The organism is uncultured Chitinophaga sp., from assembly GCF_937874145.1.
Classification (GTDB): domain Bacteria; phylum Bacteroidota; class Bacteroidia; order Chitinophagales; family Chitinophagaceae; genus Chitinophaga.
In genome coordinates, this window is sequence record NZ_CALNBI010000024.1 from 1 (window position 1) to 41,245 (window position 41,245).

Consider the following 41,245-nt stretch of genomic DNA (forward strand, 5'->3'; position numbering starts at 1 on the left):
TGAAAAAGGGTAAAAATGGAGTGAAAAGGGGTGTTTTCAAGGATGATAAAGCGAATACATATGATCGGCAGCGTTTATGCGGTGTAGTCTGAAACCCACTGTGGTAGGGTATCTTAGAGTACATTGTTGTTTACCAAATGGAAATTCTGGGTTAAAATTCTGCCGAATCCTTGGCAATTGAATAAAAATTATATTTTTGCAGTCAAGTTTCAAAAACACTTAAAATTATGTCAGACATTGCATCAAGAGTTAAAAAGATCATTATTGACAAATTAGGCGTTGACGAAGCCGAGGTAACTCCTGAAGCCTCCTTTACCAACGACCTGGGCGCTGACTCTTTGGATACGGTAGAACTGATCATGGAATTCGAAAAAGAATTCAACATCTCCATTCCTGACGAACAAGCAGAAACAATCACCACTGTTGGCCAGGCAGTAGCTTACCTGGAAGAACACGTAAAATAATCCAACAAATCAGAACTGTTTTAATGCAACCAAGACGAGTAGTCGTTACAGGTTTAGGCGCGCTGACACCGCTCGGCAATTCCGTAGATGCTTTCTGGCAGGGATTGGCGAACGGTGTATCGGGCGCTGATTATATCAAGCAGTTTGATGCTTCCAAATTCAAGACCCGTTTTGCCTGTGAGCTGAAAGACTTCGATCCTACGAATTTCATGGATAAGAAGGATGCACGCAAAATGGACCCGTTCACGCAAACCGCCGTCATCGCAGCCGATCAGGCAGTGGCGGACGCGAAAATCGACCGCAACTCCGTGGATGTTGACAGGGTTGGCGTGATCTGGGGTACGGGCGTTGGCGGGATGATCAACTTCACGAATGAATTAAAGGAATTCCATTCCGGGGACGGAACACCTCGTTTCAGCCCTTTCCTGATCACCCGTTTGATTCTGGATATTGCCGCAGGGCATATATCTATGCGTCATGGTTTCAGAGGCCCTAACTTCTCGGTGGTATCCGCGTGCGCTTCGGCCACCAATGCCTTGATCGAAGCCATGTACACCATCCGCTACGGAAAGGCGGACGTAATCATTTCCGGAGGATCCGAAAACATCATCAATGAGCCCTGCGTAGGCGGTTTCAACGCCATGAAGGCGCTCAGCGAACGGAACGACGATCCGAAAACAGCCTCCCGGCCGTTTGATCTCGACCGTGATGGTTTTGTCATGGGCGAAGGCGCCGGCGCACTCGTGCTGGAAAGCTACGAACATGCCATGGCCCGCGGCGCTAAAATCTATGTCGAACTCGCCGGCGGCGGCGCATCCGCAGACGCCCACCACATCACCGCTCCCCACCCCGAAGGGCTCGGAGCCATGAACGTGATGACGCAAGCCCTTAAAGATGCAGGCCTCCAACCGGAAGACATCGACTACATCAACGTACACGGAACCTCTACTCCGCTCGGCGACATTGCGGAAGTAAAGGCCATTCAGCAGGTATTTGGCGAAGCAGCCTACAATCTTAACATCAGCTCCACCAAATCCATGACAGGGCACCTCCTCGGGGCTGCCGGAGCCGTGGAATCCATTACCATCATCAAGAGCATTCTGGAAGGTCTCGTACCTCCCACCATCAACCACTTCACCGACGATCCCCAGCTGGATGCCAAACTGAATTTCACTTTTAACGTGGCACAAAAAAGAGACGTGAGAGCCGCCCTCAGCAATACCTTCGGGTTTGGCGGGCACAACGCCTCCGTTATTTTCAAAAAATTTGTTCCTTGATCGTGTGAGACTAATTCCAGGATTCCTATATAAAGTTTTATACGGGAAAAAGCGACTGTACAAAGACCTCTACAACCTGCTCGGGTTCCATCCCGGCAACCTGGCACTGTATGAAGTCGCTTTGAGCCACCGTTCCAGCAAGGAGAAATTCCTTGAGAGCAACGAGCGCCTGGAATATCTCGGTGATGCTATCCTGGGCGCCATCATCGGCGACTACCTCTTCAAAAAATACCCCTACAAAACAGAAGGCTATCTCACCGAAATGCGGTCAAAAATCGTCAACCGCCAACAGCTCAACGATATCGCCATCAAAATGGGCCTCCGCAAACTGACGATCTACGACAAATACAACTCCTTCCTCAAAATCTCCCAGATTTTCGGCAATACCCTCGAAGCCCTCGTTGGCGCCGTTTACCTCGACCGCGGTTATAACAAAACCAAACAGTTCGTCCACAAACGCATCCTCGTCCCCTATATCGACCTCGAAGCCCTCGAGATCGTAGAGATGAACCATAAAAACAAACTGTACGGCTGGGCCAATAAAAACGGCAAATCCCTCGAATTCGAACTCATCGAAGAACAGATGGACAATGGCCGCCGCATCTTCACCGTAGGCGCCATGCTCGACGGCGAGCTCATCTGTACCGGTAAAGCCTTCAATAAAAAAGATGCCAGCCAGATCGCTGCCTCCCAAGCTATTGAACTGCTCGGCATTGGCGGGGATGATAAATAATCCTCCTCAACCCGCCTTAACATTCAGGCGCAGGATCGTTTGCAGCTTATCCACCGGCGTTTTGCCCGGATCGTTCAGGTAAATTTCGTGATGCGAACCGTTCACCTCCAGGTGATGCTGGCGGATGTATTGGTGCAGCCTGGCCACGGAGGCCTCTTCCTCGTAATAGGATCCCGTATGCAACAGCTGTACCGCCAGGGCCTGGGGCATCGCTTCAAATCGCAGCGCATCCAGGAAAGGGAGCTTCTTATTGCCCGCCAGCGCCGCCGCCTGCCGGCAATCCCCGCGGGTCACAAAACCCGGCATCTGCAAAGCCAGCTTCCAGTTCGACTCCTCCGCCGTTACCGCGGGCATCGGCGCCCCGCTGCCGGTCCACCAGTAACACTCCAGCGAAGGCATCCGGAAATCATTCCCCTGCAGCTTGCAAATCTTACGGATATTATACGCCGTAGCCCAAAGCGCCTTGATCTTGAGATGGAACTCCTCCGCATAGGAATCCCCCGCGCCTTCCACAGTTAAAAACTGCCCCGGGGCAACAGTAATGAGCTCCGGCACGGGCCGGGCACGGTAATATTGTCGAAACTCTTTGGCGAGATCTGTTTTTTGCATGTCATGGTCGTTTATGCAAAGGAAACAGCCGGGTATGACAACCGTATGTCAGGAGTAATGTTCCCCCAGTTCAGAAATCTGCTGGCGGATGATGATCTTCAGGTCCTCCGGCTCCACGATGGTGGCATGCTTCCCAAGCATCAGCATCCAGCGCGAAAAATAATGAAGGCTGTGGAACAGGAAATCCATTTCCACATGGCCATCTCCCACCTTCTCCTGCACAAATCCGTAATAATATTTCTGTTGCCCCAGCCAGCGCGCCACCTCATTCGCAATACGCACCCGGATGAGGCTCGGCTGGTCCGGATCGGACACATATTCCTTTGAAATGTATTGTTGCAATGTGATCCGCTTCGACTTGTCGAACCCCTGGTCCGTCAGGTGCAACGACTTTATGCGGTCCGCCCGGAAGTCGCGGTAATCGTTCCGGAGACGGCACCACCCAATGAGATGCCAGCTGCTGTGCATGTGGAATATCCCGATGGGCTCAATTTCGCGGCGCGAGATACTGTCGTTGTAAAACGAATAATATTCGACGGACAGCACCTTCTGGTTCGCCAGCCCTTCCTGGATGTCGCTCAGGAACCGGTTGGGAAACTGCTGCTCGTTATCCGGACGGTTGTCGCGCAGCACGGCGATATTTTCGTCGAGCGACTCAAGGAAGTCCTTATCGCTCCCCCGCAGCACGGCCCTGATCTTCTGCATGGCGGAACTGAACTGCTGCTGGTTGGAGCGGTCGCTGTGTTTTTCCATGAGCTTTTCGCCGGTCAGCAGGGCCGCGGCTTCGGTACGGTTGAACATCACGGGCGGCAGGTGATACCCATCCACGATGTAATAGCCCGTTCCCGCCTCCGCACCAATAGGCACCCCGGCTTCCATGAGCGCCCTCACGTCGCGGTAAACGGTGCGCAGGCTGATATCGAATCGGTCTGCGATCTCCTGCGCCTTCACGATCTTCTTTCCTTGCAGCTGAACAAGTATAGCGGTTAAACGGTCGATGCGGTTCATACGTCAAATGTAATGACAAATTTAGCCTGCCGGGCCTCCGTCCTTTAAACTTTTCTACCGTTTCCGGCATCTTATTAAATGGAAAGACTAAGATTTTCCGCTTTTATGGCTTTTTAAAAAAAATATGTTTCAACACGCATGTTTTTGTTTGGTTCGACGTCTAACCAATAAACAGTCCGACAAACGATATTCAACATACTAAAGAAACTAGTTGCTGTTACAGCATATAGTTAGGTTAAATGGTAAAGCCCTGGCAATTCCTTGCCGGGGCTTCTTATTTGTTTCCGCCTTATCAGTAACTCATTTCATTCAGTTTCACCTTCCCGCGGAATGTCCAGAACACGAAAATAGTGTACGAAATCACGAGCGGCGTGCCGATTGCGGCCATCAATAACATGATTCTCAGAGATTTAGGGGAAGATGCAGCTTCATAAATGCTGATGCTCCATTCCGGGTCCAGGGTGCTGATCACGATGTTGGGATACAGCCCGATGGCGAACAGGATCAGCAGGATGGCAGTGATGCAGCTGGAGAAGACGAAGGCGGTGAAATACTTCCGCCCGTCGATGTTCCGCTTGATATTGAGGACCGTCAGCACGGCCAATAACGGCAACAGGAACAGCCAGGGATGGTTTTTGAATTCCTCCGTCATATGCGGGATGTAGATCAGCGTTACCATGGAGGAAAGGATGAAGCAGAGGATGAAGAATTTACTGCAGTTGTTGACCAGCACCGTCAGCTTTACATATAGCCGGTTTTCGGTTTTCATGACCAGGTAAATGGCGCCGTGCAGCATGAACAGTGATAGAGTGGTGACGGCGATGAGCAGTGCGTAGGGATTGAAGAAGGTGAGCAGGTCCCCTTTGAAGGAATGCTCCGCGTCGATCGGCAGCCCCTGGATGAGGTTGCCCAGCACCATGCCCAGCAGCAGGGTGATGAGCGTGCTCGATACCATGTAACTGACGTCCCACATCTTCCGCCACCAGGCCATGGGCTCCTTGCTGCGGAATTCGATGGATATCGCCCGGAAGATCAGCGCTACCAGGAAGAGCATGAACGGCACGTAAAAGGTGGAAAGGATCGTTCCATACACCAGCGGGAACCCGGCGAAAAGGGCGCCCCCGGCTATTACCAGCCATACTTCGTTGCCATCCCACACCGGGCCGATGGCGTTGAGCGCGATGCGGCGGCTTTCTTCCTTGTTGAAAAAGAGGTGCAGCGCCCCGGCGCCCAGGTCGAACCCGTCGAGCACGCCGTAGCCGGTGATGAGGCCCCCGATCACGAGGAACCAAAGAGTGGGGAGGTCGAGTCCGAGAATCGTTTCCATGCGTGAAAGGGTTTAGTGTCCGGGTGATTGCAGTTGTTTGATATTACGTTTCGAGAATTCGTCGCTTTCGTCCTCTTCATTGGGCGTCATTTCCGGCCCGTGCTGGATTTTTTTGTTCAGCAGGTAGATGAAGAGGATGAACAGGAGGGTGTAGACGAGGGTGAAGAGCACGAGGCTGAACACGACCTGGTTGGCTTTTACGTCTTTACTGAGCGCGTCGGAGGTGCGGAGCAGCCCGTACACGACCCAGGGCTGGCGGCCTACTTCCGCGGCGTACCAGCCGGCCTGGTTGGCGATCTGGGGGAGGAGCACGGCCCAGACGAAGAGGGTCATGAGCCACTTTTTGTTAAACAGCCGTTTTCGCCACAGGTAATACACGGCCAGGAGGGTCATGGCGATGAGGATCATGCCGATGGCGATCATGATGTGGTAGGTCTGGAATACGAAGTTGACGGCGGTGGGGCGTTCCGTTTTAGGGAAGGCGTTGAGGCCGGTTACGGGGGCGTTGAAGGAGCCATGGGTGAGGAAGGAGAGCCCTCCCGGCACGGCGAGCCCAGTAGTTTTTCCATTTTCATTATCGACGAAGCCGAAGAGATACATGGGCGCCACGGCGGAGGAGTCCCAATGCCCCTCCATGGCGGCGAGTTTCGCGGGCTGGTATTGGCTGACGTAATGCGCAGAGCGGTGGCCGGTGAACAGCTGCGCCAGGGCGGCGGCCACGGCTACGGAGAGCCCGACCTTGAACATGGCTTTGGCGGGCGCCACGAACCGGTTGCGGACGATGTACCAGGCGCCCACGCTCATGACAAGGAACGACCCGGCGAGGAAGGAGCCGAGGATGACGTGGGAAAAGCGGTCGACGGAAGAAGGGTTGAAGACCATTTCCCAGAAGTCGGTGATAACGGCGCGGGCCTGCATGCCTTCGCCTTCGATCACGTAGCCGGTGGGTGTTTGCTGCCAGGAGTTGGCGATCACGATCCAGAGGGCGGAGAAGATGGAGCCGAGGGCGACCATGATGGTGGAGAAGAAGTGAACGCCTTTGGAGACGCGGTTCCAGCCGAAGAGGAGGATACCGAGGAACCCGGATTCGAGGGCGAAGGCGAAGATGCCTTCTGCGGCGAGGGCGCTGCCGAAGATATCGCCGACGTAGTGGGAATAGGTGGCCCAGTTGGTGCCGAATTCGAATTCCATGACGATGCCGGTAGCTACGCCGATCCCGAAGATGAGGGCGAAAATTTTGATCCAGAATCGGGTAATGTCTTCATACATCTTGATGCCGGTGCGCAGGTACATGCCTTCCATGATAACGAGGCAAACGCCCAGGCCGATGCTGAGCGGCGGGTAGATGTAATGGAAGGCGATGGTGAAAGCGAACTGTATGCGGCTGAGTATTTCGACGGACGGCATGCCAAGGGTTTTAAGTTTGCACAAAAGTAGGGCGGGGGACAGGGTGTGGTACTGATGAACGTCAGGCTGCTGTCCTGATTATGATCAAGTTAATGTGTTCGCCCGTCATTCTCAAACAAGTAAGTGTTAGCGGATTTCTCAATAACAATCATTTAACACGGGCAGGCAGGGAAGGCGTCTAATTTTGGGGCACCATGGCAGGGGTGGTTTGAGAGAATTGCCCTTCCATGCAGTTAAATTGGAGCGTATTTAGCAGGTCTGGGGTTCTCCCCGGACTTGTTTCTCCTAAAACGTCGTTAACTAGAAATTAACAAAATTTGCCGCCGGCACTTGTTAATTTTCAGAAGCATCCACCATAGATACCAGTAAGTTCAGATATTAATAATGGAAAGTATCACTTCAGGGCCCGATGTTCATCGGGCTTTATTTTTGCGATGCCGGAAAATGTTAATGGTTTGTTGCTGTTTGGTGGGGTTGATGAAGTAATTGAGCGGGACGCGGGCGCGGAAAGATTTATATAGCGCCTCTGGATAAAAATCCGTAAATTATAGAAGAGAGTTTTTTGAATGTTAACGGGATGGTTCAATATCATTAAACGTGTTGGCCTGAAGCCGAACCCAAAGGAAGGGGACGAAAAGCGTTTGATGGTGGTAAACTCCTTCAGTTTTATCACCGCCTTGCTTTGCACCTTCTGCGGGGTCAGCCTTGCATGGGTTTCGGGAGACTGGTCCATTTTCTACACCGCGATGGGATTCGTCTGCGGCTTCCTTTCCATACTCGCGTTTAACCACCGCGGTTATTACAAAGCCGCCAAGTTCATGCTCATGTTCGTGTTCTGCATGGTGATGCTTTATTACGGCGCCACCTTCGGCGAAAGCACACAGGTGCATTTCCTCGGCCTCTTCCTCATCGGGGTGCCCCTGCTCATCTGCACCCCCAGGGAGAAAGAGTTCCGCTTCTACTGCATCCTCATGATCCTCGTCTGCCTCTCCTTCCTCGAAATCAACTATTACTTCCAGCTCGTTACACCCATGGACATGACTCGCAACGAGCTCTATGTTTTCAGGTGGCTCATTATGACCGTGGTGCTCGCACTCAATTTTATGGTGATCTCCTTTTACCAGGGCAATATCAAGGGACTGTTCAAGCGGCTCCTGGAAAATAACAAAACCCTGCTCGTGAAGAACCGCATGGTGGAAGAACAGGACGCCGAGCTGAAAAGAGCCAACGTCAAACTCTCTGCCTACAACGTGCACCTCGAACAGGAAGTCAGCGCCCGGACCCACGCCCTCAATGCCAACACCATCGCCATGGAGGAAATGATCCGCAACCTCAAGAACAGCAACCGCCAGCTGCGCGACCAGGATAAAATGCTCACTTCCCAGCTGAAAGAACTGGAAACCGCGCGGGAAGAGCTCATGCAGGCGCGCGATGCGGCCGAGAAAGCCAATACCGCGAAGTCCGCCTTCCTCCGGGAAATCAGCCACGAAATCCGCAACCCGCTCAACGCGGTGATTGGCATGACGTACCTGCTGCTCAACGAGACCGACAACCGCAACCGCATCCCGCAAAGCGTGCTCGCCTATATCGAAAGCATCAGCACCAGCGGCCACAGCCTCCTCGAAATCGTCAATAACGTACTTGAGCTCGCCCGCATAGAAGCCGGCAAGATCGACCAGGTGCAACCCGAGCCCTTCAACCTCCGCGACTGGCTGCGCAGCATCTCGTCCATCTACCAGAATGCGGCGCAGGTCAAGAGCGTGGCCATCCAGCTGCAGATCGACAACCGCCTGCCTTCCATCATCGAAGGCGACCGTATCCACCTCACCCAGATCGTTAACAACCTGCTCGGCAACGCCATCAAGTTTTCGCCGGAGAAAAAGAGGGTAACGCTCCACTGCTTCCGCCGAGAGCCTTCGCAATGGTGTATCTGCGTGTCCGACGAAGGGATCGGTATCCCGGAAGAGAAGCAGCGCGTCATCTTCCAGCCCTTCGAACAGGCTGATGCATCTATCCACGAAACGTACGGCGGCACCGGCCTGGGCCTCACCATCACCCGGCGCATCGTGGAAATGATGGGCGGCACCATCTCCCTGCGCAGTGAGCCCGGCACCGGCACGGCGTTCACCGTCACCCTGCCGCTGATCGCCGAATCCGATTCAAATACCGAAGCCGGCACCTGCCAGCCCGACATCGTTCCCGAATACACCGCCTTCCCCGCCGAAACGCGCGTGCTGCTCATGGAAGACAGTGAGATCAACCAGCTCATCATGGAACGTTTTTTCTCGCATGTAGGCATAGCCCTGCATGTGGCCGCCAACGGGGAAGATGGCCTGCGGCTGGCCAGGGCCGTCCGCCCCGATCTCATCATCCTCGACATGCACATGCCCCGGATGACCGGACACGAAGTGATCGTCCAGATCCGGCAGGACGCCGGGCTCAGCCACATCCCCGTTATCGCCATTTCCGCGGATGCATTCCGCGAGCAGCAGGAGGAAGCCATACGCGCAGGTGTAAACGAATATCTCATCAAGCCCATCGAATTCGACCGGCTCTATAATGTCATCGATCAATACCTCCGCGCCGCCAGGCAGCAAACGCCTTACCCCTTACGGGCCATCAAGGTGAGTTAATAAAAAAGTTTACAGGACGGGCAGATCGGCCCATGGTGTTTCGGCGATCACGTTTTCGTCGTCGGGCTTCGCTTTGCGGACGGAATTCACCGTCCAGTAAGCCAGCTCTTCCGAAGGGATGCTGTACGCGAGAATGGACCGGATGCCTTCGTCGGACAGGTCGGGCCGCAGCCATTCCTTTTCCAGTTCGCGCGGGAGGATGAGGGGCATGCGGCCGGCATTGTCGCCGCCGTTGTGGATGCGCGACATGAGATTGTTTGCGTCGCGGGTGATGAGCGTGAAGGTGCCGGGGATCTCACCTGTTTCCGGATTGGGGAGATGCGACCAGGCGTACAGCCCTGCGATGAAGAAAATCTCGCGGTCTTTCACGTGGATATAATAGGGGACTTTATTTTTCCATCCGGGGATCTCGCGGTGCTCGAAGAAGCCGGTGGCGGGCACCAGGCAGCGGTTGTTGCGGATGCGGTTCCAGTAGGCTTTGGCGTCGAGGACTTTTTCGGCCCTGGCGTTCACCATCCATTTCCGGCCTTTTTTCACTTCTTCCGGCGTTTTCATGTAATGGGGAATAACGCCCCATTCGAATCTTTTCAGCTTGAATTCGCCCTGCTCCTGCACCACCACCGGCCATTTCGGATAGGCCTGCGCCACTTTATGATAGGTGGGCTCGAAGTGGAGGTCGAGCTGCCCCATATCCTTCAGGTCGGGGAGATAGTCGAATACGGAGGCGATGCTGGCAGAAAATGAAAGGTCGTAGCACATGGGATCAGGTTTATTCGATGTCGGAGAAGGGTATTTTGATTTCTTCCTGTTTCGTTTTCAAATTAAGGAAAAGTTCGCCAAACTGGATGAACAGGGACACCTGGAGATTTTCTTTCCGTTCGGCCTTCCAGTTGGTGTGCGTTCTTACGTATTGCTTGATAGCGGCGCCTGTGGAGGGATCGGGATGCCATTTCCGTTTCGCGAGCAGGGCGATGTAGATGTGGTAGCCTTCCGGCTCGGCGGCTGCGGCGAAGAGGCGCTCCCGGTCGGCGGCGTCTTCCCCGTCGTACACGCGGCGGTGCGGATCAGTGGGAATGGCTTCCATATGCGCGCGTGCTTCACCGATGGAGCGGTACGCGGAAATAAGGAAAGCCCCTTTCAGCGAAGGGTGCATGCCGCGCGGATATTGCTGCCGCACGAACCAGCGGTGCCCTGCGGCCAGGAGCCCTTCCAGCACGGCGGGTTTCAATATGGCGAGCGGGTTATGCATCAGTCGGCTTTGGCTTTGATGATGTCGTGCAGGCGTGTGGTATAGCAGGGCGAAAGCCGCTCCTGCCGCAGCGCCCATTTCTTGTCGCCGCCCTGCACCGCGAAGCGCAGCACCGGTTTGCCGGCAAAATGCCGCGTGATCCCGTCGAGCGCCTGCATGAGCTTTTTCTCCTTGTCGTGGTCGGTGGATTCGAACAGGTTTTCCTGCACCTGCGAATCGGGCACCAGGTCCATGGCGGTGATGCCGGTCTTTTTGTAATTGTATCCCGGTTTGAAGATGCGGTCGAGGGCGGAAAGCGCGTGATGGATAAGCTCGCGCGTGCTGCTGGCGGGCACGGGAAGGCGGAGGTTGACGGACCGGTGGTACTGCGCATCCTGCCCGCGGAAATTATTCGTTTGCACGAACACCTGGATCACCGTGGCCCGCGAGCCCTGTGCCCGCAGCTTCCGCGCGGCCACGGCGGTGTAATTGGCGAGGGCTTCGCGGATGTCGTCCTTTTCGGTGAGCAGCTGCCCGAAGGAGCGCGCCACGCAAACGGCCTTTTTCGGCGGCGCCGTTTCCTCCAGCCCGATACTGGGAATGCCGCGCAGCTCGTGTACCAGCCGGAGCCCCTGCACGGTCAGTTCCCGGCGGGCAAAATCATCCGGTACACGGGAAAGGTCCAGCGCGGTATGGAATCCCTTCTCATGCAGCATGGCGGCATATTGCGACCCGATGCCCCAGATGTTTTCCACCTGCGTGGCGGCCATGACGGCTTCTGTGGCGGCCGGGGAATCCAGCACGAGGAACCCTTCCGGCAATTTCGATTGCTTGACGTAACGGTTGGCCATTTTCGCGAGCGTTTTGGTGGGCGCCACGCCTACCGACACGGGGATGCCCACGTCCTGCAGCACGCCGCCGCGGATGGCTGCGGCCAGGCGGCCGGGTTGCGCGTGGCCGGCCAGGTCGAGAAAGGCTTCGTCGATACTATACACCTCCATCTCCGGCGCGAAGGCATTCAATACCTGCATGACGCGCTGGCTGAGGCTGCCGTAGAGGGTGTAATTGGAAGAGAAGACGGCCACATCATGACGGCGGAGCATGTCTTCCATGAAAAACGCCGGCGCTCCCATGCGGATGCCGAGGGCTTTGGCTTCTTCGGAACGGGAGATCACGCAGCCGTCGTTATTGCTGAGCACCACCACCGGGCGCTGCAGCACACCGGGATGGAAGAGCCTTTCGCAGCTTACGTAAAAATTGTTGCAATCAACCAGGGCGACCATCGTGCTAATTATATTAGCAAACATAGCTAAAAATATTGGCATTTCAGGCGTAGTGCGCTACGATCGCATCGGCGATCCTGCCTACCAGTACAGTGTCCGGCGGCACGGGGCCCTGGGCGATGGCGCGCAGGTTATCCTCCTCGTCGAGCTCGAAAACGACCAGCCCCTCGCCGGTGTCCACATGAAACGCCATGCCGTAACCCTTGACGAAAGGCTTAACCTCGAAGCGCTGCCCGTCGATCGTGATGGTAAAAATATCCATGGGGCAAATATCCGTCATTCCCGGATGAATACCATTCGGGCTGGCGGTCTGGTGAGAACTATGTTATGATGTAAGACGTAGGAAGGAATTCCTTACAGGCGCCGGCCACTTGCCTGGAAGCAGCTGCGGCCGGGGGCCTGGTGAGGAAGGAATGCTGCAGGGCCCTTAGTTCAGGAGCGCCTGGATTTTGCTGGTTAACTCTACAGGACTGAAAGGCCTTATGATGATTTCTTCCGCTTCCATACCAAACCAGGAAGAAATACTGTCCATCACGAAATAAGCGGGCAATACGAGGATCACCGGCATCGGCCGGCGCGCCCGCTGGTTGCGCAACTGCGCGGAAAGGTCGTCGAGATAAGGGAATGGCAGCTTGAGATCGGCGATCACGAGGTCGTAGTCGTACGTCCCCAGTAACATGGCCGCTTCTTTTCCATTATAGGCAAGGTCTGCATGGTGCCCTTCTTTCTGAATGATTAACTCTACGACGTGTATCATTAATAAATCATCTTCTATAACCAATATCCTTTTCATATACGATCACTATTACCCACTGCAGCACAGGCACACGAAGGCCTGCCGCGGACGCGTTGACTTTTTGATCTATGCTGCTAAAGTGGAAGTTCAATAAAAACAGAGGCGAGTATACAGGTATACGTCTGATCTTTTATATGGCTTTACGGTAATGTTCAATCTACTAGGTATAAGCCGTTACGACCCTCTATTTGCATATACTGTGCCAAAACAGCCGTTGGTTAATGGGCGTTAACAAACATGATCATAATAGGAATTGATGACAGGCATTCCTATCTTTGGCCCCGAGTTCTTTACCCGATTCATTCTTTCCATAGTGCGGTAGGCGGCCAACGCCGCTTTTAAAAAGGAACCGTGTGCAAATCACGGGCTGTCGCGCAACTGTAAGTAACTGTCAAAGTTACCGCCCACCAAGTTCATTGTCCTGACCTGAACAGGATGAGAAGAACGGCGGTAATGTTACAAGCCAGGATACTTGCCCGCTATGTAAGATCATGCTTTCGCGATTTGAAGCAATGGTCAGGACGCATCGGGGGCAACCTGTGCCCCGTTATGCCGTTCCGTACCTTTTCCAATCCCTGAAAGCATACGAAAACCGTAAGGAGCATTAAGTTTCTTAATGTTTTAAAAGTTTTATGCGTATGCTTAAACACACCCTCGGCTACCCGCGCATGGGAGCCCGCCGCCAGCTGAAGAAAGCTTGCGAGGATTACTGGCAACACCGCATCGGCCGCCAGGAATTATTCGTTGCCGCCCAACGCCTGCAGGAGGAACAATGGCGCCTGCAGGAAGCCGCCGGGATGGACCTCATCCCCTGCAATGACTTCAGTTTCTACGATCACGTTCTCGACACCTCGCTCCTCGTGGGCGCCATCCCCGACCGCTATGCGCCCGTGGTGACCGACTTGCCGCAGAACACCGAAGCCGATCTCGCCTTTGCCATGGCCCGTGGTTACCAGGAACACGGCCTCGACCTCACCGCCATGGAAATGACCAAATGGTTCGACACGAACTATCATTACATCGTGCCCGAGTTCCGCCGTAGCCAGACATTCAGGCTGTTCTCCAACAAAGTGTTCAACGCCTTCGATGCCGCCAGGCATCTGCTGAAAGCCACGCCCAAGCCCGTGCTGATAGGCCCCGTGTCGTACCTGCTGCTCGGCAAGGAGAAGGAACCCGGCTTCCATCGCCTGGAACTGCTTCCCCGGCTGCTACCCGTCTACATCGAAGCCCTGCAGCGCCTGCAAAACATGGGCGCCAAATGGGTGCAGCTCGACGAGCCTTTCCTCGCCACCGACCTCCCCGCCGGCGCCGCCGATGCGTACCGTTACGCCTACTCGGAGATCGCTAAGCATTGTAAAGGCCTCCGGACGATGGTGGCCACCTATTTCGAAGGGCTCCGCGACAACGCTGCCCTGGCCGCTTCCCTGGGCGTATGCTGCCTGCATGTGGACCTTGTCCGCGATCCGGGCCAGCTCAGCGCGCTTTTGCCGCTGCTGCCGCCGAAGATGTCGTTGTCCCTCGGCGTGATCGACGGGCGCAATATCTGGAAGAACGATTACGAACGATCGCTCGGTTTTATCCGGCAGGCGGTGGAGATGTTGGGAGAAGACCGGGTAATGATCGCGCCGTCGTGCTCCCTGTTGCATACGCCCGCCGACCTCGGCCTGGAAACCGCGCTCGACGGGGAGCTGCGGTCCTGGATGGCGTTCGCCAAACAGAAGCTGGAGGAAGTGGCCGGGCTTGACCGGGTATTTCATGGTGATGCGGGACTGCTGGAAAAGAACAAAACTGCCATCGCCGCGCGGACTGTATCTTCCCGCATCCACAAACCCGCCGTGAAAGCGCGCGCCGCGGCCGTCACCGCACGCGATGCACAACGGGCATCGGCCTTCCCTGAACGGCAAACCCTCCAGCAGCAGCGCTTCCAGTTACCCATGTATCCCACCACCACGATCGGATCGTTCCCGCAAACGGCCGATATCCGCACGCTGCGCGCAGCTTTCAAAAAAGGCGATCTCACGGCGGAACAATACGACGCATCGCTGGAAGCCGCCACGCGCGAAGCCATTTTGCTGCAGGAAGACATTGGGCTGGATGTGCTCGTGCACGGCGAATTCGAGCGCAATGATATGGTGGAATATTTCGGCGAAAAGCTCGAAGGCTTCGCATTCACGCAGCACGGATGGGTGCAGAGCTACGGCAGCCGCTGCGTAAAGCCGCCCGTTATTTTCGGCGATGTGAGCCGCGAACGGGATATGACCATTCGATGGTCGGTGTTCGCACAATCCTGCACCGCGCTGCCGATGAAGGGAATGCTCACCGGTCCGGTAACGATATTGCAGTGGTCTTTCGTGCGCGACGACCAGCCCCGTTCCGAAACCGCCGCGCAGATCGCGCTGGCGATCCGCGATGAAGTGGTGGCGCTCGAGGCGGCGGGGATCGGCATCATCCAGATCGATGAGCCCGCCATCCGCGAAGGATTGCCCATCCGGCAGGCCGACCGCGGGGAATACCTCGACTGGGCCGTGCGCGCCTTCCGCGTTTCGGCATCGGGCGTGAAGGATGATACGCAGATCCACACGCATATGTGTTACAGTGATTTCAATGACATCATCCGGCATATTGCCGCGATGGATGCGGATGTGATTACGATCGAAACGTCGCGGTCGCAGATGGAGTTGCTGGAAGCATTTGCGGATTTCAGGTATCCCAATGAGATAGGGCCCGGTGTGTATGACATCCATTCGCCGCGGGTGCCGGGTGCGGGGGAGATGGAAGCTTTGCTGCACAAGGCTGCCGAATACCTGCCGGCGCGCAACATCTGGGTGAACCCGGATTGCGGGCTGAAGACGCGGAAGTGGCCCGAAACGGAAGCCGCGCTCCGCAATATGGTCAGCGCCGCCAGGGCGGTGAGGGCCGGTGTGAAAGCAACTGTATAAAGTGAAATAGCCGCGCCGGGAACAGCGCGGCCTCTTTTCAGCTTCATTGATAAGACCGGATTGCTCCAGCCATACCATCTCTTCATTAGAAGCTTCTTTCGTTATTTGAGGGCCGCAGCGGGGAGATCCCGCTGACGGCCTTTTTGTATTCATTGTGACCTGTTACAATCCTCCCACGCCGCGGTATTTGTGATAGGGCCGGTATCCCAGCCATTTGGCTATCCGGGCCATGGCGCGGAATAACCATTTCTGGAAAATTACGGGCATGCCTGCCATGTAGCAGTGATCGGGGTAGCGGTGCAGGGTAGCGGCGAGTTGCAGGAAGCAGGCATGGCCCTGGCGGTTGAGGGCGCCTTTCTGGGACAGCGACCATAATGTTTCCAGGATGCATTCCCATTGCATGGCGGGCGCGATCTCATATGTGAAATGAAGGGGTTCCGACCGGCTGCCATTGCGCCATGCATGCGGGGTGCCGGGCGGAACGATCACCTGTTCGCCGGCGTGGTACAGACGGGCAGTGCGGCCCGTTTCCATCCACAGGCTGCCGGAATGGACCATGAACCGTTCTTCCTGCAGCGGGTGCCGGTGCCGGAGAGAGCCGCAGGCCGTTTCCATTCCAGGGCCTATTACCACGGCAATCTGCAGGTATGCGCCGCCGGTGCTGGCGTGAGTCTGGAGAAAAGTGAACTGCTCCTGGTTGTAAGGGTTGAAAATAACGGATCCCTGCCGTACCATGCAACTGCGGTTTTGAGGTTGAGTACGGCAGCAAAAGTAAGTGCGGCAAAAGCTTTGCCGCACTGGTAGTATTACTTAAATATCTGGGTAATGGTACTTACGATTTGTCCATCGCGCGCCAAACGAGCGCCGCTGCGATAGCGCCCACGATAGGCGCAACGATGAAGAGCCACAGCTGCGATAAGGCCGTACCGCCCGCAAAGAGCGCAGGGCCGAGGCTGCGGGCAGGGTTCACGGAAGTGCCCGTAATGGGAATGCAGAAGAGGTGAATACAGGTAAGCGTAAGGCCGATCGCCACACCGGCGGTGGTGCCGTTGCCCCATTTGCCGGTAGCGCCGAAGATCACAAAGAGGAAAAGGAAAGTAAGCACGGCTTCGGCGATAAAGGCGGAGGCCATGTTATATCCCGATCCATATCCTTCGCCCCAGCCGTTGGACCCCAGGGCCCACTCGCCCATTTGCCAGCCGGGCAGCCCTTTCTGTATGGTCCACAGCACCCACGCCGCGAGCACTGCGCCAACGCATTGGGCGATAATGTACCCCAGCGCATCTGCCGCCCTGATCTTGCCTGCGGTAAGCATGGCCAGGGTAATGGCAGGGTTGATATGACAGCCCGAGATTCCGCCGATCGCATAACACATCACCAATACCGCCAGCCCGAACGCAAATGCGATCCCCAGCAGCCCGATCCCCGCAGGGCCCGGCCCTGCAGGAAGCACACCCGATACGACGGCCGCGCCGCAACCAAAAAATACTAAAGCAAATGTGCCGATCATCTCGACAAAATACTTTGTGGAAGACTTGATTTCCATGTGGGTTTGTTTTAGTTACCTATAAATACAAACCAACCCCCGCTATTGTTGTTCTCAAAATCCCGTTTTACTCCCGCCCGTTGCCTCGATGGCAAACCGCAGCAGGCTGTTTTTCCCCGAAAGCGATAATTTCCGCGTGATGTTCATCCGGTGGTTGCTCACCGTTTTTTCACTGATGTGCAACTCTTCGGCGATCTCCTTGCTCGTCTTGTAAGCCGCCACCAGGTGGATGATGCGGAATTCGGAAGGCGTAAGCGTGGCCAGCATGTCGCCCGCGCCGGCAGCCGTTTTGTGCTTCTGGCGCAACAAATATGTCGACATCTCCGGGCTGATGTACGCATTGCCCGCCGTTACCGATTGTATCGCATGGATGATGTCCACCACGGCGTTTTCTTTCAATACATATCCCAGGATGCCGATCTCCAGTGCTTTCATGAACGCGTCTTTCACCTTGTGCATGGTGAGCAGGATGATGGGCATCTCCGGCTTTGTAAGCAGTATCTCTTCCGCCGCCTGCAGGCCGTTCAGCTGGGGCATGTCGATGTCGAGGATCACCACGTCAGGGTGCTTGGAGCGTACACCGTCTACCGCTTCGCGGCCGTTGGCGGCCTGGTAAATGACGCGGTAGTTGCCGCCGGATTCTATCACCTCGCGGAGGCCTTTGAGGAAAATCGGGTGGTCGTCGGCGATGAGGATATCAAGTGTGTTCATGATACGAGATGGGAATGTTGACGGTCAGCGCCGCGCCTGCGCCTTCGTCCGGATGAATGATGAACTGGCCGCCCATGATCTGCACGCGCTCACGGATGCCCAGCAGGCCGAAGCCATGTTCGTTCTTGCCTGTAAACCCTACGCCGTCGTCGGTGACGATGATCTTGATCAGCCACACTGCCCGGTGGATGCGCAGGTTGCATCGCGTGGCGCCGGCATGCTTTACCATATTGTTCAGCAGCTCCTGCACGATGCGGTAAACGTTCATCTCGTTTTCGGGAGAAAAGAGATGGTCGATATTGTCGATGCCCGTTTCCATGACGATGTTGGCGGCGTCGCCGGTTTCGTCGGCCAGGCTCTGGATACTCTGCGTGAGCCCCATCATGTCCATCTGGTAGGGGCGGAGGGAATAAGAAATGTTCCGGATCTCCTGGATCGTGTCCGCCACGTTGCCCGAAAGGTCTACCGACAACGACTGCGCTTCGGCATCCTGGGTTTTGTTGCGGAGCATCAGCAGGCGGTTTTTGATCAGTATGAGCTGCTGGCCCACGCTGTCGTGCAGTTCGGAAGCGATGCGCTTGCGTTCGTGTTCCTGGATGCGGATTAGTTCTTTGGAGAATGCGCTGCTTTGCTCGAGCGCATGGCGCTGGAGTGCTTCCTTTTCCCGTTTGTAGAAATTCACTTTGCTGGTGAGCGCCCAGGAGAGGATAATCGCTTCCAGCGCCGTTCCCAGCTGTGCCGAATGCCGCGTGAAATAATTGTCGGGCAACAGGTCATTGTCGCGCATGTTATACACCATGCCAAGCCCGATCAGCAGGCTGAACCCCACGAGGAAGTACACCGCCGGCCGGAAGCCCTTCATATACACCGTAACGCCCGCCAGGAGCCAGTAAGCGAACGTCACATACATGGCGATTTCCAGCACCACATACATCACCGGCCAGGGGATGAACACCGCCGCCAACGGCACTGCGAGGATGAAAAGCAAGACGGGCGCGCTGAGCCTGTAGATCCGCGGCGCATGTTGCTTCACCCGTAAAAATGCATTGGTAAAAAGCACGCCGAACAACATGCCCCCGGGCAAACCGGTGGTCATCTCGTTCAGCCAGCCGGCGCCGGGAAAGAAAACGAGGATGTAGTTGTTGAGGATAAGCGTGGAGATGCCGGAGAACAGGATGTATAAAACGTACAGCAGGTAGGTGACGTCGCGCAGGGTGAGGAATGCAAAAAGGTTGTAGACCATCAGCGCGGCCAGCACGCCGTAGAAGATGCCGTTGATGAAATCGTCTTCGCGCTGCATGGCCAGGTGGTTTTCGATGGAAGAAATTTCCATGCGGAGCTGCAGCACGGCGTTGCCGGTTACGCGAAGATAATACGTGGTCTGCTTTCCCGGAGGGGCATGCAGCGGCAGCAGCGGCATGTTGGACTGGATGATCTGCTTGTCGCCCGATGCGCCGGCGCGGTAACTGACGTTGCTGAACTGCCCGGGGATGGATTCGTGATAGAGATCGATTTCCTGGAGCCCGGCGGAAGCGATGGAAATGTACAGGTTGTCGTCCAGCGGATTTTCCACATCAAACTTCACCCACCATGCGGAAGTAGTGGCGCCGGGAATGGCCACGGCGTTGTCCGAACGGCGGAACCGATCCGCCATGGCAGCCACTTCGGTGATAGTTAATTCCCTGCCGGCGTCTTCCAGCAGGAGCGGATGCGCGACCTTCCGCGACGGCAATCCCGGCCGCTGGGCCGCGGCATCAAAAGAGAGGAAAACCAGCAATCCCGATAGGAATAAAAAGAGGCTGCGCAACATACTCAGGCAAAATTACGATTGGTGTGTACAGGGGATATAGGCATTGTTACCCATAATGTGCAAAGGTAAGCGCTGCGGGAAGGAAATGAAAAATTTGTAAACAGCTGTAAATCAATATAAATAGGGATCTGGATAATTTCCGGAATGATTATGGCTTTAGCGAACCAGCTATGCAGGGAACATTACGGGCAGACTGGCGGGAGATCTGGCGGCACGACCGCTGGCTGATGATATCCGCGTTGAGCATTTTCATTTTACGGACCATTTTCATCTGGCGCATGGGGCTCATGCCGCAGGATGCGTATTATTATTTCTACACCGAGCATCCGGCGATTTCCTATTTCGATCATCCCCCGGCGATTGCCTGGGTGCTGAAGGCATTCACGGTGGTGTTGGGGAAGGAAGTGTGGGTCATCAAGCTGGGGGATACGCTGGTTACGCTGGGCACGCTCCTGGTGTTCCGGCAGCTGGCGTTGTTTTTCCTGCCGCGCCGCCGGGCGATGCAGGGGATGCTGCTGCTGGGATCTACGCTCATGGTCACCATTCTTTCCCTGGTATCCACACCCGACGTGCCTTTGATGCTTTGTTGGAGCCTGGCGCTGTTGTGCCTGTGCAAAGCCCTGTTCCTCCGGCGCCGCTGGTATTGGCTGCTGGCGGGGGCGATGATGGGACTGGCATTCGACAGCAAATATACGGCTGTGTTCCTTCCGTTGGGAACAGGGCTTTTCCTCCTGGGGTCCGCCAGATACCGGCGGGAGCTGCTGGCAGTATGGCCCTGGGCGGGCCTGGCGTGTATGGTGCTGGCGGCGCTGCCGGTGGTGATATGGAATGTGCAGCACGATTTCGCCTCGTTCCGCTTCCAGTCTGCCGCGCGCGTCAGCGGCGTTGCGCTGCGGTTAACGGATGTGCTCGGCGTATTAGGCCACCAGGCGGCCCTGCTGGGCCCCGTGCTGCTGGTGATGCTCTTCCGCGCCATCTGGATGTATGCCCGGAAATACAGCGGGCGCATGTGGCAGGCCAACGAGCGCACCTGGTTCCTGATGAGTTTCTTCCTGCCGGTTTTCTGCGTGTTCCTGGCCTTGTCGCCGTTTTACTGGGTGAAGCTGAACTGGATGATGCCGGCTTACATCACGGGCGTGATTTGGGTGATGCGGTGTTTCCCGCGGAAATGGAGGGCCTGGCAGCAGGGGATCGCCATCGTCATACATGCCGCCATGACGGTCGAGCTGCTGTGGTACCCCGTGCTGGTGAAGTCCGACGATGTATGGGTAGGCTGGGGGAGGATGGCGTACGAAGTAAGGAAGATACAGCGCGAATTCCCGGGGCACTTCATCTTCTCAGCAGATGATTACAAAACAAGCGCCGCCCTTAACTTCTACCTCGACCAGATGGTGTACGGGCAAAACATCATCGGCAAGCCCGCTTTGCAATTCGATTACATCGGCACCAACATTCAAAACCTCTCGGGCCGCAATGCCCTTTTCATCAATTCGATCCCCGACCTCTACACCGACCAGGACGAGCGCCGTTTCGCAGATACCCTGCGACAATACTTCCGCGAAGTGAAGCAGGTGTACACGATAGATGTGAACAAAGGGCATAAGCTCGCGCGGCGCTGGCTGGTGTACCAGTGCATGGAGTACCGGCCACCGGAGGAATAAGGCCGCCTCACCGGATATCCACCGGCCGGGTTAATACTTCACCCATCGACAATGAATCTGCTTTCCCCAGGTGATGGTAGTTTAAGGTGTAAGGTATGATGAGGTGATGAGTGATCAGTCGCCAGAAGGCTGAGAACTCGCCGTCTAATTTATAGTCGAAGAAATTGGCGACGTATAATGGCACGAGGATCGCGGAGCCTGTGGGCATGTCGCCAAGCCGGAATGTTTTTCGCTCCAGGTGCTGCGAGGAATCACGTAAAGAAGCAATATCGGTTCCGTCGTATATATTTTCTGCCTTGTCAGGTTTCAGGTCAGTGTAAGTGAGTGTTACGGAGTCGGCTATTCCCGCGCCGAATTGCCGGATCATCAGGCACCCCACGCCCGTTTCCCGCAGGCGGGTTTCTTTCTTCCTGTAATGAAGGTGAAAACTGTCCGTATCAAATGCAACGGGAATGTGCGTGTAATCCGGCAGCAACGGCGGATCGTTCGTGAACAACATCCGCGTAACATCATTCTCGACGAAAGGATACATAAAGGGCGCGGCTCCAGTGTCTTTCCCCAGCAGTAGCATTTTCTTAAACGTCTCCAGTTCTACGATGGCATAACCAATATCGAAACGAGGTGGCTCGTTTTGTAGGGAATCAAGCATCCTGACCAGGCGGGCTTTCTCCGCGCCAATGCCGAAGAATGCGCCGATGCGGCCGCGGTAAAGAAAGGTAAGGGCGGAAGCCGTGAGGAAGAGCAAAAGGCAGGCTATGAACGTATTCCTGGCTTTGTTGTAGCGGTGGATTTCTTGCGGACGGTGTTCCATGATAAACAATGTAAAAGTGACGGATGGGCTATCCCCTGATTTCAACGCCTTCGGCAAGCCGGACCGGGCTGCGCATTTTCCGGACAGGAGACGAAACCGCTTTGCCGGAAATACTGCTTTTGAACCGGATGGTTTTCGGCAACACTACGCTTTTGGAAATGACATGCCAGTTTGGGGCGGGACCGTTGTAAACAGGCGGCCTGGCCGATACGAGGATGGGAACCAGGTAGCCGTTGCCCGGTTGCAGGTTAATGGGGAGCTTTATGGATGCTGGCGTTTGCCTTCCCGCCGCCGACTCGATCAACGCTGCATAGTCGAGCTCCCCGGCAGCCGGGTCTTCACTGATGCTGATGGACATGTTGATAGTGCACTTGTTCACGGCGATCTCGATATCGTTGGCGGCCGCCTTTCCTTTGTTTTCGATCATCAGGTAAACGGTATGGGTAATGAGGTCGGAATCATTGAAAACGAATAGGCCGGCATCACTTCCGGAAGTGAGTTCGTTATTAAGGATTTTGTAGTCGAGGAAGAAGTGGTCGCTATTGACTTTCACGGAATCCGGGCTGCGGGTGAGGCTGTAGATATCACCGGTGATATCCAGGTAGGCAGTTTCCAGTACGGGCTCATAACTGCTCAACTGTGCGCGGAGATTTTCGGCCTCCAGGTCGCCCTGCCCACAGCCTTTCAGACTGAGGAAGATGCCCAGCGCAGTAGAAATTGCCGCAAGGACGGTGGATATCACGGTAACCTTAGGATTTAACTTATCCCAAATAGTTTGGCGGGGTGGTCTCTTTTTCATAGATCTGAGAATTTGGGGTATTTCGGGCGTATATGTCAATTTACAAAATTTCAACAGTTATTCCATGGATTCCTGAGCCACCGCTATTAGAGGCTCCGCATGCCCGCGGTGCACAAATCCTGCTTGTCCTGTAAAGCCAGGGTTATCATGGCGGTGGCTGCCGATCTGAACGTCATTTTTTGCGGCTGTTGATGATGGGGCAAACTTACGGCCGGGGCGCTGGTCTGTCACCATGGCTTCCCTATGTGTAAGTAGTTACTTTGGGAAGTGGGGTTTGTATTGAGTTGAATGACAGCGTTTTGTGAAATACGGCGGAGCAAATCCCCTGCCGGCCTATCTTTACCGAAACAAGCCGTAGTTATGGAGCACTACTACACCGCGCTTTTCCGGTACATTCAGCAGATAATCGAGCTGCCGGAAAAGGATAAGGAAAGCTGCCGCGAAACATTCAAGGCTTTACAAATGAAAAAGGACACCATGCTGGAAACGGCGGGCAAAGTGCCGTTGTATCACAATTTCATCGTATCCGGCTACATGCGTAAGTTTTACATAAACGATAAAGGCGAAGAGGTGACGGTGGACCTCAATAAGGGGCCCCGATTCTTCACCTCATACCTGCAGTTCGCGAATCAGACTGTATCGGAAGAATACCTTCATTGCATCACCGATTGCGAGTTGCTGAGGATCGGCAAGGCCGACGCCGACCGGACGGTGCAGACCAGCAGCACCCAAAAGGATTACACGATCCGGCTCTTCCAGCAGGTGATGGAAGAGGGTAAGCAGCGGATGAACGAACTGGCTACGCTTACGGCGGAGCAGCGGTACCGCAATTTTATCAGGGATTGTCCGGATATCATGAAGCATGTACCGTTAAAGTATATCGCGTCTTATCTCGGGATCAAGCCGGAGAGCCTGAGCCGCATACGGCGGGAGATTATTTCCTAACAAATGTTAAGTTTAAATCATGGTATGGTAGTTATTTTCGATGAATACTTCCATATGATGAACAATGTCCCCTTTCGCCTGTTGCGTTATGCGGCCCGGCTTTGGTTTGCCGTTGCTTGCCTGGGTCAGGCGTTTTTTGCGTATTATATTTTGATGCATTATGGGCGTTCCGGGGCGCTGGGGCAGCTGGAGGCGTGGAATAAGGTCAATCCCCATTTTTATGTGAAGGGCGATATAACGGGCAATGTCATCTTTGGCCTGCATGTGGCATTTGCGGCGGTCATTACGATACTGGGGCCATTGCAGCTGGTGGATGCGCTCCGGACGAGGGCGCCGCGTTTCCACCGGGTGAGCGGGAGAGTTTATATTGCTTCGGCGTTCCTGGTTAGCGTGGCGGGGCTGTACCTGACCTGGGTGCGCGGAGCGGTGGGAGGGCCGGTGATGGCGGTGGCGATCACGATGAATGGCGCGATCATCTTCTGCTGTGCGGCCTTTACGATCCGGAATGCCATGCAGCGGAAGTTTGCGGCGCACCAGCAGTGGGCCGTGCATCTTTACCTGGGTATGAGCGGCGTGTGGTTTTTCCGGGTGTTCCTGATGTTGTGGCTGATGATATGGAGGGCGCCCGTGGGCTTTGATCCCGCGACTTTCACAGGCCCTTTATTGACGGGGCTATCGGTGTTAGTGTACATCTTGCCCCAGGGCATCGCGGCGGTATATTTTCATGTCAGGTGCAACGGTTCTTCCCTGCAACGGGCGTTGTTCACGGGGTTTCTGGTGCTGACGGCGTTGGGGATCGGGCTGGGATCCGTGGCGGCTACGCTGGGGATGTGGATGCCGAGGCTTTAGGCAAACCGCGTCTTAGTTGTAGCGACGGATTAAGGGTATATGTTATGTCGTAAAACATGCGAATCATATTCATCATCCGACAAAACGGTATCATACGTACTTTTTACCTGCCTTAATTTAACATCGTCCGTAATGTCATTTATGAATGATTTGAAACTGTTGTTTTCCGCAACCAGCCTGTCGACAGTATCCCAGTCTATTTTTGACGATAGGCGCGATGGAAAAAGGATTTCAGAGCTATAAATGTCAGTTGGGTTGAGTTTAATAATGCCGATGCCGAAAGCATTGTTTAATCTGCGGATTTCATCAGTCAGCGCTTCGTCGTCTTCAATCTTTGCAACCACCAGGTATGCTTCGTTCGCCCAGCTGGAGTTTGAAACCGCCTGAAAAAAATACTGCCGGAGATTGGAAAGGGTTATTTCAATTTTGATTTCGAAAGAGAATAGTTTGATCGAATTGACGGAAAGGCTTTGCTGTAAGTGCAGCGTTTCTTTTTCGTAATCGGAAAAAGGGAAATATACACCCACCACATCGGGATGGAGCCACTTATTCAGCCCTTTTTTTTGTTTGGAGGACAGCTCGTGGTAAATGGTTTTTAGGTGGGCTTTGAAATGTTGATGGGAATAAGCGAATTTAACCAGCGACGGATGCAAGTTTCTTTCGTTGAATTTTGGGGTTTTGGAGGGATTTCCTTCAATAGAATTGTCAGGCAACTTATTGGATGCGTATGATATGCGCTTAAGGCCGAATGTGGATGGCCGTTTGGAAGTTTGAATGAAAACAGATGACGGATTGTCCCGAACGTCAACATAAAGTTGGGCACCTATTGAATTCTGCGGGGTTTTGCCGGAGGTCCTGAACTTTTCAGTCAAGCCGAATTCTTTTGCTTTCAACCAGATGTCTGGCGGAGAAAGAGGAGTGTTCGCTTTTTCCAATGTCTGTTCAGCAAGCTTGAGGAATGTTAATTTGGTGTTCTCTTGCATGGTCGTACATTGTTTGATTTATGGAGTCAGCAAATGGTGATGCCGTCTGGATTTCAGGGTATGAATATAGCGATTTAGTTAAGTATTTGCGTCCAGGAGAGACCGATTTACGTGTAAGCGCCTTACTTCAGCCGGATTGTATGGGAAAAGCACGGACATGCTTGTTTGTTCCTTTCATTTCGACGGCGTTTGGTTACTATTTACCAACAGCTGAGTATACAGGGTCTTCCAGGGAATCCACCGGTTTTTCCGCTTTCACTTCCTTGAATTCCATCACCCCTGTATAGTCGTCCATAATTTCAAATACCGGTCGGCCTACGAGCGCGCCCACGCCAACTGCGCAACGGAGAAAATAGGCTTTCCCCGGCTGAAAATCCACCATGATTTCCGTCCTTTTTTCCGTGCGCGCCCATAACCGGGCTTGTCCGGGAGTGTAGATTTTCACCTGGTAGCTCCCCCCGTTTTTTACCCGGCAAACCATTGAATCATTAACGTGCAGATTGTATTGCACCACCACACCCAACCCTGAATTGGGGCGATATACGCACAGCAGCGCATATGACGCGGTATCAGGCACCAGGGCGCGCATCGCGGAGTCTGATGCCGCTTTTTGCTCCGCGAGCATGGGCGCGAGGTCTTCGAGATAATATAATTCCGCGTTCATGCGGTAGCAGGTACTCCAGGCGTCGGGTGGTTTGATCTGGGTGAATTTGATGATGTTGGCGCCGGAAAGGCGGGCTTTGGTGCGGGCTTCGTTGATGGATTGGGTATAACCGCAATTCGACTTTAAACCTCCGTCCTTGATCCTGAGTTTGCCCTTGGAGGTAGCATTGACAGGAACGTGGCCGCCCGGCTGAACGATCAATACAGTACTTTGGGCAGGCAGTTGCTGGGCTGCAGCCAGCATGGGTATAAAGAGGCATAGAACTAATAGCGTATAAGAGCATCTCATGGGATAAAATTAGTGAAATCGGCTGACGTAACACAACACGATACCGCACGGGCGGCGAGAGGCCCTGGTAACTGGCATCAAAAAACGAACTCGACTTATTATTAGACAAAAAAATGAAAGCCCGCAACAAGGGGGAGGCTCTAAAAAATCGTGCGGGCTGGGAGGAACGATTATCGAACTTTTAACAACTCAAATATTCTCATATTAATATTAGCTACTCCGATTTATTCTATAGTTGAATGTAAGTACCTTCCAATGCCACAATGTAAAAGTTTGTTTTGCTGAAATGTAATCCCGTTCTGTACTTACTATCAGCCGATCGCGAAAAGATCGGATGTATTGAGACCAACAGTTTCCTTTAGAATCTTTAAGCAAAAAGTAGAAACCGGCATCTCCAAATTCCGTCCCTGATGAATCCAGCACCAGCTCCCCATTTTTTCCGACTCGAGGCGCCATGAGAACAGTAGCATTACCATTTGGTAATGGAAAAACGGCCTTAATGCATGTTTTCCCTGAAGGCAGGGTGCTTAGCCCATAAGCTCCAGAGTAAATTACCCGACCACTTGACTGAACAGACCTGAACCAAAATGTATACCTGGCCTGATCAGTTAAAGGATCTTTTAAAGTAATTACTTTGCTGTTCAATAATTCGCCGTTCTTGATATTTCCTGTCGGAACATTTAACTGGTTGATTCTATTGCTAAACATTTTATTCAGCAATATGCCGAAAACTTTGAAAAAAGGGTTCCATTTCACTGAAAAATCCAGGGAATAGTCAGCGGTATCCTCATAGAAATCAATAATGTGCCGCGATAAAGTTAAAAATTCGCAAGCTGGCAGGTTGAGCTTATCCATTGAAGGGATCAGTCCCTGCTTACTCGTCTCATCTTCAATTACTAAGTCTTCCTTTCGGGCTAATTGCCCAATGAAATCCTCACCGATTGCATCTAAGTGTCCGAATGGCCCCATTAACCAAGGGACTTCACTGGGATTTATTCTACGTCCCCGCAAAATCACCCATTGTTGGGTTAACCAATCCTGAAATTTCTGCGCTGGATACGCTAAGTTCATTCCCTAAAGTTCTTTGAGGTTAGGAATATAGTTTGACCGGCCATTCCATTCGCCAAACTCCGCAATGGGTTTAAATCGCAGCGTTGTAAATTCGAAATGAAAGTCTTTTCTTTCTCTTTCCTTCATTGCATTCACATGCCTGTTCTGATGTGGAACAGCACTGTTCCCCCAAACCATATCCGCCATTTCCTGTTGAGATTTCCAGATTGTAAAAGTTGAAACCGTGCGGGGAAGTCTGATAGAAGCAGTGGAAAATAATACACCCGGGTGATCCCGAACCAATTTTTCGACAGGCCTGCCCCAATGAATAAATCTTGGAATTTCCGGTAACTTCATCCGGGCGAGCGTTACCGCCACTACGGGCTCATCCGGATAATTCAATGCAGGCGGTTCACCAGGTATCTGAAATGCGCTTATATTTCCCCACTGCCTCAAAAAGGCTAATCGCGTGTGCCATCCTTTTGAAAATATCTGGCCCATGCTATTGCTATTTAGAAAGCGGTCAATGGCAGCTTCATTTTCCCATTGTGCAAACATAGCAACCTGCCTGGCCAATATCCGCTCAGGGGAATAAATGGCAGCACCCAATGTCATTGCTGTCATATATTCTGCATGAATCAAGCCGGGAGTAATTTTCAGTTCCCGAGATGATAAGATCGCTTTTAAAGCAGCGAGATAAGATGTTTTTGTTAAATGGTAAGAGAACACACTCATGCTAGGACATTAGAGATAAACTGCCTTTGTTTCCCTTACAGAAAGTTGCCAGCCAATCAAACGGACTTAGAAGTACTGCACTTTGTGGCTGAATGATTTTCCGTGCGTGAATTACCGTGGCATGCACATTATACGCAATTACGGCAAATTAAGTGTATTTGATAGGAATTAGCCGATTAGACGCTCGACTAGAATAAAGAAAACCCGCGCAAAGCGCGGGTCTTTAAAAAATCGTGCGGACCGGACGGGACTGCGGATATCAAATCGAAGTATGCAGCGGCTTACATAAGCCATCAATACGATGTTGATTTTCAACATCCTATAACACCGTTCTCTTTTCTTTCATAGTACCTTTATTGAGGTTGACAACAATGAACTCGACTAAAAAATCGACTAAACTATGTTGTTACCAATCAAACCGATCTGCCCTAAAAGCAAGGTACGCCGGGATGGCACGGGCCTGATCTTTATCCAGTATTGCGGCGCCGACAACAAAAAAGTGCTGCTGAATACGGAAATCGCCATCCCTCCCAAATTCTGGAACCGGAAATTCCTCCGCATTATGCCTGATCTCCCCGCCCGGTACGGCCGGGGCGCTGACCTGGGGGCGCGGCTGGCCGCGATGCTGCGGATAGTAGAGGACATTATTTCCTATGCGGTGAATGAAAAGATGCCGGATGTAGGCGTGTTCCTGAAACAGACCTTCCGCCCGGACTTTGACCCTTCCGGCCTGTTTGAGGCTGCGGAACTGGCCGTTAAAGCCAATCCGGGCATCAACCTCGACATTTATTTCCAAATCGAGCATTACATCCAATGCAAGACCGGGAAGGTATCTCCGGCCACTATCAACGTGTTCAAGACCATGAAGGAGCATGTATTGGCCTATGAAACCTATCGGGAAGCGCCGATCACATTTGAAAGCTTCGATTATTCCTTTTATGAGGGTTTTGTGGACTTCCTTACCTACGAGTATATCCAGCCCCGCCGGAAAATACCTACAAAGGGGCTGCGGCTGGCCTCCATCGGCAAAACCGTGAAGCACCTCCGCCTGTTCCTCCGCGACCGGATGCGCCGAAAGATCATCCCTCCCATTGATTTGTCGGATTTCAAAATACTGGACGAGGATGCAGACGCGATATACCTAACCTCGGCGGAGATCATGAGGATTTATTATCTGGATTTGACGGACAGGCCAGACCTTGCACCCTGCCGGGATTTGTTTGTTTTGGGGTGCCTTACGGGGCTGCGGTTCTCGGATTTCACCTCACTAAAGGGTAGCGATATCCGGAAAGGGATGCTCCATAAGAAGCAGGAGAAATCGGATCATTGGGTGGTGGTGCCGTTGCGGAAGCAGGCGGAGGAAATCTTTACAGAGCGATTCCGGGGGGGCATCCCCGTGTTCAGTAATGTAATGTTTAACCGGCTGATTAAGGAGGTAGCACAGTTGGCGGGGATCGTGGAGCCGGTGCGGTTCACCCATAAGAAGGGGAACAAGGATATTGTTACGATCCGGCCGAAGTGGGGCTGGGTGACTTCCCATACCTGCCGCCGGTCGTTTTGTACAAATGAGTTTTTAGCGGGTACGCCCGTTGAGTTGATTATGCGGATTAGCGGGCATAAGAGCCTCCGGGATTTTTACCGGTATATCCGGATCACGCCGGAAGAAGCAGGGCGTAAGATCAGGGAGATTTGGGAGAAAAGAGGGGAAATAGATAAATTGAGTTTAGTAAATACTAAAGAGTAAATTGTCCCTGTCATGGAAGAACAATACAATGTTTACTGGAATGGAACGCACGTCGGAGTTTTTGAGATTGTGGAAATGGATATGTGGGTTAATGAAGGGCCGTTTATTCCTCTGGATTCCCCTGTGGCTCATGAATTTACGAGGCTTTCAAAAGGGCTGGACATAAAAAAAGTATTCATGGATTTCAGTAAGGGTATTCCCTGCACGTTACATCCCAGTACGAACCCGGATGCAGGATGGAATGCTACCGTCCTCGGGTATATCGAAGATACCTTTGTTGTTAGAAGGATATGCTAATAATAAGGGGGCAAGATTGCCCCCTACATTGGAAAAGTATATATACGATGTAAAGAATATGGTTAGAGCATAAAGTGAAAACGGCGGAATGTCCCCCAGCGCCTCATTGCATTCCTTCATCCAGCCGTTAAACGTCCTCCTTTGGCCGAACAGATCATATCCGAACGCATAGATATCGGCCAACTGTAGGATCGTATTACTGGCCTCTACCGGGAAAACCCTTGCATCCCTCCATTCCCGGAATCCATCGCCGGTAATATTCAGGACAAAGCACAAATCGGTAATATCCAGTTCGGTTACGATCAGGAAATCCTCTACCATATGGAGGGGAAGGCCGGATTGAATGATTTCCGCCGCTCTCTCGAAGGTTAGCGGATGTAATTGCTTGATTTGCCCGAACGTTTGCAGGGCATGAAGTTCCAGTGTTTCAGGTTGGTTCTGTTCCATGATAAATGGGTTTATGGTTGGTTTTTGATTTGACGGAGCGGGTAAGGTGAACAGGAAAAGGCTTTCGCGTCGGGATTTGCGGGGGATTCTTGGAGAGGTTGGATAAATGTTCTTTCAGGATTTCATTGATCTTTCCCCTATCAATGCGGGAGATCAGCTCCGGGTGTTTCATATAGAAATCGAGGGTTTCTTCCTCCCATCCGAGTTCAATGCAAATCCGGGTTTGAAATATGTCACCGATCAGGTTCAGGACGGCAACGACTTTAGGGAGATTATAACGGAATTTCGCTTGCTTCGCCATAATGATTGGTTTTATACGGTGAAGGCGGCAGGCGGGGGAAGGCATAAAAAAAAGCGTGAGCCTCTACTTGCCGCCCCAGGGTCTGGAATACCGGATGACGTAAGCGAGCACCCACGCCGTAGCGTGAGCACCACCCTTGTCTCTAGTATCCTTAGTTTTCCAGACCCTGGACTAGATTCAAAAGCGATTGCCTCAATTTCTGTTGACAGAGCGGCAGGCTTTAGCACAATGATTTCCCGTCCGCTTGTATAAGTTGGACGGCTATTAATTCTGTATGCAATATAGGTGAAATAATTCACTGTACCCATACTTGGGTACATTATTTTTTGGGAAGTGTCGGAATTTCCGGGAATTATGCCCACTTCCAACGATAAATTCCTGATTGAGTTCGGCGCGCGCCTGCAGAAACTGCGGACGGCTAAGAAGCTCAGCACCCGCGAGTTCGCCTACAAAGCGGAGATTTCCCATAGTTCCGTGGGGAGATTGGAGGCCGGAGAAACCAACCCGACGCTGACCACCCTCATAAAGCTGGCCGAGGCGCTGGAGGTGGATATGAACACGCTCACCGGCAAAAAGTAGAATATCGCGCCCTTTGGGCAAGGGCCAATCTGACGCCGATGTTAAAATCTTCCGCCGACTGGCCCTTGTCCAAAGGGCGCAAGCCCGCCGCAGGCGAACAAATTTCCTTTTTTCATAGGCCCAATCCGCGACTCCGCTTCACTCTTCGCGCTAAATCCACCCGTTCGCCATCAAATCGCTTTTGAAGCCCGGCAAATGAAAAATTCCGGTGAATGTCGCTGCCCTTGAAGGCAAACTTCCCTTTCCGAAAGCTAAGCCCGGTAACTTCTCCCTTTCCGTTTTGTCTATACATAATATCGATCCGGCTGTGGGCAAGGACGTTTTCCAGATGCTGAAAGCTATTACATAGTACGAGCGCGGTTGCAATGGCGGAGAAGATTTCCTCTTTTATGGCTTCTTCGCTTCCCCGAAGGGGCGGCGTCAGTTTCGGGGTGCTCCCTTGGGCTACTTTTAACCCATGTTCCAAGGTGAGCGCCTGGGCAACCTTTTTCCCACGAAGGCCCAGCCAACTATCCGAAACGGTTTTCCCTTTGAGGTTCACCAAATTGGCGATTATATGCAGGTGTTGATGGGCCTTATCGGAATGCTTCACGATGGCAAATTGAGTATCGGTAATATTAAGCCGGTCAAGGTACTGGCGGGCTATTTCGATCATCCGGGATTCCGTTACCCTGTCTGACGGGTGAAAACTTAACATACCATGAAAGACGGCCCTGTGTTTATTGGGTAGCCTCCGGCGGTTGTCTTCAAAATCTGCAGCCATATCCTTTGGGTTCGCATCCCTTACACCGTTGACATAGAGGATCTTTACATGGTCTTCCTGCCGGCAAACGTATCGGCAGCACCCCGCAAATGATTTCCCCGTAATTACCTTACTTATCATTACTTAACCTTTTGAGAATTGAGGCCAGTTCCTGATAGGTATGATAGAACCCCTTACAGGCGTCAATATAGCCGGTAGCGTTGCAGACCTTCGCCATTTGGTTAATGTTGTTCGCCATGCCGATGAGGGCTTGCCGATACTGGCGGCCATCTTCATCCAGCCGGGCGATCACCTTCCCCCGGAGGATTATTCCCCGCATGTAGGGCATGAGTTTCAGTCCGGCTTTTTCGGCCTGTTCCTTTAGATGGGCCAGTTCGTCCGCGTTCAACCTGATTCCGACCTGGTGTAGGCGTTTCTTTGGATTTGGGGGGCGTCCTCCTTTCTTTGCACACATAAGCAAAAAATTAATGATTGCCCGCTGGCGGGCAACCTTTTGCGACCAGCGGGAGCAAAAGCGAGCGAGTTTTTGCGAAGCAAAAACACCGCTCGCTAAAACAAATCAAATGACAGGGGATGACTGACCGGGCGCCCCATCCGGATAGAGCAATTGCTGAATATCGTTCCAGAGAAAATAAGCCCGCGACCGGACTTTATACCGTTTCAGCTTGCCACACTTGATCCAGTCGTAGATCGTGGGCCGGGAAACTTGAAATAACTGGCAGACCTCGGCGATCTTTAGTAGGGGTTTGTAGGTGAGGCCGGGGGTAACAAATGTGGAACCAACTGCCGCCGGTTGCGCTTCCAACCGGCTTACTTCCTCCCGCACCAGCAAACGCAGCTTCTGCCAGAATAACTCCGGCTCGAAAGGAAACAGCATTGGCGTGGTAGGCATTTCATTCTTTGCACTTTCCATAGTTTACAGATTTAGGCTGTAAATATGGGGTTGCGGAGGCCCGGAATTGGTTTAAGTATACTTGTATTTAGTTAAATACAGTGAGATAGAAGGCTATTCGGGGTGATTAAACCGGATTTCCAGCTCTTTTAACATTTGAACACCTTTCGGAAACTGCATTTCCTCAAAGATAGTATATACCTCTTCGAAACTCTTGGCAATCTCGGTTTGCTTTCTTTGCTCAATTTTTACCCGCTTCTCCTTTTTAAACAATAAGTCAAGTTCATTTTTCAGGCCCTTTTGGCTTACACCGAATATTTTGAGTAGCAGGCTTGCGGATTTATCGTTCGGGGTTAGATAATTGATTTCAGCGCATTTATCTAAAATATAATAAAGTAACACCAGCCCTCGCGTGGAAAGTTGCTCTCGCTTGCACTTTTCTGCCCAAATCCGCTGGTTTCCTTCGAACTCCGCTATCACTGTTTCCAGTTTAGGAAGAAAATCACTGGTAAAGGCGGGACGGTATAAAAGGACGTATAAGGGCAAGTAAAGTAAAATCCCGACTACTAGTACTGTTAGGAGATAAGAGAAATTAAAACTGGCAAGAATTGCCATGAATACAGTACCGCAGGTGGCTACCAAAGCCGCATAGTGAAACAAGGCCCAAAACCAAAAGTCGTTGATTAATTTCCGCCGGGTTGCGGCTATCGGCCAACTATCAAAATGCTCCAGATGCCTTTCGTGAGTTCTGCGGAAGTGCATTATTAAGTAATTATAGTTAGTTGACTGTTCAAATAGAATGAAAGACTTCAATCGCCGAAAAGAAAGAAAATCCATATCCCTTTGATTTCTATCAAATTACTAAAAATTAACGAAGATTAATATTAAAAATAATTGGAGCTTACTTTACAATTAATCTAAAACCATTGATAAGTATTATTTTCGATCTCTTTATTCCAATAGATTTTCCTGTTTTTTGCAATAGTCAAGACTCAAATAATTTTTGAAATTGCAGTACCTACATTTTCAATAAAATCAATGGAAGTTGTCACTACAGCATCCGAAATCGGACGCCTAGTTTTATATACTGGTTCTATGTCAGCTTCGTGAGCTATCATATTGCGTCGATCTACGATTAAGCTAAGTTGCGTTTTGATGTTTACTTCGGTATCATGCATTAATAAGCTTACCTGTTGCCATAAGTTGGTTGAAGAAAATAAAGCAATTGCGTCCTTTACCTTATCAGGTTTCTGATAAGATTGCCAACCTAAATTTTTTCGAATTTCGGCCTCGAATATTGCATGAGGTGATGAGTGAGAAAGATTGCCTACAAGTTCTAATGAAACATTATGTTTTAAATATTTTTTCGTTGGTGCTCTAATTCCCCGAAATATTTCTATCATTCCAATAACAGTAATTTCATGGATATAGTGGTCGAGAGCACTAACACCTAAAACTATGCAGGACCTTTTTACATTGTCAAAGTCAATAATTTTGGTTCCCCCCAAAGAGGCAGCAAGAGCGACAGATGCTAAATGCGTTTTCCTGATTTCCTCAATGTTAACCAGAAATTGATTGAACGCTGTCCTCATATTGCCATACTAATTATATCGTCAGCAAATCTATCAAATATGGTTAGGAACCTATCCCTAATTCTTTTATACTGGGTCAGAACTTTACCTTTGCCTAAGGACGAATCAGGAAGTTCATAGACTGGGACACCAAGATGTTGAGCTTTGGGGATTAAGCCCTGAAAGTCAGGAATTTCTGCTATAGCATATCCTTTGGCTAATTGACCGGTAGTATATTTATGTGCGGGTAGAATCATTCCTTCCGAAGTCAAAGCTGGAATTAAATGCGTATTTACACAATCCGCTATCTCATCAAACCAAGTTTGAAATGATGCTGATGGATTATTATTCCTAATAGCATAGTTTTGAACAACAGTTCCTAGAAGTTGTGGCGTAGTAGTTGGAAATGGATAAGTACTTGTACCAAATGTTATTCGCGCGTCTTTTGCCCATTTTTCCCACTTCGGTAAAACATTAGAAAGCGCCCTTATTGCCATTACTGAAAAATAGTCAGGTGAGGTAGGAAGTATAAAATAGTTACTGATGCAGAATAAGTTTTGATTCATAGAACTTAAACTTGGGTTCATATCAATTATTAAGTAATCAGCATTGTATTTGGCCGCTACCAAGATAAGAAACCAATTAAAAGCTCCTGGAAGATTTTTTAAAGTAGGAATGCTATTTGAAAGTTGGTGAGAAATGCTTAATGAAACTTCATATTCTGACAAATTAATATGCCCAGGAATTAATAGCATATTTGAATTTTTAGGCTCTACATAACAATCAATTGCTTTCAAGGGCACTGGAATTGAATCAAACGCAGGGGCAATACCAGCCATTAGATTGTCATTTGGTCTCGTTCGATAAAAATCATCAAAATCATCCCCTAAAATCAATCCGGTGAGATTACATTGCGGATCGGCATCCACTAAGATTACCTTTTTTCCCTTTCGCGCCAATTTCCAAGCTAAATTGTATGCTGTCGTTGTTTTGCTTACTCCTCCCTTATGATTAAACAGACATATTTTAATTGCCATAGTTTTATTTTAAGACAAAAATATAAGAATAAAAAGCCAATTATTTAGAATATGATCAAAAAGATTATGGAGGGGTCTCGTGAAAGTTAAACGGGATGGTAACTAAGCTGAATACATTAAAGCGAAGTGCATTATCGCCTTTTTTTATGATAAACTTGCTGATATTTCCTACATTTAATAAGTCATGTTAACCTCCGTAAAGATCATTGAAAACAAAAGGGAACTCGACTAAATACTCGACTAAAAACAGAAAACCCGCGCCAAGCGCGGGTCTCTTCTAATTTTTGCGGACCGGACGGGACTCGAACCCGCGACCTCCGCCGTGACAGGGCGGCATTCTAACCGACTGAACTACCGATCCTTTCCGTTAACCGGGTTGCAAATATAGCGACAAGTCTTGTAATTTTACAAATCAATTTTTCACATGCCGCAAAACGACCATTCCCCTACACCCCAGGCGCCCCGCCTGACCCGTCTGGCCCCCACGCCCAGCGGATTCCTGCACGCCGGGAACCTCCTGTCGTTCGCGGCCACCTTTGCCCTCAGCCTCCGCCTCAACGCAAACATCCTCCTCCGGATCGACGATCTCGACCGCGACCGGCTCCGCCCCGAATACGTCGCCGATATCTTCGATACCCTCGAATTCATGGACATCCCCTGGCACCAGGGCCCTCGCAGCCCGGATGATTTCTACACGCACTGGTCCCAATCCCTCCGCACGGAATCCTACAATTCCCTCCTCAATTCCCTCCGCGAAGGTAGTCACGTTTTCGCCTGCGATTGCTCCAGGTCCCAACTACTGAATGGCATCTACCCCGGCACCTGCCGGCATAAAAACATCCCGCTGGATCAACCCGGAGTTGCCTGGCGACTGAAAACAAACCCGGACGCACGCATCGCCATACGTTCCCTGGGGCCCGCAATCCCGCCCATGTCATTGCCGCCTTCGATGTACGACTTCGTGGTGCGCAAAAAAAACGGGGATCCCGCATATCAATTGGCATCTGTTGCCGATGATCTCCATTTCGGCATCACCCACGCGGTGCGCGGAAATGACTTGTTACCTTCCTCCCTCGGCCAGCTCTACCTCGCATCGCTACTCCCGCCTAATGGATTTGCTGACACTATTTTCTGGCACCACCCGCTGCTGGAAGGCCCCTCGGGCCATAAGCTCTCCAAATCCGCCGGCGATACTTCGATCCGACACATGCGCGCGCAAGGCCTTTCGCCTGCAGATATCTGCACCGCCATCGCACGTATGTCGGACCCGCATGCAACGCCCCAAAGCGCCCGTGAACTGGGCGATTGGTTCGTGCAGCAACAACGTGTTGCGTAAATTACTTCACAGGCTCCCGGAGAATCGTTTTCAGTTTCTCCTGCGGCGTTTTCCGGAAATCGGAAAGGTAAATTTCATGGTGCAACCCGTTGTGGGAAAGGTTTTGCGCCACCATGAACTCATGCATCACCTGCAGCGACTCACCCTCGCGGCTGAACGGCCCCTTATGCAACATCTGTACGGATTTGCCTTCGTGCATGCTGAACAACGACACTTTCTCCGCTTGCGGAACGCCCTTCTTCACCGCAGTGGCAATGCCTGCCTGGATATCTTCCGCCGTCACGAAATCGGGGAGGCGGATTAGCAGCCGGTACGACCATTCGCTGCGGGGCACTTTCACAGGTGCATCGGCCATCGTAAGCCCTGGGAAGGCCTGCATGTCGAACCACCACTGGCCCTCCAGTTTGGCGACGGTGAAGTCGTTGCCGCGCTCCTTGCAGCGGAATTTGATCGCATAGGCTACGGGGTACAAAGCGGCCACGTTAGCGGCAAACGCTTCGCCCGACGGGTCACCGGTGCCGGTGAGTGAAAGGTACTGTGCCGGCCCGATATCCACGATCTCGGGTCGGGTGGGTGCATGGTAGTAGGTTTTGTACTTTTTAGTAAGGTCCAGTTTTTCCATCGGTGAATTTTGACGCAAGTAAATTTCCGGGGCTGACAACCGTATGTCAGTAGCATGCATTATTTATTTTTATTAACTTCCGACTTAACTAAAACAACATCCTATGAGCAAATTCGTCATCACCAAAAGATCTGACGGTGAATTTCAGTTTAACCTGAAAGCCGGAAACGGGGAAAACATCCTCAGCAGCGAAGGGTATTCTACCAAAGCCGCATGCCAGAATGGAATCGATTCCGTTCGGAACAACGCCCGGCAGGATGAGCGCTTCGACCGCAAAACGAACGCCGGCGGGAAGTTCTATTTCAACCTGAAAGCCGCCAACGGTCAGATCATCGGCACCAGCCAGCAATACACCACTGAAGCGAGCCGCGACGGCGGAATCGAATCCGTAAAGAAAAATGCGCCCGATGCGGAGGTGGACGATCAGTCGGCCGCCTAGCCGTAGTACCTGCATACGATACTAATTAGCCTGCACCCGCAGGCTTTTTTCATCTATATCGCTTTGGTATCATGCTGTAGTCGTGGCTGGCGCTTACTTTTGTTGGGCTTTCTGTCATTTTCCTCCTTTTTCAGTGTATCGCCTTTAGCCCAAAAAATCATGTCCAGAAGTTTTAAATCAGTCAGTTCACTAATCTTTAATGCATTTGATTTGTCTGCCGACGAAATCGCATGTCTAAGCTTTCGCAACAATGGTTTATTGTCAGCTATCCATTTTTTGTAAGCTGCACCGATAATGCAATAGGAATAAAAGAAGCCTTCTCTGTGTAATTTGAAATATACTCTAACGTAGCTATCAAGACAATAATATTCATTGGGATTAACGGTATGGGCCAGCTTGGTGAAGAAAGATGCAAGGTTCCGTTCCTTATCCTCGTCATTAAATTTTGCGTGCATGAAGAAGTTTGTATAAGCTTCAAATGGGGACTTTTCTATCAGGTTGACAATTGTATATTTTTGGGATTCCATTTGCGCTCTTAGTTCTGCCTTTATGCCCCTCGTCAAGCTGTAGGCTTTAGCGAATTTATTTATGAATCCTTCCTGCATCGAATTATGAATTTTTCCTGCCTGTGAAAGATATATCTTGTGGAAGGATGCAGTTTTAGCGGTATTGATGAATTTGTTAAGAAATACTGCTTCAACCAAATCGGGGATTGAGTTGGGATTGATTTCGCTTTCGATTTTTCTATAGGTTGCATTTACTACATAATCGAAATACATGTCTCTTAATTGTTCCATACTGGCGCTTTCTCTAAAAATACAGCTTACGCTTGTAAAAGCTAACTGTGGTAATTGGGCCAGATATAAACTCTTCCTAAAAATCAAAAAATGCCCAAAGACCGAAGTCAATGAGCATTTAAAGCTTGCGGAGGAGAAGGGATTCGAACCCTTGATAGGCTTTCACCTATACACACTTTCCAGGCGTGCCAGTTCAACCACTCCTGCACTCCTCCGGCGGTTGAATTATTCAATTCAGGGTTGCAAAGATAGACTTTTGTTGAAACTTTCCAATTTATTTTTTGGAATTATTGACCCTTCCAGGCCATCCGCATATACACCCCGCCTTTCTTCAGTTCCTCCAGCATCTGCCGGAGCCGCTTTTCGCGGGTTTCTTCCCGCACGGCGCGGGTGATCCAGGACAGATAATCGTTTTGCTGATAAGCCGGCCGGGCTTCGTATTGTTCTATCAGCCCCTCGCGCTGTAAAGCCTCCGCAATATAGCCGGGCATCGGCTGAAGGGGCCTTCTCAGATTACTGAAATCGCGTTGCATGGTTAAATGGTTGAAGGTTTTAACAATATAAAGATACCATGCCTCTGCTTACTCAATCACCGGCTCGGAAGGCGTCAGTTCCCCGCGCAGCGGCACCTCCAGCAAACGCTTCACCTCTTCCGGCGGAAGGTTCTGCCCCAGGAGGAACATGAGCTTCGTGGTCGCCGCCTCAAACGTCATATCGTGACCGCTCACTACACCGATCTTCTGCAGGTGGGTGGACGTCTCATATTTGCCCAGCTCCACAGAGCCACCGTCGCATTGTGTTATGTCGACCATGATGATCCCCTTGTCCGCCGCCTTCTGCAGGCACTCGGTGAACCAGGATTGCGTGGTGGCGTTGCCGCTGCCGAAGGTCTCCAGTAACAGGCCGCGCATGCCCGGCGTGTTTACGATCGCTTCTACCGCACGGCGGGTGATGCCGGGGAAAATCTTCAGCACGCCGATGTTGGGGTCCATACTTTTATGCACCTTCAGCTCCTGCGATGGCGCCGGCAGCATAAAGTCGCGCTTGTATTTGATGTCGATCCCGGCTTCCGCCAGGGCAGGGTAGTTCATGGAATAAAACGCTTCGAACTTCTCGGCGTTGTACTTCTTCGCGCGGTTGCCGCGGAACAGCATGAAGTCGAAATAAATGCATACTTCCGGCACCATGCAATGGCCGTTCGCCTTGGTGCTGGCGATTTCCATGGCGGTGATGATGTTCTCCTTCGCATCGGTGCGGATCTTGCCGATCGGCAACTGGCTGCCGGTGAGGATCACGGGTTTGGACAAATTCTCCAGCATATAACTCAGCGCCGAAGCGGTAAACGCCATGGTGTCGGAGCCATGCAGGATCACGAACCCGTCGTAGCGGTCGTACCGGTCTTCAATGATGCCGGCCAGCTCCGACCATACCTCCGGGTGCATGTCGGACGAATCCATCGGGGGATTGAACGCATACACGTAAAAATCAATTCCCATCCGGTAGAGCTCCGGAAGATTATTCCTGATCTCGTTAAAACCGATGGGCCGCAACGCGGTTGTCTTTTCGTCGTAAATCATCCCCACGGTGCCCCCGGTATAGATGATGAGAATCTTCGTCATGTAACGCTATAGAATTGCATGCAAATGTACCGCGTTATCAGTTAGAGCATTTTGAATAATTTTTGTGCATTGGTAGTGGTAACCGCCGCGACTTCCTCAATTTTTAGATTTTTTACATCTGCGATCCGTTGTGCGATCAGCGGGAGGTAGCTGCTTTCGTTGCGCTTGCCGCGATAGGGAACCGGCGCCAGGTAGGGCGCATCCGTTTCCAGTACGAGGTTTTCCAGGGGAAGATCGGCGACCAC

Annotated in this window: 44 protein-coding genes, 2 tRNA genes and 1 riboswitch; of the genes, 12 read left to right on the top strand and 34 right to left on the bottom strand. The window is 52.0% G+C overall.

The annotated features are described in order from the left end of the window. Nucleotides 1-227 precede the first annotated feature (227 nt). The 3 genes from Q0510_RS00735 to rnc are packed head-to-tail and all read left to right on the top strand — an operon-like array spanning nt 228 to nt 2,474. Nucleotides 228-464, top strand: coding sequence for an acyl carrier protein (locus Q0510_RS00735; protein WP_012788038.1), 237 nt, complete (start codon nt 228-230; stop codon nt 462-464). A 23-nt stretch (nt 465-487) separates the two neighbouring features. Further along, entirely contained in the window at nt 488-1,741 is a 1,254-nt protein-coding gene (gene fabF / locus Q0510_RS00740; RefSeq protein WP_298707332.1) for a beta-ketoacyl-ACP synthase II, read from the top strand. A gap of 4 nt (nt 1,742-1,745) precedes the next feature. After that, complete coding sequence (gene rnc / locus Q0510_RS00745) at nt 1,746-2,474, top strand: ribonuclease III (RefSeq protein WP_298707333.1); 729 nt, start codon at nt 1,746-1,748, stop codon at nt 2,472-2,474. Between the two features lie 6 nt (nt 2,475-2,480). Here the strand turns inward: rnc and Q0510_RS00750 are convergent, their stop codons facing one another. The 4 genes from Q0510_RS00750 to Q0510_RS00765 all read right to left on the bottom strand — a co-directional run bounded on the left by Q0510_RS00750 (nt 2,481) and on the right by Q0510_RS00765 (nt 6,825). Then, complete coding sequence (locus Q0510_RS00750) at nt 2,481-3,083, bottom strand: GyrI-like domain-containing protein (protein ID WP_298707334.1); 603 nt, start codon at nt 3,081-3,083, stop codon at nt 2,481-2,483. A gap of 48 nt (nt 3,084-3,131) precedes the next feature. Further along, nucleotides 3,132-4,091 (bottom strand): YafY family protein, encoded by a 960-nt coding sequence (locus tag Q0510_RS00755; protein ID WP_298707335.1) that lies wholly within the window; start codon nt 4,089-4,091, stop codon nt 3,132-3,134. A gap of 292 nt (nt 4,092-4,383) precedes the next feature. Beyond that, nucleotides 4,384-5,418, bottom strand: a complete 1,035-nt coding sequence (gene cydB / locus Q0510_RS00760; RefSeq protein WP_298707336.1) for a cytochrome d ubiquinol oxidase subunit II — start codon at nt 5,416-5,418, stop codon at nt 4,384-4,386. A gap of 12 nt (nt 5,419-5,430) precedes the next feature. Beyond that, nucleotides 5,431-6,825, bottom strand: a complete 1,395-nt coding sequence (locus tag Q0510_RS00765) for a cytochrome ubiquinol oxidase subunit I (protein WP_298707337.1) — start codon at nt 6,823-6,825, stop codon at nt 5,431-5,433. A 644-nt stretch (nt 6,826-7,469) separates the two neighbouring features. Here Q0510_RS00765 and Q0510_RS00770 point away from each other — a divergent pair. Further along, complete coding sequence (locus Q0510_RS00770) at nt 7,470-9,458, top strand: ATP-binding protein (protein ID WP_298707338.1); 1,989 nt, start codon at nt 7,470-7,472, stop codon at nt 9,456-9,458. Nucleotides 9,459-9,467: 9 nt separating this feature from the next. On the opposite strand, the gene Q0510_RS00775 is transcribed toward Q0510_RS00770, so the two are convergent. The 5 genes from Q0510_RS00775 to Q0510_RS00795 form a co-directional block, all read right to left on the bottom strand. Continuing rightward, nucleotides 9,468-10,217: an SOS response-associated peptidase gene (locus tag Q0510_RS00775; RefSeq protein ID WP_298707339.1), complete on the bottom strand. Its 750-nt coding sequence runs from the start codon at nt 10,215-10,217 to the stop codon at nt 9,468-9,470. A gap of 10 nt (nt 10,218-10,227) precedes the next feature. Next, nucleotides 10,228-10,707 carry a hypothetical protein gene (locus Q0510_RS00780; protein ID WP_298707340.1) on the bottom strand — a complete coding sequence of 160 codons (480 nt, stop codon included), beginning with the start codon at nt 10,705-10,707 and terminating at the stop codon, nt 10,228-10,230. Beyond that, complete coding sequence (locus Q0510_RS00785; protein WP_298707341.1) at nt 10,707-11,969, bottom strand: Y-family DNA polymerase; 1,263 nt, start codon at nt 11,967-11,969, stop codon at nt 10,707-10,709. The genes Q0510_RS00780 and Q0510_RS00785 overlap by 1 nt, the downstream gene beginning before the upstream one ends. A gap of 43 nt (nt 11,970-12,012) precedes the next feature. Then, complete coding sequence (locus Q0510_RS00790; RefSeq protein ID WP_298707342.1) at nt 12,013-12,249, bottom strand: hypothetical protein; 237 nt, start codon at nt 12,247-12,249, stop codon at nt 12,013-12,015. A gap of 147 nt (nt 12,250-12,396) precedes the next feature. Further along, complete coding sequence (locus Q0510_RS00795; protein ID WP_298707343.1) at nt 12,397-12,762, bottom strand: response regulator; 366 nt, start codon at nt 12,760-12,762, stop codon at nt 12,397-12,399. Between the two features lie 301 nt (nt 12,763-13,063). Next, nucleotides 13,064-13,260, top strand: a riboswitch (cobalamin riboswitch). 143 nt (nt 13,261-13,403) lie between these two features. On the opposite strand from Q0510_RS00795, the gene metE reads away from it, so the two are divergent. Then, on the top strand, nt 13,404-15,704 hold the full coding sequence (gene metE / locus Q0510_RS00800) for a 5-methyltetrahydropteroyltriglutamate--homocysteine S-methyltransferase (RefSeq protein WP_298707344.1): 2,301 nt from the start codon (nt 13,404-13,406) through the stop codon (nt 15,702-15,704). 162 nt (nt 15,705-15,866) lie between these two features. On the opposite strand, the gene Q0510_RS00805 is transcribed toward metE, so the two are convergent. The 4 genes from Q0510_RS00805 to Q0510_RS00820 all read right to left on the bottom strand — a co-directional run bounded on the left by Q0510_RS00805 (nt 15,867) and on the right by Q0510_RS00820 (nt 19,771). Further along, the gene (locus tag Q0510_RS00805) at nt 15,867-16,439 is read right to left on the bottom strand and encodes a cupin domain-containing protein (protein ID WP_298707345.1); all 573 of its coding nucleotides are present in this window, start codon (nt 16,437-16,439) and stop codon (nt 15,867-15,869) included. Between the two features lie 97 nt (nt 16,440-16,536). After that, complete coding sequence (gene aqpZ / locus Q0510_RS00810) at nt 16,537-17,250, bottom strand: aquaporin Z (RefSeq protein WP_298707346.1); 714 nt, start codon at nt 17,248-17,250, stop codon at nt 16,537-16,539. Between the two features lie 54 nt (nt 17,251-17,304). Then, complete coding sequence (locus Q0510_RS00815; RefSeq protein ID WP_298707347.1) at nt 17,305-17,961, bottom strand: response regulator transcription factor; 657 nt, start codon at nt 17,959-17,961, stop codon at nt 17,305-17,307. Then, nucleotides 17,948-19,771: a 7TM diverse intracellular signaling domain-containing protein gene (locus Q0510_RS00820; protein ID WP_298707348.1), complete on the bottom strand. Its 1,824-nt coding sequence runs from the start codon at nt 19,769-19,771 to the stop codon at nt 17,948-17,950. The genes Q0510_RS00815 and Q0510_RS00820 overlap by 14 nt, the downstream gene beginning before the upstream one ends. Nucleotides 19,772-19,941: 170 nt before the next feature. On the opposite strand from Q0510_RS00820, the gene Q0510_RS00825 reads away from it, so the two are divergent. After that, nucleotides 19,942-21,432 (top strand): glycosyltransferase family 39 protein, encoded by a 1,491-nt coding sequence (locus tag Q0510_RS00825; RefSeq protein ID WP_298707349.1) that lies wholly within the window; start codon nt 19,942-19,944, stop codon nt 21,430-21,432. Between the two features lie 7 nt (nt 21,433-21,439). Here Q0510_RS00825 and Q0510_RS00830 read toward each other — a convergent pair whose 3' ends face one another. Further along, the gene (locus Q0510_RS00830; protein WP_298707350.1) at nt 21,440-22,243 is read right to left on the bottom strand and encodes a hypothetical protein; all 804 of its coding nucleotides are present in this window, start codon (nt 22,241-22,243) and stop codon (nt 21,440-21,442) included. Between the two features lie 28 nt (nt 22,244-22,271). After that, nucleotides 22,272-22,985: a hypothetical protein gene (locus Q0510_RS00835; RefSeq protein ID WP_298707353.1), complete on the bottom strand. Its 714-nt coding sequence runs from the start codon at nt 22,983-22,985 to the stop codon at nt 22,272-22,274. Nucleotides 22,986-23,402: 417 nt separating this feature from the next. On the opposite strand from Q0510_RS00835, the gene Q0510_RS00840 reads away from it, so the two are divergent. Both Q0510_RS00840 and Q0510_RS00845 read left to right on the top strand, forming a co-directional pair. Next, the gene (locus tag Q0510_RS00840; RefSeq protein ID WP_298707355.1) at nt 23,403-23,987 is read left to right on the top strand and encodes a hypothetical protein; all 585 of its coding nucleotides are present in this window, start codon (nt 23,403-23,405) and stop codon (nt 23,985-23,987) included. Between the two features lie 153 nt (nt 23,988-24,140). After that, complete coding sequence (locus Q0510_RS00845) at nt 24,141-24,836, top strand: DUF2306 domain-containing protein (RefSeq protein ID WP_298707357.1); 696 nt, start codon at nt 24,141-24,143, stop codon at nt 24,834-24,836. Nucleotides 24,837-24,865: 29 nt separating this feature from the next. On the opposite strand, the gene Q0510_RS00850 is transcribed toward Q0510_RS00845, so the two are convergent. The 4 genes from Q0510_RS00850 to Q0510_RS00865 all read right to left on the bottom strand — a co-directional run bounded on the left by Q0510_RS00850 (nt 24,866) and on the right by Q0510_RS00865 (nt 28,556). Further along, the gene (locus tag Q0510_RS00850) at nt 24,866-25,819 is read right to left on the bottom strand and encodes an HTH domain-containing protein (RefSeq protein ID WP_298707358.1); all 954 of its coding nucleotides are present in this window, start codon (nt 25,817-25,819) and stop codon (nt 24,866-24,868) included. 196 nt (nt 25,820-26,015) lie between these two features. Next, entirely contained in the window at nt 26,016-26,771 is a 756-nt protein-coding gene (locus Q0510_RS00855; protein WP_298707360.1) for a hypothetical protein, read from the bottom strand. A gap of 210 nt (nt 26,772-26,981) precedes the next feature. Beyond that, nucleotides 26,982-27,842 (bottom strand): hypothetical protein, encoded by an 861-nt coding sequence (locus Q0510_RS00860; protein WP_298707362.1) that lies wholly within the window; start codon nt 27,840-27,842, stop codon nt 26,982-26,984. Nucleotides 27,843-27,845: 3 nt separating this feature from the next. After that, nucleotides 27,846-28,556: a hypothetical protein gene (locus Q0510_RS00865; RefSeq protein ID WP_298707363.1), complete on the bottom strand. Its 711-nt coding sequence runs from the start codon at nt 28,554-28,556 to the stop codon at nt 27,846-27,848. 400 nt (nt 28,557-28,956) lie between these two features. Here Q0510_RS00865 and Q0510_RS00870 point away from each other — a divergent pair, with 400 nt between their 5' ends. After that, nucleotides 28,957-30,300, top strand: a complete 1,344-nt coding sequence (locus Q0510_RS00870) for a phage integrase SAM-like domain-containing protein (protein WP_298707364.1) — start codon at nt 28,957-28,959, stop codon at nt 30,298-30,300. A 207-nt stretch (nt 30,301-30,507) separates the two neighbouring features. Here the strand turns inward: Q0510_RS00870 and Q0510_RS00875 are convergent, their stop codons facing one another. Continuing rightward, nucleotides 30,508-31,044, bottom strand: coding sequence for a hypothetical protein (locus tag Q0510_RS00875; protein WP_298707366.1), 537 nt, complete (start codon nt 31,042-31,044; stop codon nt 30,508-30,510). Next, complete coding sequence (locus tag Q0510_RS00880; protein WP_298707368.1) at nt 31,025-31,345, bottom strand: hypothetical protein; 321 nt, start codon at nt 31,343-31,345, stop codon at nt 31,025-31,027. The genes Q0510_RS00875 and Q0510_RS00880 overlap by 20 nt, the downstream gene beginning before the upstream one ends. 354 nt (nt 31,346-31,699) lie before the next feature. Here Q0510_RS00880 and Q0510_RS00885 point away from each other — a divergent pair, with 354 nt between their 5' ends. After that, on the top strand, nt 31,700-31,924 hold the full coding sequence (locus tag Q0510_RS00885) for a helix-turn-helix transcriptional regulator (protein ID WP_298707370.1): 225 nt from the start codon (nt 31,700-31,702) through the stop codon (nt 31,922-31,924). 112 nt (nt 31,925-32,036) lie between these two features. On the opposite strand, the gene Q0510_RS00890 is transcribed toward Q0510_RS00885, so the two are convergent. From Q0510_RS00890 to Q0510_RS00920, 7 genes are all read right to left on the bottom strand, one after another. Then, complete coding sequence (locus Q0510_RS00890; RefSeq protein WP_298707372.1) at nt 32,037-32,807, bottom strand: relaxase/mobilization nuclease domain-containing protein; 771 nt, start codon at nt 32,805-32,807, stop codon at nt 32,037-32,039. Beyond that, complete coding sequence (gene mobC / locus Q0510_RS00895) at nt 32,797-33,141, bottom strand: plasmid mobilization relaxosome protein MobC (RefSeq protein ID WP_298707373.1); 345 nt, start codon at nt 33,139-33,141, stop codon at nt 32,797-32,799. The genes Q0510_RS00890 and mobC overlap by 11 nt, the downstream gene beginning before the upstream one ends. 105 nt (nt 33,142-33,246) lie before the next feature. Continuing rightward, nucleotides 33,247-33,600, bottom strand: coding sequence for a helix-turn-helix domain-containing protein (locus Q0510_RS00900; protein ID WP_298707375.1), 354 nt, complete (start codon nt 33,598-33,600; stop codon nt 33,247-33,249). 93 nt (nt 33,601-33,693) lie between these two features. After that, nucleotides 33,694-34,341, bottom strand: a complete 648-nt coding sequence (locus Q0510_RS00905) for a hypothetical protein (RefSeq protein WP_298707377.1) — start codon at nt 34,339-34,341, stop codon at nt 33,694-33,696. Between the two features lie 230 nt (nt 34,342-34,571). Then, nucleotides 34,572-35,171 (bottom strand): HEPN domain-containing protein, encoded by a 600-nt coding sequence (locus Q0510_RS00910; protein ID WP_298707378.1) that lies wholly within the window; start codon nt 35,169-35,171, stop codon nt 34,572-34,574. Continuing rightward, the gene (locus Q0510_RS00915) at nt 35,168-36,187 is read right to left on the bottom strand and encodes an AAA family ATPase (RefSeq protein WP_298707380.1); all 1,020 of its coding nucleotides are present in this window, start codon (nt 36,185-36,187) and stop codon (nt 35,168-35,170) included. Before Q0510_RS00915 ends, Q0510_RS00910 begins: the two co-directional genes overlap by 4 nt. Nucleotides 36,188-36,474: 287 nt before the next feature. Beyond that, a tRNA-Asp gene (locus tag Q0510_RS00920) sits at nt 36,475-36,548 on the bottom strand. Between the two features lie 63 nt (nt 36,549-36,611). Between Q0510_RS00920 and Q0510_RS00925 the strand changes: the two genes are divergently transcribed. After that, nucleotides 36,612-37,523, top strand: coding sequence for a glutamate--tRNA ligase family protein (locus Q0510_RS00925; RefSeq protein WP_298707381.1), 912 nt, complete (start codon nt 36,612-36,614; stop codon nt 37,521-37,523). Between the two features lies 1 nt (nt 37,524). On the opposite strand, the gene Q0510_RS00930 is transcribed toward Q0510_RS00925, so the two are convergent. After that, nucleotides 37,525-38,145, bottom strand: coding sequence for a GyrI-like domain-containing protein (locus Q0510_RS00930; RefSeq protein ID WP_298707383.1), 621 nt, complete (start codon nt 38,143-38,145; stop codon nt 37,525-37,527). Nucleotides 38,146-38,248: 103 nt separating this feature from the next. Here Q0510_RS00930 and Q0510_RS00935 point away from each other — a divergent pair, with 103 nt between their 5' ends. After that, nucleotides 38,249-38,584, top strand: coding sequence for a YegP family protein (locus Q0510_RS00935; RefSeq protein WP_298707384.1), 336 nt, complete (start codon nt 38,249-38,251; stop codon nt 38,582-38,584). Between the two features lie 53 nt (nt 38,585-38,637). On the opposite strand, the gene Q0510_RS00940 is transcribed toward Q0510_RS00935, so the two are convergent. The 5 genes from Q0510_RS00940 to Q0510_RS00960 all read right to left on the bottom strand — a co-directional run. Further along, nucleotides 38,638-39,381: a hypothetical protein gene (locus Q0510_RS00940; protein ID WP_298707387.1), complete on the bottom strand. Its 744-nt coding sequence runs from the start codon at nt 39,379-39,381 to the stop codon at nt 38,638-38,640. Between the two features lie 128 nt (nt 39,382-39,509). Then, nucleotides 39,510-39,596: transfer RNA gene (locus tag Q0510_RS00945), tRNA-Ser, on the bottom strand. A gap of 72 nt (nt 39,597-39,668) precedes the next feature. Then, nucleotides 39,669-39,914 carry a YdeI/OmpD-associated family protein gene (locus Q0510_RS00950; protein WP_298707389.1) on the bottom strand — a complete coding sequence of 82 codons (246 nt, stop codon included), beginning with the start codon at nt 39,912-39,914 and terminating at the stop codon, nt 39,669-39,671. Nucleotides 39,915-39,962: 48 nt separating this feature from the next. Continuing rightward, nucleotides 39,963-41,000 carry an asparaginase gene (locus Q0510_RS00955; RefSeq protein ID WP_298707391.1) on the bottom strand — a complete coding sequence of 346 codons (1,038 nt, stop codon included), beginning with the start codon at nt 40,998-41,000 and terminating at the stop codon, nt 39,963-39,965. A 41-nt stretch (nt 41,001-41,041) separates the two neighbouring features. After that, nucleotides 41,042-41,245 (bottom strand): TatD family hydrolase (locus Q0510_RS00960; protein ID WP_298707393.1); only part of this gene is annotated, 204 nt, incomplete at its 5' end.

Coding starts and splice junctions, on each gene's coding strand:
- Q0510_RS00930 (WP_298707383.1), bottom strand. CDS start 38,145: ATGGAAAAACTGGACCTTACTAAAAAGTACAAAACCTACTACCATGCA.
- Q0510_RS00735 (WP_012788038.1), top strand. CDS start 228: ATGTCAGACATTGCATCAAGAGTTAAAAAGATCATTATTGACAAATTA.
- Q0510_RS00755 (WP_298707335.1), bottom strand. CDS start 4,091: ATGAACCGCATCGACCGTTTAACCGCTATACTTGTTCAGCTGCAAGGA.
- Q0510_RS00750 (WP_298707334.1), bottom strand. CDS start 3,083: ATGCAAAAAACAGATCTCGCCAAAGAGTTTCGACAATATTACCGTGCC.
- cydB (WP_298707336.1), bottom strand. CDS start 5,418: ATGGAAACGATTCTCGGACTCGACCTCCCCACTCTTTGGTTCCTCGTG.
- Q0510_RS00900 (WP_298707375.1), bottom strand. CDS start 33,600: ATGGAAAGTGCAAAGAATGAAATGCCTACCACGCCAATGCTGTTTCCT.
- Q0510_RS00795 (WP_298707343.1), bottom strand. CDS start 12,762: ATGAAAAGGATATTGGTTATAGAAGATGATTTATTAATGATACACGTC.
- Q0510_RS00870 (WP_298707364.1), top strand. CDS start 28,957: ATGTTGTTACCAATCAAACCGATCTGCCCTAAAAGCAAGGTACGCCGG.
- Q0510_RS00780 (WP_298707340.1), bottom strand. CDS start 10,707: ATGCATAACCCGCTCGCCATATTGAAACCCGCCGTGCTGGAAGGGCTC.
- Q0510_RS00850 (WP_298707358.1), bottom strand. CDS start 25,819: ATGCAAGAGAACACCAAATTAACATTCCTCAAGCTTGCTGAACAGACA.
- Q0510_RS00940 (WP_298707387.1), bottom strand. CDS start 39,381: ATGGAACAATTAAGAGACATGTATTTCGATTATGTAGTAAATGCAACC.
- Q0510_RS00825 (WP_298707349.1), top strand. CDS start 19,942: ATGCAGGGAACATTACGGGCAGACTGGCGGGAGATCTGGCGGCACGAC.
- Q0510_RS00875 (WP_298707366.1), bottom strand. CDS start 31,044: ATGGAACAGAACCAACCTGAAACACTGGAACTTCATGCCCTGCAAACG.
- Q0510_RS00950 (WP_298707389.1), bottom strand. CDS start 39,914: ATGCAACGCGATTTCAGTAATCTGAGAAGGCCCCTTCAGCCGATGCCC.
- Q0510_RS00915 (WP_298707380.1), bottom strand. CDS start 36,187: ATGGCAATTAAAATATGTCTGTTTAATCATAAGGGAGGAGTAAGCAAA.
- Q0510_RS00890 (WP_298707372.1), bottom strand. CDS start 32,807: ATGATAAGTAAGGTAATTACGGGGAAATCATTTGCGGGGTGCTGCCGA.
- Q0510_RS00910 (WP_298707378.1), bottom strand. CDS start 35,171: ATGAGGACAGCGTTCAATCAATTTCTGGTTAACATTGAGGAAATCAGG.
- Q0510_RS00790 (WP_298707342.1), bottom strand. CDS start 12,249: ATGACGGATATTTGCCCCATGGATATTTTTACCATCACGATCGACGGG.
- Q0510_RS00860 (WP_298707362.1), bottom strand. CDS start 27,842: ATGAACTTAGCGTATCCAGCGCAGAAATTTCAGGATTGGTTAACCCAA.
- Q0510_RS00845 (WP_298707357.1), top strand. CDS start 24,141: ATGCATTATGGGCGTTCCGGGGCGCTGGGGCAGCTGGAGGCGTGGAAT.
- Q0510_RS00805 (WP_298707345.1), bottom strand. CDS start 16,439: ATGGTACGGCAGGGATCCGTTATTTTCAACCCTTACAACCAGGAGCAG.
- Q0510_RS00765 (WP_298707337.1), bottom strand. CDS start 6,825: ATGCCGTCCGTCGAAATACTCAGCCGCATACAGTTCGCTTTCACCATC.
- metE (WP_298707344.1), top strand. CDS start 13,404: ATGCTTAAACACACCCTCGGCTACCCGCGCATGGGAGCCCGCCGCCAG.
- Q0510_RS00775 (WP_298707339.1), bottom strand. CDS start 10,217: ATGTGCTACGACCTTTCATTTTCTGCCAGCATCGCCTCCGTATTCGAC.
- Q0510_RS00955 (WP_298707391.1), bottom strand. CDS start 41,000: ATGACGAAGATTCTCATCATCTATACCGGGGGCACCGTGGGGATGATT.
- Q0510_RS00935 (WP_298707384.1), top strand. CDS start 38,249: ATGAGCAAATTCGTCATCACCAAAAGATCTGACGGTGAATTTCAGTTT.
- Q0510_RS00880 (WP_298707368.1), bottom strand. CDS start 31,345: ATGGCGAAGCAAGCGAAATTCCGTTATAATCTCCCTAAAGTCGTTGCC.
- Q0510_RS00815 (WP_298707347.1), bottom strand. CDS start 17,961: ATGAACACACTTGATATCCTCATCGCCGACGACCACCCGATTTTCCTC.
- Q0510_RS00905 (WP_298707377.1), bottom strand. CDS start 34,341: ATGCACTTCCGCAGAACTCACGAAAGGCATCTGGAGCATTTTGATAGT.
- Q0510_RS00855 (WP_298707360.1), bottom strand. CDS start 26,771: ATGAGATGCTCTTATACGCTATTAGTTCTATGCCTCTTTATACCCATG.
- fabF (WP_298707332.1), top strand. CDS start 488: ATGCAACCAAGACGAGTAGTCGTTACAGGTTTAGGCGCGCTGACACCG.
- Q0510_RS00885 (WP_298707370.1), top strand. CDS start 31,700: ATGCCCACTTCCAACGATAAATTCCTGATTGAGTTCGGCGCGCGCCTG.
- mobC (WP_298707373.1), bottom strand. CDS start 33,141: ATGTGTGCAAAGAAAGGAGGACGCCCCCCAAATCCAAAGAAACGCCTA.
- Q0510_RS00820 (WP_298707348.1), bottom strand. CDS start 19,771: ATGTTGCGCAGCCTCTTTTTATTCCTATCGGGATTGCTGGTTTTCCTC.
- aqpZ (WP_298707346.1), bottom strand. CDS start 17,250: ATGGAAATCAAGTCTTCCACAAAGTATTTTGTCGAGATGATCGGCACA.
- Q0510_RS00770 (WP_298707338.1), top strand. CDS start 7,470: ATGGTGGTAAACTCCTTCAGTTTTATCACCGCCTTGCTTTGCACCTTC.
- Q0510_RS00830 (WP_298707350.1), bottom strand. CDS start 22,243: ATGGAACACCGTCCGCAAGAAATCCACCGCTACAACAAAGCCAGGAAT.
- Q0510_RS00925 (WP_298707381.1), top strand. CDS start 36,612: ATGCCGCAAAACGACCATTCCCCTACACCCCAGGCGCCCCGCCTGACC.
- Q0510_RS00785 (WP_298707341.1), bottom strand. CDS start 11,969: ATGGTCGCCCTGGTTGATTGCAACAATTTTTACGTAAGCTGCGAAAGG.
- Q0510_RS00840 (WP_298707355.1), top strand. CDS start 23,403: ATGGAGCACTACTACACCGCGCTTTTCCGGTACATTCAGCAGATAATC.
- Q0510_RS00865 (WP_298707363.1), bottom strand. CDS start 28,556: ATGAGTGTGTTCTCTTACCATTTAACAAAAACATCTTATCTCGCTGCT.